Raw genomic sequence first — 57,671 nt, 5'->3', positions numbered from 1 at the left:
ATCAGTCCCAGCAGGCATTTACTTTGGCGTTTAAACAGGCCTTTGGTTGTACGCCAAAGACGTACAGAGAAAATGGAATCTGTAAAGAGTTAAGAAGAATGGAAATTATCTCCAGGCAGGCAGATGAAAGGAGGTGCGCCGCATGAGTTTTGTACCTTATGTCATTGAGAAGACATCGGCAGGAGAGCGGAGCTACGATATCTTTTCCCGTTTGTTAAAAGAGCGGATCATCTTTCTTGGAGAAGAAGTAAGTGATGAATCTGCAAGGCTGATCGTGGCACAACTTCTGTTTTTAGAGGCTGAGGACCCGTCAAAGGATATCTCGTTTTACATTAATTGTCCAGGCGGCTCTGTCACGGCAGGATTTGCTATTTACGATACTATGAGACATATTAAATGTGACGTTTCCACCATTTGTCTTGGTTTTGCAGCAAGCTTTGGAGCATTTCTTTTGGCTGGTGGAACAAAGGGAAAACGATTTGCCCTGCCAAATGCTGAAATCATGATCCATCAGGTAGCGGTTCAAAGTATTGGGGGAAAAGCCTCAGATATATCTATATTCACGAAAAAGCTTGAAATGGATAAATACAAACTAAACCGAATCATGGCTGAAAATACTGGGCATACCACAGAAGAAATAGAACGGGATACGGACCGTGATCATTATATGACAGCGCAGGAAGCCAAGGCCTACGGAATCATTGATGAAATCGTAGAACGAAAATAAAGAAGCAATCAGAGGTTCAATCTTAAAAAAGGGGATTGAACCTCTTTCTTTTTTTTGTTAGAGTAGGATTTATGAAAGGAGGCTCTAAGGTGGAAGAGAAAAGAGAAAACATACTGGTAAGTGCTTGCCTTTTGGGGGTGAATTGCCGCTATGACGGTGGAAATGGCAAAAGGGAAGAAGTGTTATCCCTGATGGAGCATTATAATTTGATTCCAGTCTGCCCGGAGCAGCTAGGAGGTCTTATGACTCCAAGAGAACCGGCAGAGAGGCAAAGGGATGGCTTGGTAATGAATCAGCAAGGGCAGGACGTGACAAGCTTTTTTAAAGAGGGTGCGAATGAAACATTAAAAATCGGCAAGCTATACGGCTGCAAACGTGCCATATTAAAGGAGCGCAGTCCGTCTTGTGGACATGGAGTTATTTATGATGGCACTTTTTCCGGTTCAAAAATAGAAGGAAGCGGTATGACAGCGGAGCTTTTAGAGAAACATGGAATTCAAGTAACAGGTGAAAGCGGTATAAATGTAATATGATGAAAGAATCATCTGAACGTTATGAGAAGGAGAGGAATAGGATGAAAACAACAGTTACCAGACTGGAAGCATTAAAACTGCTTATGAAATATAATAAAGAACCCTTCCATCTGCTTCACGGTCTGACCGTAGAAGGGGTCATGAAGTGGTACGCAGATGAAATGGGATATCTAGATGAGGTAGAATTCTGGGGACTAGCTGGGCTTCTCCATGATGTTGATTTTGAAGAATTCCCAGAGGAACACTGTAAAAAGGCTCCTGAGCTCTTAGCTGAAATTGGAGCAGAAGAAGAGCTGGTGCGGGCCATTGTAAGCCATGGATATGGAATCTGCGTAGACGTGAAACCAGAACACACCATGGAAAAGATTTTATTTGCAGCAGATGAACTCACCGGACTCATCGGTGCAGCAGCCAGAATGCGTCCATCAAAAAGCGTGTTGGATATGGAGATTTCAAGCCTGAAGAAAAAGTTTAAGGACAAGAAATTTGCAGCCGGATGTTCCAGAGATGTAATCGCAAAGGGGGCGGAAGCTCTTGACTGGACCCTTGATGATTTATTTGAGAAAACCATACTTGCCATGCGTTCCTGCGAAGAAAAAGTAAACTTAGAAATGGAAACTCTAATTTAAAAACCCAGGGAATCAGATAGATTATTTATTCATAAAAATGGAAAAATATGCAATCTATTTGAAAAATGCTTGACATCAGAAAGTAATTGGGATATTATTTCCGTTAAATATCCACATAATAACCTGTATCAAAGGAGAGAGACGCTATGAAAAAAGTTGTAAAATTCGGAGGCAGCTCTTTGGCCAGCGCAAAGCAGTTTAAAAAGGTTGGAGATATCATTCGGGGAGACAAAAGCAGGCGGTATGTGGTCCCTTCCGCACCTGGAAAGCGTAGTGACAAGGACGAAAAAGTGACTGATATGCTGTATCAGTGTTATGAGGCAGCAACTCAAGGAAAAAGCTATAAAAAGATATTAGAGAAAATCAGAGAACGTTACGATGAAATCATTGACGGTCTTAGTTTAAACCTAAATCTGGATTTTGAATTTTCCACCATTGAAGAGAATTTCCTCAAACAGGCCGGAAAGGATTATGCGGCTTCTAGAGGTGAATATTTAAACGGAATGGTAATGGCAGAGTATCTGGGCTACGAATTTATAGACGCGGCTGAAGTGATCTTCTTTGATACAGACGGAAGCTTTTTAGCGGACCTTACAGACAAAGAGCTGGGGGATCGCCTGGAGCATGTGGAAAAAGCCGTAATACCAGGCTTTTATGGAGCGAAAAAAGATGGAACCATTAAAACCTTTTCCAGAGGTGGTTCTGATATAACAGGTTCTATTGTTGCAAAGGCCATTCATGCTGACATGTATGAAAATTGGACCGATGTGTCGGGCTTTTTGGTAGCAGATCCAAGGATTATCAAAAATCCTGAAGTCATTGAAACCATTACATACAGAGAACTAAGGGAACTGGCCTATATGGGTGCAAGTGTGCTTCATGAGGATGCCATCTTCCCCGTAAGAAAAGAAGGCATTCCTATTAATATCAGAAATACCAATTGTCCAGAAGATAAAGGAACCGTAATTGTAGAAAGCACCTGCAAAAAACCCAATTATACCATTACAGGAATCGCAGGAAAAAAAGGTTTTTGCTCCATTAACATTGAAAAAGCCATGATGAATGCGGAAGTGGGCTTTGGGAGAAAGGTGTTAGAGGTATTCGAACGATACGGTGTATCTTTTGAACACATGCCATCAGGCATTGATACCATGACGATCTTTGTCCATCAATCGGAATTTGAAGAGTTTGAGCAGTCCGTAATCGCAGGAATCCATCGGGCCGTGGAACCGGATTTCATTGAGATGGAATCAGACCTAGCCTTAGTAGCCGTAGTAGGGCGGGGAATGAAGGCGACCAGAGGGACTGCCGGAAGAATCTTCTCAGCACTGGCTCATTCCAGAGTGAACGTTAAGATGATTGATCAGGGTTCCAGTGAACTAAACATAATAATCGGCGTTAAGAATGCAGACTTTGAGGAAGCAATTAAGGCTATTTACGATATCTTTATTATGACAGAAGTATAAGAATAAGACAGGAAGCAGAGCAAAAAAGCTGTGTTTCCTGTCTTTCTTTTTTAGGGTGTGTCTGAAAACTCATCGCTCCAATCTGCACGTCCCACTTCGCAGTATATTTGCTCCAAATTCAGTTGGCGTAGCCCACTACGCCGCCTTCATCTGGAACAAATCTCCCACAAAGAGTAACGTACATCTTGAAACAAGCAGTTTTCAGACACGCCCTAAGATAAAAACTATTTTTATGTGTGGCTGATTGTGATACAATTGTTTTATTAAATACACATGCGGAGGTTTTATTATGCAGTATCGTGAATTTGGAAAAACAGGTTTAAAAGTATCAGCACTAGGGTTTGGAGCCATGAGACTTCCCGTACTCGATAACAATCAGGTGGATGAAGAACGTGCAATTAAGATGATCCGTCATGCCATTGATGAAGGAGTAAATTACATAGACACAGCGTATCCTTATCATCAAGGAGAAAGTGAGCGGATCGTAGGAAACGCACTTTTAGATGGCTACCGGGAAAAGACATATCTAGCCACCAAGTGTCCGGTCTGGAAGCTTGAAAAGGAAGAGGATTTTGAGCTTATTTTAGAAGAGCAGTTAGAAAAGCTGCAAACTGACCATATTGATTTTTATCTTCTTCATGCACTTAGCAGGGACCGGTTTGAAGATACGGTGAAAAAATTTGATCTCGTAAAGAAAATGGAAAAAGCAAGGGAACAAGGAAAGATTAAATATCTTGGTTTTTCCTTCCATGATTCATATGACGTGTTTCAGGATATCCTAGATTATTATGATGGATGGGATTTTTGCCAAATCCAGTATAACTACGTGGACCTTACTCATCAGGCAGGTGAAAAAGGCTTAAAAGAGGCAGCTTCTAAGGGGCTTGCCGTAGTAGTAATGGAGCCGCTTTTGGGTGGAAAGCTAGCCACTCCTGCCGCTCATGTAAAAGAGTTATTTAAAGAAGATAAATCCTGTGTGGAATATGCCCTGGACTTTATATGGGATCAGCCAGAGGTCAGCTTGTTATTAAGTGGTATGAGTGATGAGACTCAGTTGGAAGAAAACCTTCTATATGGAGACAGAAGCCATATTCATATGGTAACCAAAGAGGAAAAAGAAATCTATAAAAAGGCAAAGGAAGTGTATGATTCCATGGCCCTAGTGGGATGCACCGGTTGTCGTTACTGCCTTCCTTGTCCATTTGGACTTCCGATTCCAGATATATTTACCCTTTATAATATGACGGCTGCCCACAAAGAAGAGGAAGCAGTGGAAGGGTATCGCAACATATCGATCAATGCTGAGAGTTGTATGGCATGCCACCGTTGTGAAGAAGAATGTCCACAGATGATAAAGATCAGCCAGGTTATGCCAGAGGTGGCAAACGTATTTTCCCATCTGAAGGCATAACAGCTTAATTAGAGGAGGGACCGTTTATGCTAGAGAAAATCGATTTATTGAAAAAAATTGATCAAGGTGATTATAAAGAAAAAATCAAGGAACAAACACTACGTCTTGGAGAGCTGCAGCGTAAGCTTAAGGATGCGAAGATTCCAGTATCAATTGTATTTGAAGGCATGGGAGCATCTGGAAAAGGGACCCAGATTAATCATCTGATACAGGCACTTGATCCAAGGGGATTTGATGTGTATGCCAATGATAAATCAACCAAGGAAGAGCGGATGCGCCCGTTTCTATGGCGTTTTTGGACAAAGCTACCGGCTCAAGGCAGAATCGCCCTCTTTGACAGAAGCTGGTATCGTCAGGTGACCATGGAGCGTTTTGACGGAAAGATAAAAGAGTGTGACATGGCGGGAGCATATAAGGACATCCAGTCCTTTGAACGACAGCTTACGGATGATGGCATGGTCATTATAAAACTGTTTCTCTACATTTCTCAAAAGGAGCAAAAGAGCCGGTTAAAAAAACTGGATGCCTCAAAGGATACCAGTTGGAGAGTTTCTTCAGATGACTGGCGAAGAAATAAAGAATATGACAAGTTTCTAAGTATTTGTGAAGAAATGCTTGAAAAGACAGATACGGACTTTGCTCCTTGGACCATCATAGAAGCAATGGATAAGGATTATGCAGCAGTGAAAATCATGACCCATGTGGCAGACCGATTGGAAGAGGCGTATCACCTTTGCTTATCCCGGGGGGAAAGAAAGGAAAAAGAAGTTCCAATCCGCACAAAAGAGTACCAAAATGGAGTTCTGTCTGGAGTTGACCTAACAAAGACCTTGACAAAGGAAGAATATAAAAGAGAAATTGATGTTTTACAGGAGCGTTTAGAGCAGCTTCACAGCCAGATATACCGGTTGAAAATCCCGGCAATCATTGGTTTTGAGGGCTGGGATGCAGCTGGAAAAGGTGGCGCCATCAGACGGCTTACCAGTCATCTGGACCCAAGGGGGTATAAAGTATATCCCACATCTGCTCCTAATGATATGGAACGGGTTCATCATTACCTTTGGCGGTTCTGGAACAATGTTCCAAGGTCTGGTCATATCGCAATCTTTGACCGCACCTGGTACGGTCGTGTTCTGGTGGAGCGGATTGAGGGCTTTTGCAGTGAGAATCAGTGGAAGCAGGCGTATCAGGAGATTAATGAGATGGAAGATCACATGGCAAATGCTGGAGCCGTGGTCTTAAAGTTTTGGATTCATATTGATAAAGATGAGCAGGAGCGTCGGTTTAGGGCAAGATCCGAAGATCCCTTAAAACAATGGAAAATAACGGATGAAGACTGGAGAAACAGAGAGAAGTGGGATGAGTATGAAGAGGCTGTTAATGAGATGTTAGTCCGCACCTCCACCACATATGCTCCCTGGATTGTAGTAGAAGGAAACTGTAAATATTATGCCAGAGTAAAGATCTTAAAAACAGTGGTGGAAGCCCTGGAAGCTAAGATAAGTGAGGCAAAGAAAAATACGTGACCGCTTGTATTTTCCTCCTTTTTCGTGTAAAGTAGAAATGGAGTGAATGAACCAGGAGGATACGGCATGAATACGGTTTTAATCGTGGGCGGTGGCGCTGCAGGGATGCTGGCTGGTATAGCAGCAGCCATGAAGGGCAGTACCGTCCATATTTTTGAGAAAAATGAAAAGCTTGGAAAAAAGGTTTTTATTACGGGAAAAGGTCGTTGTAACGTGACCAATGCCTGTGATACGGAAGAATTGTTTGGTAACGTTGTGACCAATGCCAAATTTTTATACAGCAGTTTTTATGGCTTTACCAATTTTGATATGATGAATCTTTTAGAAGAACTTGGATGCACGCTTAAAACTGAGCGCGGAAACCGGGTATTCCCTGCATCAGATAAATCTTCTGATGTAATTCGTGTTTTGAATCAGAGACTCCTGGATTTAGGGGTTACCATTCACTACCGTGCAGACGTAAAAAAGCTTTTAATAGAATCCGGTTCCATAACCGGACTTGTGGTAAATATTAGCGGAAAGAAAGAACAGTTTATGGCAGATTCCGTGATCATAGCTTGTGGTGGTTTTTCCTATCAGTTAACCGGATCAACGGGAGATGGCTATGAGCTTGCAAAAGAAGCGGGTCATACTGTCACAGAACTCTCTCCAGCCCTTGTTCCCTTTGTAGTAGAGGAGCCTATGATAAAAGAGCTTCAAGGCTTATCCCTTCGCAATATAGAGGCAACGATTTCAAGAGGGAAAAAGATCGTCTACCAGGAGTTTGGGGAAATGCTCTTTACCCATTATGGTGTCAGCGGACCAGTGCTCTTAAGCGCCAGCAGCTATGCTGCAAAGGAACTAAAAAAAGGTCCATTGACCTTATCCATTGATCTAAAGCCCGCGCTGACCGTAGAGCAGCTAGATAACAGGCTATTACGGGATTTTGATGAGGCTATGAATAAACAGTTTAAGAATTCTTTGAATCAACTTTATCCGGCCAAACTGGTTCCTGTTATGATAGACAGAAGTCAGATTTCACCGGAAAAAAAGGTCAATGAGATTACAAAAGAAGAACGCATAAGAATCATTGAACTCACGAAAGCATTTACCCTTACTCTCACCGTGCTTCGTGCCTACAATGAGGCCATCATTACCCAGGGTGGAGTTACCGTAAAAGAGGTTAATCCTTCTTCCATGGAATCAAAGCTGGTTCCCGGACTTTATTTTGCAGGAGAGGTTTTAGATCTTGATGCGGTGACCGGAGGCTTTAATTTACAGATCGCCTGGTCCACAGGATGGGCGGCTGGAACTGCGGCTGGAGAGGAGAAAGACAAATGATGACAGAGATTTATAATATAGCAATCGACGGCCCAGCAGGAGCTGGAAAAAGCACCATTGCAAGATCCGTAGCAGAAAAGCTTCATTTCGTGTATGTTGATACGGGGGCGATGTACCGTGCCATGGCTCTTCATTTTTTAAGAATGGGCATTACGCCAACGGATGAAGCAGCCATCTCTCAGGCTACTAAAGACGTAAAGGTGACCATATCATACGAAAACGGAGAACAGCAGGTGATCTTAAACGGAGAAAATGTCTCTGGTCTCATTCGCACCGGAGAAGTTAGTGATATGGCCTCTGCAACCTCTGTATATATGCCAGTAAGGGAAAAACTGGTGGAGCTTCAAAAGGAACTTGCCAGAAAAGAAAATGTAATCATGGATGGCAGAGATATCGGAACCTGTGTCCTTCCTGATGCAGATTTAAAGATATATCTAACTGCAAGCAGTCGGGTTCGGGCAAAGAGAAGATTTGCGCAACTTAAAGATAACCAAGGGGAATTTACTTTGGAAGACATAGAAAAAGATATCATTGAGAGGGACAACCGGGATATGAACCGGGAGCATTCCCCGTTAAAACAGGCTGAGGATGCCATCCTTTTGGATTCCTCCTCTTTGCCAAAAAAAATGGTGGAAGAGCGGATTTTAGAATTGTTCCTTGAAAGAAAAAAGGAAGGGAAGAAGTAATCATGGAAGTGGTAGTTGCAAAATCAGCAGGATTCTGCTTCGGCGTAAAACGAGCCGTGGACCAGGTTTATGAACAGCTGAAACGAAACGATAAGCCCATTTATACCTTCGGTCCCATCATTCATAACGAAGAAGTAGTAAGGGATCTGGAGGAAAAGGGAGTTAAGGTAATTGAGACAGAAGAAGAACTTCAAACCATCAGAGATGCTGTCGTCGTTATAAGGTCTCATGGAGTTGGAAAGAGAGTTTACGATATCTTGGAAGGAAACGGCATTGAGATTATTGATGCCACCTGCCCTTATGTAAGGAAGATACACAAAGTCGCCCAGGAACAAAATCAAGATGGAAGACGTATCATTATAATCGGAAATGAATCGCATCCTGAAGTACAAGGTATTAAAGGCTGGGGAAATGCAAATACTCTAGTTGTGGAAACACCCGAACAAGTGGAAACTTTACCTTTAGTAGAAGGAGAAAGGCTGTGTATTGTATCACAGACGACATTTAATTACAAGAAATTTCAAGATTTAGTTGATAAATTTTCTGAAACGAGGTATGATATACTTGTTTTAAATACGATTTGCAATGCAACACAGGAAAGACAAGTGGAAGCAAGGCGGATAGCTTCAGAAGTGGATGCCATGATTGTTGTAGGTGGAAAAAGCAGTTCTAATACCCAGAAGCTATACGAGATATGCCGAAGGGAGTGTAAGAATACTTACTATATCCAGACACTAGGTGATTTAGATCCTGATTGTGTAAATTCTGTGCGCAGCGTAGGTATTACAGCCGGGGCTTCAACCCCGAATCATATTATCGAGGAGGTTCATACTAATGTCAGAGTTAAGTTTTGAACAAATGTTAGAAGAATCATTGAAAACCATACGTACAGGAGAGATCGTCACTGGTAAAGTCATCGACGTAAAAGAAGATGAAATCGTCTTGAATATAGGTTACAAGTCTGACGGCACCATCCCACGTAGTGAATACTCGGATGACCAGAATTTAGATCTTACAACTGTTGTACAGGTTGGAGATGAAATGGAAGCCAAAGTTACTAGAGTTAACGATGGTGAAGGACAGGTTGCTTTATCCTACAAGAGACTTGCAGCAGACAGAGGCAACAAGAAGCTGGAAGAAGCATTTGAAAACCACGAAGTATTAACTGCTAAAGTTGCTCAGGTTCTTGACGGCGGTTTAAGTGTTGTCGTAGACGGTGCAAGAGTATTCATTCCTGCTAGCCTTGTTTCTGACTCTTATGAGAAAGATTTATCTAAATATGCAGATAAAGAAATTGAATTCATCATTACAGAATTCAATCCTAAGAGAAGAAGAATCATCGGCGACAGAAAGCAGCTTATGGTTGCTAAGAGAGCAGAATTACAGAAGGAATTATTCAGCAGAATCCATACTGGCGATATTGTTGAAGGAACTATTAAGAACGTTACTGATTTCGGTGCATTCATCGATCTTGGCGGCGCTGATGGTTTACTTCATATCTCCGAAATGAGCTGGGGCAGAGTAGAAAGCCCTAAGAAAGCATTCAAGGCTGGAGAAAAAGTTGAAGTATTAATCAAGGACATTAATGGCGATAAGATTGCCTTAAGCTTAAAGTTCGCTGAGACAAACCCATGGAAAGATGCTTCTGATAAATACGCAGTAGGCAACGTAGTAACAGGAAGAGTAGCACGTATGACTGACTTTGGCGCATTCGTTGAGTTAGAGCCAGGCGTTGACGCACTTCTTCATGTATCCCAGATTTCCAGAGAGCACGTAGAGAAGCCATCTGATGTACTTTCTATTAACCAGGAAATCGAAGCAAGAGTCGTTGATTTCAACGAAGATGACAAAAAGATTAGTTTAAGTATCAAAGCACTTCAGGCACAGGACGAATATGATGAAGCGCCTGTATATTCTGACGAAGCTTAAACATAATAAGATATATGACAGATAAGGAAGTGGAGCAATCCACTTCCTTTTTTGAGTCCAAAAAAGGAACGAAAAAGAAAGGGGAAACTATGAAAAGAAAATTCAGTTTATTCCTGGCACTTTTTCTGGTACTGTCATTTATCTTAAATGGATGCAGCAGAAAAAAGGAGACAGCACCAGAACCGGAGCAGACCGCTGCTCAGCCAGTCAATGTTTCAGGTAAGGCAGAAAGCGCCCAGTCGGAAGAGGAGAGGAAGTTGCTAGTAAGTGATTACTATGATTATGTAAATCAAAAAGTGCTAAGCGAAAAAGAGATACCAAAGGATTCCAACCAATGGAGTTATTTTTATGATCTAGACAAGGAAGCTTATGAGATCTTAAATGAGGTGCTAAAAGGTGCGGTAAATGATCGGGCAAATGCAAAAACAGGTTCCATTCAGCAAAAAATTGGAGATTTGTATCTGACCGCCATGGATATGGATGGCAGAGAAAAGGCTGGACTAGGAACACTAAAGCCTTATATAGATAGCATCAAAGGTGCTTGTAGTGTGGCAGAATATATGAAGGCTTTGGGAACAATCTATTCTGACATCGGTTTTGGAAGCCTGATTCTTCCCCAGTGGACGGAAGATATGAAGGACTCCACACGGTATGCCTTGTATCTAAACGGAGCTGATTTAGGTCCTGGAAAAGAAACGTTGGAAGATGAGACCTTATCAGCACTTTTAGAGAATTACCAGACCTACATTGATAAAACCATGGAATACTCCGGTTTAACCCAAGAAGAGGCGAAAAAGGCAGGAGCGGATATTTTGACATTTCAAAAAGATTTGGCAAAAAGTGCTCTTTCTTTGAGTCGGCAAAACGATCCTGGAATCATTTACAATCCTTATACTTCTGATCAATTAAAAGAGTTGTTTCCAGATGAGGCCATGGAAGGATTCCTTAAGGCAGCGGGACTTAAGGATTCGGACCACTTCGTTGTGACCGACGTGGAACAGATGAAGAAAATAAATGAATATCTAAAAGAGGATAATCTTCCCCTTTTAAAGAATTACGCGGTATTTTGCTTGCTCAATGATTTTGCTGGGTATCTGACGCCTGAGATTCGGGATAACCGTATGGAATGGAACAAAATCCAAAATGGGATTAAGGAAAATAAAACAGACGATAAACTGGCAAGTGAGATGACACAGGATATGCTTGGGTTTGAATTTGGGCGTCTCTATGTGGAAAAGAGTTTTTCCCAGGAAGATAAAGAATCCATCAGGGATATGGTGGAACAGATTCTTGAAGTATATAAAAAACAGATTATGGCCCTTGACTGGATGGGAGAAGATACAAAAGCGGCAGCAATAAAGAAACTTGATCATATGACTCTAAAAATAGGCTACCCAGATCAGTGGCCCAATGATTATGAAAAAGCACAGGTTCTTTCCACAGAAAAGGGAGGAAACCTTATAAGCAATGTACTTTCCCTGGTAAAAGCCAAAAATGATGTGCAAAAGGAAAAGGTACGAAAACCGGTGGATAAAGGGGAATGGGGCATGACGCCTCAGACTGTTAATGCTTATTATAATCCAACAGGGAATGAAATTGTATTTCCGGCAGCCATCTTACAGCCTCCTTTTTATGATCCGAAAGCTAAATTCGCATCAAACCTTGGAGGGATTGGCATGGTTATTGCCCATGAGATCAGCCATGCCTTTGATTCTTCTGGTTCTCAGTATGATGAAAATGGAAACTATCATGTATGGTGGACGGACAAAGATCGGGCAAAATTCAAAGAACTGGCAAGCCAGGTGGAAGCCTATTATGATAATCAAGAGGGATTTGAGGGACGTCATGTGAGTGGTGCCCAGACCTTAAATGAAAATATTGCGGATCTAGGTGCCCTCTCTAGCATCACCAAGATCGCAGGGAATGACATGGAAGATTTCCGCCTTCTCTTTCGTCAGTATGCCACCATATGGGCTTCCAAGTATACGAAGGAGGCCATGATTAAGCGGTTGAACACTGATGTCCATTCCCCGGCAAAGGTAAGAGTCAACGCAGTGTTAAGTGCCACAGATGAGTTCTATGAAGCTTATCCTGAGATCAAGGAAACAGATGCCATGTATGTTCCTCCTGATAAACGGGTAAAGATCTGGTAAACGAGATTAAAAAAAGGACCGGGTATCGGTCCTTTTTATATCATTTGCTTTTTCAGTGCTTCAAAGCTTTCTTTGCTTATGACGTGTTCAATCCGGCAAGCATCTTCGTCAGCAATCTCCTTAGATACTCCAAGAGTGACGAGCCAATCAGATAGAAACTGGTGTCTCTCATAGATCATCTCAGCAATGGCTTTCCCATCTTCTGTTAGATAGATGTATCCTTCTTTTGTAACCGTAATGTGATTTCGTTCTCGCAGATGCTTCATCGCAACGCTGACACTGGATTTTTTAAAACCAAGTTCTTCCGCCACATCCACAGATCGTACTACCGGGCGAGTTTTACTTAAAACAAGTATGACTTCCAGATAGTTTTCTGATGATTCATTGGTATGCATAATTAGCGTCACCTCAATCTAAAATAGTTATTTTAGTATATCACACCGTCGCTGTAACATCAAATATAAAATTATTGATAAAAAAAATCAAAATAAATCTTGACAACTTCTGTAGGTTAGCATATACTAACCTACAGGATATGGAAATGATTATCATTAAAAATTATATAAAGAAAGAAGATGACGAATGATGCCTTTGACAATGATGAAAGCTGGTGAACCGAACGTGATCCGCAAGGTTGGAGGAAAAGAAGAGACAAGACGGTTTTTAGAAAACCTGGGTTTTGTAACAGGTGGGATTGTAACCGTTGTTTCTGAAATTGGTGGAAACATGATCGTTAATGTTAAAGATTCCAGAGTAGCAATCGGAAAAGATATGGCCAATAAGATATTGGTAGGCTAAAGAAGGAGAAATAGAGATGACATTAAAGGAAATTCCATGCGGAAAAACAGTTAAGGTAACCAAGCTGACTGGTGAGGGTCCGATAAAGAGAAGAATTATGGATATGGGCATCACAAAAGGCGTTGACATCTTTGTAAGGAAAGTCGCACCATTTGGAGATCCAGTTGAAGTTACCGTAAGAGGATACGAGTTATCCCTTCGTAAGGCTGATGCTGAGATGATTGTAGTTGAGTAATTTTTTTTACACATGAGTTAGGTAAAACTAATACCATACAAATTAGTGCTGACAGGCAGAAAGAGGTAGAGTATGTCAATTAAGATTGCATTAGCAGGAAATCCAAACTGCGGAAAGACGACGCTGTTTAATGCGCTTACGGGATCAAATCAGTTTGTGGGGAACTGGCCCGGAGTTACTGTTGAGAAGAAGGAAGGAAGATTAAAAGGCCATAAAGATGTTATCATTATGGATCTTCCGGGAATTTATTCTCTTTCTCCTTATACATTGGAAGAAGTAGTTGCTAGAAACTATTTGATTGGAGAGCGTCCTGATGCTATCCTTAACATTGTAGACGGAACCAACATAGAACGTAACCTTTACTTATCTACCCAACTTATGGAGTTGGGAATTCCAGTCATCATGGCTATTAACATGATGGATATCGTTGCGAAAAACGGAGACAAGATACATATCGAAAAACTGAGTCAAAAACTTGGTTGTGAAGTAGTGGAAATCTCCGCGTTAAAGGGGACCGGTATCCAGCAGGCGGCTGAGAAGGCAATTGCGGTTGCAAATAAAAAGAAGAATGCAATTCCAGTTCATAAATTCCAGGCAGAATTGGAAAGTGTATTGGATTCCATTGAGGATAAATTAGGAAACGATGTTCCAGAAGAACAAAAACGTTTCTTTGCAATTAAGCTTTTAGAAAAAGACGAAAAGATTGAAAGTCAGCTTAAGAGAGTTCCTGATGTATCTGAGGAGATAACTCTGGTTGAACGTGAGATGGATGATGATACAGAAAGTATTATTACCAATGAGAGGTATACCTACATCTCTTCTATTATAGGGGAGTGTTACACAAGAAGCAAAAGAGATAAACTTACAGTATCAGATAAGATTGACCAGATCGTTACCAACCGATTTCTAGCCATTCCTATTTTTGCTGCGGTAATGTTTCTAGTATATTATGTGTCCGTTACCACCGTTGGTACTTGGGCGACAGACTGGACCAATGATAACCTCTTTGGTGATGGATTTACGTTCTTTGGTATTGATATACCTGGAATTCCAGTCATGATTGAAAACCTTTTAGTTGCAATTGGTTGTGCAGACTGGCTTCAGGGCTTGATCGTTAACGGAATCGTTGCCGGTGTCGGCGCTGTTCTTGGTTTCGTTCCTCAGATGTTAGTACTTTTCGTATTCCTCGCATTTTTGGAGAGCTGCGGATATATGGCAAGAGTTGCATTTATCATGGACCGTATCTTCCGTAAATTCGGCCTTTCCGGTAAGTCCTTTATTCCGATGTTAATCGGAACTGGATGTGGCGTACCAGGAATTATGGCATCACGTACCATTGAAAATGACCGTGACCGTAAGATGACAATCATGACAACGACTTTCATTCCTTGTAGTGCAAAGCTTCCGATTATCGCTCTGATTTCAGGTGCGTTGTTTGGTGGAGCTGCATGGGTAGCACCAAGTGCTTACTTTGTAGGAATTGCAGCAATTATCTGTTCTGGTATCATTCTTAAAAAGACAAAGATTTTTTCCGGAGATCCAGCTCCCTTTGTTATGGAGCTTCCAGCTTATCATATGCCAACCTTAGAAAACATCTTAAGAAGCATGTGGGAACGTGGCTGGTCCTTTATTAAAAAAGCTGGTACCATCATTTTACTGGCTACTATCGTTGTATGGTTTGCTTCTTACTTTGGCTGGGTTGACGGACAGTTTAGACTTCTTGACACCTTAGAGCTTGATCACAGTGTACTTGCAGCATTAGGAAGTAGCGTAAGCTGGTTATTTGCTCCTCTTGGTTGGGGTAACTGGAAATCAGCCGTTGCTGCTATCACAGGCCTGATCGCAAAAGAGAACGTAGTAGGAACCTTTGGTATCCTTTACGGATTTGCAGAAGTAGCGGAAGATGGAACTGAGATTTGGGGAACTCTTGCAGGAAGCATGACTGCTGTGGCAGCTTATTCCTTCTTGGTATTTAATCTTCTTTGCGCTCCTTGCTTTGCAGCGATGGGTGCCATTAAAAGAGAGATGAATAACACCAGATGGTTTTGGTATGCAGTTGGATATCAGACAATCCTTGCTTATGTGGTAGCACTTTGTGTTTACCAGATCGGTACGCTCATCACCACAGGAACCTTTGGATTCTTCACATTTGTAGCATTTGCTTTGATCATTGGATTTATCGGTCTTCTTATTAGACCAATGAAAGAATATAAGACAACAAAATCAAAAAGTGTAGCAGGCGCCAAATAAGTCGCGGTACACGAAAAAAGAGCCTGCATGTAAGTGCAGGCTCGATATATAAGGAGGGTAATCATGGGAACAATTATTGTTTTATTAATTGTAATCGGCGGAGTAACATTAGCAGTTAAAAGCCTGATACGTGACAAGAAAAATGGAAAGTCCATCCAATGCGGTCAATCATGCAAGGATTGCGGAGGACATTGTAGCTAATAACCCCTATTAAGACCAGTAAACGGAGGTGCCATAATGGAAAATCGCAACATGATCAGTGAAAAAAGAAAAGTGACTGACTCCAGAAGCTATCACACATCAAGAATGCAGAAGGAACTTATTATTGAACGACTGAAGGAAAAAGGATGCAGAATAACAAAACAGCGCCTCACGCTGCTGGATATCATCCTAGGACATGAGTGTTCCAGTTGTAAAGAGATATATTATAAAGCATCAAAGGTTGATGAAAGCATTGGTGCAGCTACCGTCTATCGCATGGTAAATGTGTTAGAGGAGATTGGTGCCATCAGTAGAAAGAACATGTATAAAATCGCCTATTCAGAAACCTGCGCCATGGAAAATGCGTGTACCGTCATTCTTGACGATGAAACTACGTATCATTTATCCGCAAAAAACTGGAATCTGGTTGTTCGAGCTGGACTTTCTGCCTGCGGTTATTTAAGCAACCAAAAGATTGCGTCTATTTCCGTAAAGCCTTGTGAATGTGAACAGGCCGGATGTTACTAATTAATGGTTAGCGATTACTAACTTGAATAAGAGTAAATAAAAATATGAATATAGAAGCCAGATTTGAGCTATGCAGTGATGGGATTGATTATCATGAAATCATAGAGTGTATTGTAAGTGCACTGGATGCAAAAGACCCTTATACAGCCGGGCATTCTCAAAGGGTCAGCGAAATGGCGCTGGCCCTTTCTGGGGTTTTGGGGCTTCCTGAGGCTGAGGTGGATAAGATCCATGTTGCGGCTCACCTTCATGATATTGGTAAGATAGGTGTTCCGGATGCAATCTTAAATAAACCGGACAGGCTTCAGGAAGAAGAATGGGCTGCCATAAAAAAGCATCCCAAGACGGGTGCTGATATATTAAGCAAATCCAGGCATTTAAATGAATTAAAGGATATTGTTCTTTACCATCATGAGAGCTATGATGGTAAGGGATATCCAAGTGGATTAAAAGGAAAAGAAATTCCACTTGGAGCAAGGATTATAGCCATCTGCGATTCCATAGATGCGATGACCTCTGACCGTGGCTACCGAAAGGCCTATTCCTTAGATTACTGCTATGAGGAAATTAAAAAAAATCTTGGTAAGATGTATGACCCGGATATCGGGGCACTGGCGTTGTTGCACTGGTCTAAAGTGACAGCATCCGTCAAAAAGTAATATAATTTATCATATAGAGAGGAAAGCGAAGAAGAATATTTCCAACGACGTCCGCCCTTTTGTATAACATGTCCAACCTGGGGATCAGTCTATCAGGCATGCAGAACTTATGAAATGAGTGAGTGGGTAAACTTGACTTTGTTTCTGGTTCGATGTATACTTTCAATGAAAACTAAAAAGGGGTGCTGGATCCTATCCGGCTGAGATAAAACAGTGATGTTTTAAACCCTGTAACCTGATCTGGATAATGCCAGCGTAGGAAACTTTCAGGCTTTGCCTGTTAACCCGCCCGGATATCCGGGCGGGTTTTTATCATATAGGAAAGTTCATCCTATATGATAAAACCTTCCGGGGGATGCGCACTCCGCGCCAAGGTAGTATAGTTGCTAAAGCAACTGCGCTCCAGCGCAAGAGTCCGCAAGCGGACACTTTTATTTAAGAAAAGGAGAGAAAAATATGAATGCAAGCGTAGCAATCCAAACACTTCCAGAAGCAAAAAATGATGAGGAATTAATCCGTATTGTAGATCTGGTCATAGATTATATCAAAAGTACGGGACTTAATTATTATGTAGGTCCCTTTGAGACTGCCATAGAAGGGGATTACGATGAACTGATGGATATTATAAAGGAATGTCAGCACATCGCCATTCGTGCAGGCGCTCCTTCTGTGGCCGCTTATATCAAAGTTACCTATCGGCCAGAAGGAGAGGTTTTAACCATTGAAAAGAAAGTCACAAAGCATCACCAATAAGCTGTGGTCATGCTCTGCAGTATTGGGACTTCTTTTCCTATGGCAGGGGATATCTTCCCTGAGACTTATAGAGCCTTATTTACTTCCATCTCCAGAAAGGGTAGGAAGAGCGTTAATAACTGAATTTCCAGTCCTGATGGAGCATGCAAAGATAACACTGACAGAGGCATTTGCAGGGCTTTTTCTAGGAGTGGTCATAGGTTTTATCATTGCAATCATTATGGATCATTTTGATAAGGTCTACCGGGCCTTCTATCCTTTGATTGTTTTGACTCAGACCGTTCCTACGGTGGCTCTTGCTCCGTTACTTGTATTATGGTTTGGTTATGAGATGACCCCAAAGATCATTCTCATTGTAATGACCACATTCTTTCCGGTTACCATAGGGCTTCTTTCCGGGTTTCGATCTCAGGACCCGGATGCAGTCAGTCTTTTACGGTCCATGGGAGCCGGGCCTGTTAGCATATTTCGATATATCAAGCTTCCTGGGGCCATGAAACAGTTCTTTTCCAGCTTTCGCATCTCTGCCTCATACGCAGTGGTGGGAGCCGTTATTTCGGAGTGGCTTGGTGGGTTTGGTGGTCTTGGAGTGTATATGACCCGAGTGAAAAAAGCATTTGCTTTTGATAAGATGTTTGCAGTAATCATTCTAATATCAATTATCAGCCTTCTTCTTATGAAGGGAGTGGACATGCTTTCTAAAAAATGCATGCCATGGGAACAGAAACAATAGAATTAATTTGGAGGAAATTATGAAAAAAGTACGTTTGGCAATCTTAATTGCGGCCACAGTTGTTGCATCCTTAAGCGCCTGCCAAAAGCAGGATAAGCAGGCAGTAAATACAGAAACGAAGGATTTGAAAAAAGTAACATTTGTACTAGACTGGACACCTAACACCAATCATACGGGCCTTTACGTAGCAAAGGAAAAGGGGTATTTTAAAGACGCAGGTCTTTCCGTAGAGATCGTGCAGCCACCAGAAGATGGAGCAGCAGTTTTGGTTGCTTCTGGGAAAGCGGAGTTTGGTATGTCGTTTCAGGATTCCATGGCACCCGCTTTGGTTGGGGAAAATGCCCTTCCTATTACAGCAGTAGCAGCTGTGATTCAACATAATACTTCCGGAATTATCTCAAGAAAAGGGGAAGGAATGGATTCTCCCAAAGGGCTGGAAGGAAAGAAATATGCCACCTGGGATAGCCCAGTGGAAAAAGCTATGATGAAAGACGTGGTGGAAGCAGACGGTGGTGATTTTTCCAAGGTGGAAATGATTCCAAGCACAGTAACCGATGAAGTTTCTGCGTTGAAAACAAAATCAGTTGATGCGATTTGGATCTTTTATGCCTGGGCTGGTGTAAAGATGGAACAGGTAGGACTTGAAACAGACTATTTCACATTTGCAGATATAAACCCAGCTTTTGATTACTATACCCCTGTAGTGATTGCTGGCAATGAATTTTTAAAGAAGGATCCAGAGACAGCAAGAGCATTTCTTGCCGCCTTAAGCAAGGGGTATGAAGATGCAGTGAAGAATCCAGAAGAAGCGGCTGGGATTTTATTAAAAGCAGCACCAGAGCTTGATAAAAATCTTGTCCTGGAGAGCCAGAAATATCTTGCAGATAAATATCAGGCCGATGTAGATGTTTGGGGATATATCGATCCGAAACGATGGAACCGGTTTTATAACTGGCTCAATGAAAATGGGCTCTCAAACCCTGAGATTCCAGAAAACACTGGTTTTTCTAACGATTATTTACCCCAGTAATGGGTTAGGAGGATTACATGGTACATTTAGAGGCCAAGGGCATAAAGAAATCCTTTGACGGCAGAACCATCTTAGAGGGGGTCTCCTTAGAACTTAGAGAGGGGGAGTTAGTTTCCCTTCTTGGAGCCAGTGGCGGAGGAAAAACCACGCTATTCCAGGTTCTTGCGGGACTTTGCATCCCAGAGGAAGGGCATGTATTGATAGATGGGGAAGAGGTCACAGGGAAACCTGGAAAAGTCAGTTATATGCTGCAAAAAGATTTATTGCTTCCTTACCGGACGGTTGTAGATAATGTTGCCCTTCCTCTACTGATTGGTGGAATGAAGAAAAGGGAAGCTAGAAGCAAAGCCTCCCAATACTTCACCCTGTTTGGTTTGGAGGGAACGCAGAAGAAATACCCCTCCCAGCTTTCTGGTGGTATGAGGCAAAGGGCTGCCCTTTTAAGGACTTATTTATTCTCAAGGCCCATTGCTCTTTTGGATGAACCATTTTCCGCTCTTGATATGCTGACCAAACATGCCATGCATGAGTGGTACTTAAAGGTGATGGAGGAGATTAAGTTATCCACTTTATTTATTACCCATGATATTGACGAAGCCATTCTTTTATCTGACCGAATACTCCTTTTAACCGGAGCCCCTGGCAGAATAACCAAAGAGATTATAATCAGGGAGGAAAAGCCAAGAAATAAGGAGTTTCACATATCAGAAGAATTTCTGGAATACAAAAGAGAGATTCTAAAGCATCTTGAGAGTGAAAAAATTAGGTGATTTTTACGCTTGTTATTCCGTTTGAATCGTGTTACCCTAGAAAAGTATGGGAATTATTTCCATAAAATACAGCAAAGGATTTGAGGGAATGAACAGGAAAAGAAATCATGTACTTACATTAGCTAAAGTCCTTATTCTGACAGGAGTATTTATGCTGGCAGGACAAGGAAGTGCACTGGCAGATGTTTCTTTAAAATTTGTACCTGGAACAAAGATCAATGGAGTTTTCGTTGGCGGTATGACAGTAGAGGAAGCAAAAGTACAGATAGAGGGTTTTTATGGAAGAGAGTATAATCTCACGCTTAAGTCAAGGGATGGTAAGAGTGAGGTGATAAAAGGTTCTGAGGTCTCCTATCAAGTGGTGATCACCGATGGATTAAAGACCATTTTGGATGAACAAAATGCTTCCGGGCGTGTGGCAGGACCTGCTGAGGATAACAGCCGCAGCTTAAAAAGTACGGTGTCCTTTGATGGGGCTAAATTAAAAGAGAAGCTAAACGGCCTTTCTTTTGTAAGCGGTCAGGGAATCGTATCCACAGTGAATGCAAAGATATCTTCTTTTCAGCAGGGAGAACCGTTTGCCATTATTCCAGAAGTTCAGGGAAACAGCGTGAATATGGGAAAGCTGGAGGAAGTGGTTAAGAATGGGTTAAACCAGGAACTTCGGGAGATTAATGTAGTAGACTCTGGTTGCTATGACGCTGTTACCGTTACAAAGGATGACCCGGGTTTAAAGACCCAGTGTGAGGCCCTGAATAAGGTAAGAGAGATGCAGATCACCTATACGTTTGGAAGCAAATCAGAGGTTCTGGGCGGAGAGGAGTTAAGTTCCTGGATCACCGGAGGAGCAGATGGTTCCATTTTGGTGAATCAGGACAAGGCAGCAGCCTACATAAAGTCCTTGGGAGACAAGTACGATACGTTTGGAAGAGAACGAAGTTTTCGTACTACGTCTGGAAAGGATATTCCTCTTTCCGGTGCTTATGGCTGGCAGATCGATCAACCCACGGAGATCCAGGCTTTAATGGCAGTGATTCGTACCGGACAAAGCCAGACCAGAGAACCGAAATACTCGAAAACTGCCGCTGATCGGAATAATGACTGGGGCGGAACCTATGTAGAAGCAGATATGAGTGCCCAGCATGTTTACATGTATAAGGACGGGGCACTGGTTTGGGACGCTCCATGCGTAACTGGAAACGTTTCTAAGAAGTATACAACTCCTGGAGGACTCTTTACCCTGTCTTATAAGCAGACAGACCGGGTTCTTCGTGGTGATAAGAAGGCAGATGGAACCTACGAATATGAGAGTCCGGTAAATTACTGGATGCCTTTTAATGGAGGGATTGGTTTCCATGATGCCAATTGGAGGAGTAAGTTTGGGGGAGCCATATATCAGACCAATGGTAGCCATGGCTGTGTCAATCTGCCTCCGAAAAAAGCAAAGGATCTTTACACCTTAGTCTATGCTGGAATACCTGTTATCTGTTTTTATTAAGTAAGAAGAAAGGGGCTGTCTTGTCATCTGGCAACAGATTGACAAGACAGCCCCTTTGTGTTACATTGATGACATTAAATGGCAGAAAGGAGAAACCATCTTATGTCAGAAATAATGCCTCATATTAAGCTATCTCTAAATCAGGCGGCCCCCTTTGCTCTTCTTCCTGGTGACCCCAAAAGACTAGAGCGAATCGCCCCCTATTTAGAGGATGTAGAGGAACTTGCTTTTAACCGGGAATTTAAAAGCTTAAGGGGAAGCTTTCACGGAATCCAGGTAATGGCAGTGTCCACTGGGATCGGAGGCGCATCGGCAGCCATTGCAGTGGAAGAGCTTCATCGGATTGGAGTAAAGGCAATGATACGGATCGGAAGTTGTGGCGCTCTTAAAAAGGGAATCCATCTGGGAGACTTAATCATAGCAAATGGCGCTGTGAGAAATGATGGAGCCTCCGCCTCTTATGTAGATTTAGCATACCCGGCAGTTCCTGATCCAGAGCTTTTTGTGGCCCTGATGGAGAGTGCCAGGGAATTAGGGTCAGTCTTTCATACCGGCATTGTAAGAAGTCATGACAGCTTCTATATCGATGATGAGAAAGAAGTATGTGACTACTGGTCAAAAAGGGGAGTGCTTGGTTCTGATATGGAGACCTCGGCCCTTTTTGTGGCAGGTGGTTTAAGGGGCGTAAAAACTGCCTCCATCTTGAATACCGTGGTCCAGTATGAGGAATCCTTAGAAGAGAACATAAACCTTTATACGGATGGGGAATCGGCTATGATGAGGGGAGAACAAACAGAGATCCTGACAGCGCTTCATGCATTTGTTCGGATCAGTCAGAATCAGGAAGGGAGAATATGAAAATGAAACAGTTATTTAAGACGAAATGGAATGCAGCCTGCTTTGTGCTGATTCCAGCCTGTATCGGTATCAATTATCTGGGGAAATTATTTGCTTCTGTTCTTAAACTGCCTCTATGGCTGGACTCCATTGGTACCTGCATTGGAGGAATTCTTGGAGGGCCAATCATTGGCGGTATCTGCGGAGCTGCCAATAACCTGATATTTGGTTTTACCACTGGGGATTCCATTACACTGGTATATGCCTTAACCAGTCTTGGTATTGGTGCGGCAGTAGGTATTATGGCAAGGCTTGGCCATATGAAAACCCTTTCTGGTGCGCTTTTGACTGCTTGTGTGGCTGGTTTCACTGCGGTTGTGATTTCCACTCCTTTAAACCTGATTTTCTGGGGAGGAACCACTGGAAATATCTGGGGAGATGCTGTATTTGCCTGGTCCCAGGCTTCTGGTCTTCCAGTCATCCTTGGTTCTTTTCTCGATGAAGTAGTTGTGGATATTCCAGATAAGTTTATCACCCTTTTGATTGTTTTTACCATTGTAAAGGGACTTCCTAGAAAACTTACCTCTTTGTATGAACTGGATGATGAAGTAGTTAGCTTGGACTAAAGAAAAAGGCGGATTATTGATGAAAAGCATTAGTCTTTATGTGGATCAGGATACTTTTTTAACTAGACTTCATTCCTTTTCCAAGTTATATTATATTGTTGTAGCCATTATCATTCCCTTAATCGGGGGCAGTTTAGGCTTATATGGCTTGTGTCTGGGTTTAAGCTTTTGCCTTATCATAGCAGGAAGAATCGTAAAAAGAGTATTACCCTTGATTGCATTTTCCTTTACCATAATTTTGACTGTGTTTTTAATCCACGGTCTGTTTAACCAGGAGAATGAACAGATTTTGTTTTCTTTGGGCCCCCTTATCTTTTATCAGGAAGGTCTTTTGTATGCAACGAAAATAGGTCTTAACATCTTAAACATGCTTCTTGCTTTTGCAGTCTTTGTTTTGACCACAAGGCCCGCAGTATTGGTGGATGATTTGGAACAAGCTGGTTTTTCTCCTAGATTTGGATATATGATTTCTTCTGTTTTTCAAATCATTCCCCAAATGATGGGAACCATGAATACCATTATGGATGCCCAAAGAAGCAGAGGGCTTGAGACGGAAGGGAATTTATTGGTAAGAACCAGGGCATTTATCCCCCTGATTTCACCTGTGGTCAATAGTTCCTTAATCAATACCAGAGAACGAGCCATCGCACTTGAGGTCCGGGGATTTGATTCCAAACAGAAAAAGACTTTTTTGCAGGACCATAAATTACAGAGAGAAGATAAGCTTTTTATGGCTTTTATGACCATACTTCTCATTGGCTCCGTTATATGGAGGATAACCACATGGCTTTGATTGAAGTGAAACAATTAAAATATCGCTATCCTCATACAGAAAAACTGGCCCTGGACGGAATTGATTTTACGGTGGAAAAAGGGGAATTTATAGGTGTCATTGGGGAAAACAAGGCGGGTAAGAGTACCTTGTGCCAGGCATTTGTAGGGCTGGTGCCATCAATGTTTCGAGGGGCTTATGGCGGTAAGTTATTTGTCGATGGAATGGAGGCAGGTAAAACTCCAGTTGCCGAGCTATGCCGCCACGTTGGGCTGGTGTTCCAAAATCCATTCAATCAATTATCCGGAGCAAAGGAGACTGTTTTTGAGGAGGTTGCCTTTGGCCTTCAAAATCTTGGGATTCCAAGGGGAGAGATTATCAGGCGGGTGGAGGATAATCTGGCCCGTCTCGATATCACAGAATATAGAAACAGGAATCCCTTTGATCTATCCGGGGGACAAACCCAGAGAGTGGCCATTGCCAGCATTCTTGCTATGGAGCCTCAGGTCATTGTACTTGATGAACCCACATCCCAATTGGACCCACAAGGAAGCGAGGAAGTATTTAAGGTAGTGGAAGCCTTAAAGCATACCGGAATCACAGTCCTCATGGTGGAGCATAAGATGGAAAAACTGGCAGAATATTGCGATAAGATCCTTCTGATGCATGAGGGAAAGCAAATCGCTTACGATACACCAGAGCAAATATTTTCCAGAGACGACTTAGACAAGTATGGAATACAACCTCCCGTTTATACCCGGGTGTCCAAGACCCTGAATATAAGCAAATCAGAATGGGAGAACAAAGAATACCCTGTTACTCTTTCCCAGATAGTGGAGTTAAAGGAAGACTTCCCAAAGAAGCTTACTGGCAGAACACGTTTAGAATACAGGGGAGATGAGAAACAAGAGGAGCTTTTTGATATTCAGGATTTGGAGTTTGGTTACACCTCTCAAAAACTTGTTATTCAAAACTTGTCATTGCAGCTTTCTAAAAACCCCACAGCCCTCATCGGTCAAAATGGTGCGGGAAAAACTACGTTAGTGAAACTATTGAAAGGGCTTTTAAAGCCCAATAGTGGTAGGATTCTCTTAAATGGCGAAGATATCTCTGGCAAATCCGTCGCAAAGCTGGCGGGAATGGTGGGATATGTATTCCAAAATCCCGATGACCAGATTTTTAAAACCAGGGTAATGGATGAAGTGATGGTAGGACCTCTTCATATTGGCATGAGCAAGGAAATGGCAACTGAGAAGGCTAGGTGGGCACTGGAAATGGTTGGTATGTCCCATTGGGAACAGGAAAATCCATACGATCTGGATCTATCCGAGCGAAAGATGGTAGCCATTGCTTCTGTAATCGCCATGGAACCAAAGGTGTTAATTCTTGATGAGCCGACTATCGCTCAAGATGACAGAGGCCGTAAGGTACTGGGATCAATCATAAAAAAGTTAAGTGAGAATGGAGTGTTTGTCCTAGCAATTCTTCATGACATGGATTTTGTGGCAGAATATTTTGACCGTGTTATTGTTATGGCTCATGGAGAGGTAATCTCTGACGGGCCAAAGGAATCAGTGTTTTACGAGAAGGAAAGCCTTACACTAGCCAGGCTTGAGCAGCCTCATATGGCCAGGCTCTGTGAGGCTTTGGACTATGAAGGAATATTTTTAACAGTAGAAGACTTAAAAGATAAAGGCAGGGAATAGCAGAAATTGGATGGAAACGAACGCAGACAAAAACTATATCTATTATTAAATGAGGAGGAAAAACCCATATCCGGAACAGAGCTCGCAAAGCAGTTTGGAGTGAGCCGGCAGGTAATCGTTCAGGATGTGGCGCTGATGCGGGCAGAGCAGATGGAGATTCTTTCCACCAACAAGGGATATGTGCTTCGCCGCAAGCCCTCCAAAGAGGCTGAAAGCTTTGTAAGGGTCTTTCAGGCCAGTCACAAGACGGAAGATACCTTAAGTGAGCTTTGGACCATTGTGGATTACGGTGGAAGGCTTCTTGATGTGTCTATTGAACATGAAGTCTATGGAGAAATCCATGTGGATCTTATCATCAATAACCGTCTGGATGCAGAGGAATTTATAGAGGCCCTTCAAACCTCCAAGGATCAGCCACTTAAGGTGCTAACCAACGGTTGTCATTACCATACGGTGGCGGCAGATTCCATAAAAAGTTTAGACCGGATCGAAGCGGAATTAAGGAAAAAGGGATTTCTTTGTGAATAAAAAAATAAGTACACCTGACTCTAGGAGAAATCTTATTAGAGTCAGGTGTTTTTTGCATATTATGATTCGGAGCAAAATACAATGACAGTCGAAGGTGTGGTCATAGCAGGTATGCTGCGGGTGGTAAACATGTAAAGAACAAAAAGGTGGTTTCCTCCTGGAGTGTAAAAAAATGATTGCCCATTAGGTAAAAGTACATCCGTAGAATCGGAATCACCAATATTAAGCTTTAAGGTCTCATCGGTATTTAAAAGATCGTCATTAAAATAATCAAACATAGCCTGATATCCATCGTCATTTTCAGCAAGTATGACAGCAGTAAATTGAGGCGGGTAAATCAGAGGCACAGGTGCACTTGTATCATAAATGGCAATAATGGGATCCCCTTGCTCAAAGGTATGCTGATCGAGAACATAAGTATTTGATTTGACGACAAAATTCACCTGACCGATACTTTCGCTCATGACGGAAATGAGCAGAGAACAGCTATGGTCCAAGGCAGAGTTTTTTAAGGGAGTGATGGAACTGACCGTTCCGTAAACAGGAGTATAGCGTGTCATGAAATATGTTTCCTTTGGAACATTCTTAGTTCCATCTTATGAAGGGTAAAACCGTCCTGTGAAAAATCTTAATAACTCTTTCATGGAAATCGTAATAAAAACGTCAAGAAATATACCATAAATATTTAGACATATTTTGCGTTTATCCGTTATAATTAATCCTGAACGAAAAGGATAGTAAAGAGGTAGGAAATAAATGGAAAAACAAGAACAGCGCAGCAGAAAGAAGAAGCCCTTTGGAGCATTAGGGTTTTCAGTAGTTGGAGGCGGAATTGTAGCAGTAGCGCTGATCGCTGCTTTTGCATATATTCAAGTGGGCAGGTCATACGAAAAGACATTTTTCCCTAATACCATTATCAATGGAATGGATGTTTCTAAAAAATCCGTGATGGACGTCAAAAAGATGATTGCCTTAACCATTGATGGGTATAAGCTTACTTTACAGGAGCGGGGAGGAACTAGCGAAGAGATAAAGGGCATGGATATCGGTTTAGAGGCCGTGTTCGACGGAAAGCTTGAGTCTATACTTGGGGAGCAAAAGCCACTTTCTTGGGCAAAACACTTAAAGACGCCCCAATCGTTTGAAATAGGAACGATGATTCAATTTGACCAGAATAAATTTGATTCTGTGGTATCTAAATTATCCTGTTTAATAGAAAATAATGAGGATAAAGCCCAGGATGCTTCTATCTCTGATTATGTATCAGGACAGGGATACCAGGTTGTAGCGGCGAAGGAAGGAAAAGAACTAAACCCTGAAAAGGTAAAGTCTGAGATTTCCAACGCAGTAATTGATTTAAAGCCAGAACTTTCTCTTGATGAGGCAGGAGCGTACATATCACCAAAAGTACCAACCAATGATCCTGGTCTTGTCAGCAAGGTACAGACGATGAATCAGTATGCGAACACCACCATTACATATAAATTCGGAGAAGAAAAAAAGAGCCTAAACGGAGATACCATTTCCAAATGGATTAAAACCGATGAAAGTGGAAAAGTATATTTAGACAGCAAATCAGTCAGTGAATTTGTAAAGGATCTGGCAACGAAATATGATACCGCATACAAGGCCAAAACTTTCACCACCTCTAGTGGTCAGCCAGTGAAAATAACAGGCGGAAGCTATGGCTGGAAGATCAATCAGGGCGCAGAAGCAGATGAATTGGCAGAACTAATCCGTTCTGGAAACAGTCAGGTAAGAGAGCCTATCTATAAACAGAAGGCGGCAAGCAGAGGTGCTCAGGATTATGGTAACACCTATGTGGAGATCAATCTGACGGCTCAGCATATCTACTATTATAAAGACGGTAAACTTGTTGTAGAATCAGATTTTGTATCAGGCAATGAATCCAAGGGTTGGTCTACACCAGCAGGGGTATACGCCCTTACTTATAAGGAAAGAGATGCAACTCTAAAAGGGGAAAATTACAGGACTCCAGTGGCTTATTGGATGCCCTTTAACGGCAATATTGGTCTTCACGATGCCAAATGGAGAAGTACCTTTGGCGGATCTATCTATAAAACCAGTGGATCTCATGGCTGTATTAATCTTCCTCCAGCCGTTGCAAAGACCATCTTTGAGAACATAAACGCAGGTATACCGGTTCTTTGCTACCATTTACCAGGAACCGAGTCTCTGACTACTTCCAATGGAACCGGGAAAAAGGATGAAACAAAGGCTCCGGTACAGCCAACGACACAGGCTACTACCCAGCCGACCACGGCAGCTCATACGACAGCCCCGACCACGGCGGCTCCTACTACGTCAGCACCAACGACAGCGCCTCAACCTACAACTTCAGTGGTAACGTCTCCAACGCAGACGACCCAGGCTTCGTCCCCTAATCCTTTTGATGATGAGGCTGGCCCAGGTGTATCGAAAAGTACAGGTAAGAAAAAAGTTGGACCAGGGATGTAAAAGATTTTTAGAATAGAATATAGTTAATGAAAGGCCAGCCTCCGGTGAGGAATAAAACCGGAGGTTGCTTCTTTTTATAGACAAATTATTTGGCTTTATCAACCAACACGGTCAGAATTTTTGTTAAAGCTTTCCTTTTCGAAGGATTTAAAACAAGATGAAATCAGTAGTATAATTTTAAGTTATAAAGAAGATTATATGAAAAAACTAAAAGATTATGGTAAAATGGAAGCATATATGAAACAAAATCAATCCGCATTTGATAAAGACCAGAGATTTTTTATCCATGCCCCTTTGCGATACGGAATTATTTCCGCAAAGTCGGTAGTTTCCTGGTGCGATGAAATGTTAAACGAAATCGATTTGTTGAAATAAGGAGAAGTGCTATGATAAAAAAAGAAACCTTCGTGCCCATACAATTCTTTAAAAAGGAACCTTACGCCGGAAGCATGAAAGGAATGCGTTACCGTCTAAAAAAGGAAGAGGCAGGCCTTGAGGTGACCGTATACCCAGAACCATACTGTTACGAAGCCACACCTGAGGAGCAGAAAACAAAGGAGGTTTTCCCCTTCTCGGAGGAAGGGAGGGTGCAGGCAGTGGAATGGATCAATCAGCAGTATGAAGAGAAAAAGGAAATATGGGAATCGGCCAGAAGAAAGTGAAAAAGGAACAAAACCCTGTTCTTTTCCCCCTTTTCTAAATGGATGAAGTATGGTATGATAATGTATTATTGGAAATACTGACATGGAGGAAGAAAGATGGAAGAGAACAAAGATGAAATTGTTTCTAAAAACTTTATTGAACAGGAGATAGATAAGGACCTTTCTGAAGGCGTGTATAATCACGTTCAGACAAGATTCCCTCCGGAGCCAAACGGTTATTTGCATATTGGACATGCGAAATCCATTTTACTTAACTATGGCCTGGCTCAAAAGTATGGTGGAACGTTCAACCTCCGTTTTGATGATACAAACCCAACAAAAGAGAAGACAGAATACGTAGAATCCATTATGGAAGACGTGAAGTGGCTGGGAGCAGAATTTAAAGACCGCCTTTTCTTCGCTTCTAATTATTTCCAGGAGATGTACGATTGTGCCATTCTTTTGATTAAAAAAGGAAAAGCCTTTGTCTGTGATTTAACCGCAGAAGAGATAAGGGAATACCGAGGCGATTTTAAGACTCCGGGAAAAGATAGCCCATACAGAAACCGAAGCGTGGAAGAGAATTTAAAGCTGTTTGAAGAGATGAAGAATGGCATTTATAAGGATGGAGAAAAGGTGCTCCGTGCTAAGATTGATATGCTTTCTCCAAATATCAATATGCGTGATCCAGTTATCTACCGCGTGGCTCGCATGAATCATCATAACACAGGAGATGCTTGGTGCATTTATCCCATGTATGATTATGCTCACCCCATTGAAGATGCCATCGAAAAGATCACCCATTCTATATGCACCTTGGAATTTGAAGATCATAGACCTTTGTATGACTGGGTGGTAAAGGAATGCGAATTTGAGAATCCTCCCCGCCAGATCGAGTTTGCAAAGCTTTATCTGACGAATGTTATAACTGGAAAACGATATATTAAAAAGCTGGTTGAAGATAACATTGTAGACGGCTGGGATGATCCCCGTCTTGTTTCCATTGCTGCTTTAAGAAGAAGAGGTTATACTCCAGAATCCCTTCGCATGTTCGTTGATCTTGTAGGTGTTTCAAAGGCCAACAGTTCCGTGGATTACGCCATGCTTGAATATTGTATCCGTGAAGATTTAAAGCTGAAAAAGCCAAGAGTAATGGCAATTTTAGATCCAATCAAGCTAGTGATTGACAATTATCCAGAAGAGACCATTGAATATCTGGATGCTCCCAATAATCTGGAGAACCCAGATTTAGGTGAGAGAAAGATACCTTTTGGCAAGGAACTTTATATTGAACGGGAAGATTTTATGGAAGAGCCTGTGAAAAAGTACTTCCGCCTATTCCCTGGCAATGAGGTTCGCCTTATGAATGCTTACTTTGTAACATGTACAAGCTGTGAAAAGGATGCAGACGGCAACGTTACTGTGGTACATTGTACCTACGATCCTGAGACAAGAAGTGGTTCTGGCTTTGAAGGAAGAAAAGTAAAGGGAACCATTCATTGGGTGGCAGCCGCTACCGCAGTTCAGGCAGAATGCCGTCTATATGAGAATATTGTGGATGAGGAAAAAGGCAAGTTTAACGAAGACGGAAGTCTGAACTTAAATCCAAACTCTCTGACCATCATAAAGAGCTGTTTTGTTGAGCCAGAGCTAACAAAAGCAAAGGCTTATGACAGCTTCCAGTTCGTAAGAAATGGATTTTTCTGTGTGGACTGTAAAGATAGCTCACCAGAGAATTTAGTATTTAACCGTATTGTATCCTTAAAGAGTTCCTTTAAGATAACAAAATAATAATGACAGGCTAGACTGCCGGTCAAGGAAAAATTGCTGCATGACCGAGATAAGTAAGGGTATGCGGCATTTTTCATACATTTAAAAGGAGGCGATTGCATGGAACTAATGATCCCTTTGAAAAATCAGACTGGACTTCCGTATTATAGTCAGATCTATACCTATATCAAAGAAGAGATAAAGAAAGGGAATCTAAAGCCTTCCACACGTTTGCCTTCCACCAGACAATTGGCAGAGCATTTAAAGATAAGCCGGAGCACCACTCAGATGGCGTATGAACAATTGCTCTCAGAAGGATATATTGAGGCGGTTCCTTATAAAGGGTATTATGTTTTAAGAATCGATGGTCTGGTTCATACGGGACAGGCGCTTTTGGAAAAGGGAAGTGCACTCATAAACCTTAATTCTACCCATTCAAGCACTAAGCCTGACTGGAGCGTTGATTTTTCTCCAAGAGGAATTGATCTTTGTGCGTTTCCCTTTAATACCTGGAGAAAGATATCGAAAAATACGCTGGTGGATGATAACCGGGAGATGTTTGTAGCAGGAGATCCTCAGGGAGAAGTTGGGTTTCGGGAAGCCATCCGTACTTATCTGCATTCTGCCAGAGGGGTAAATTGCTGTTCAGAGCAGATTATTGTGGGAGCAGGGAGTGAATACATGCTAATGCTGCTGTCCCAGATTCTATCTGGTGACCGTGTCATTGCCATGGAAAATCCTACGTACAAACAGGCATACCGTGTTTTTGATAGCTTAAAATACCAGGTGGTCCCCATCTTTATGGATCAGCAGGGAATGGATGTAGGACTTTTAGATGAAAGTGGTGCAGATACGGCCTATGTCATGCCCTCTCACCAATATCCTACGGGAATTGTCATGCCTGTAAAGCGTCGTCAAGAGCTTCTTTCCTGGGCTTATAAAAAGGAAGGCAGATATTTAATCGAAGATGATTATGATAGTGAATTCCGTTACAAGGGACAGCCTATTCCTGCTCTTCAGGGCATGGATCAAATGGATAAGGTCATTTATATAGGTACCTTTTCAAAATCCATTGCACCGGCCATTCGTGTGAGCTACATGGTGCTTCCAAAGTCTCTGCTGTCTGTTTACCAAGAGAAGGTGAGTTTCTATGCTTCTACCGTCTCTCGCATTGACCAAAATATCCTTTATCAGTTTATGGCAGAAGGTCATTACGAGCGACATCTAAACCGAATGAGGGCAGTTTATAAAGCAAAACATGACGCTCTCATTACAGGACTTAAACCTTTTGAGAGCCAATTTTTGATACGAGGAGAATATGCAGGACTTCATCTGCTTTTAACCGATCAAAGAGGAAGAACGGAAGAGGAGCTTATTAAAAAAGCAGCAGAAAGTAACGTAAAGGTATATGGAATGTCAGGATATTTTATTCATGAAGAGCATAACACGTATCCGCCTACCATTGTGCTGGGATTCGCCAGTCTGACGGAAGAAGAGATTGCCAAAGGGTTATTACTTCTTAAAAAGGCTTGGAGAGTGGAAGATGAAAAGGAGGGGTGCTGTGAATGATAAGTGGAAGGAAATAAAAAGACAGGAGAATCTCCGAGTACTTGCCGCTATTTTACTAACCGCACTTTTACTGTTTATTCTCGCTGTTGCAGGCACACTTCGCAACGGGAAGATGGCGCAAAATCAGACAGAAACTGCTATCTTAAAAACAGATTCCAGTAAGGATTCAGAGCGTTCAAAGATTGCATTGCCGGAAAAGGACAGTGATGATATTGCCCTTACCCAGGGGGATCAAGAATTCTTAAATAGTCTCATGGGGTATTTTGGCAACGGAGACCTAGAAGGAGCCGCCAGGCTTTTAGATAGCTATGAGATCTCCTGGAGTGAATTTCCGTGCATGTATGATGGAACGGCTATGTCTAAGAAGCTATTGGGAACAAAGGGACTGATATTTTTAAAGCCCTCCACTGTTTTTACTGGAGAATTTTTAAATGGGCAGCCAGAGGGATCGTGTACGGCCTTACAGGTGATTACCTTGGATGAGGGAAAGCGTTATGATTATTCTTATGGCACCTGGTCTGGAGGAAAGATGAACGGAAGCGGGGCCAGCGGCTATAATTATTACGATGGAGCAATTGGAGATATTAATCGAAAAAGCGCAAAAGAAGGGGTATTTAAGGACGACCAGATGGAGGGGGAAGTCACATATACCAGCACCAATACAACAGGAGAAACAACAAAATGGAGTTTTAAGACCTTGGCTGGAAAAATCGTGTTAGACGACCGTTGGATTCAGGAAAATGACAGCCAGGGTGGGATTGTCTATAAACTGATGGCAGATCAGGATGAAAAACATGCCTATACTTTAAGTGAGAGCAACATAGAGGAAGATCGATGGAAAAATTTCATTGAATTTTCAATAGATTAAAGGAGGCTTTGCTCTGTGAATCAGGAGATTATAAACCGTCTTGGAGTCATAACGGATGAGGAACGGGAAATCATAAATGGCCGTACAGAAATAGATCTAGAACGGTATACACAAGGCAAAGAGCTGGTAATTGACAGCAAAAAGATGCTGGAACACGGGAAGATGATCCGTATCAGGCCTCATACCAGATTTGTTCATTTTCCAAGGCATAAGCATAATTACATTGAAGTAATTTATATGTGCAAAGGAGAAACCACACATATCATTGACGGGGAGGAAGTGGTTTTAAAAACAGGAGAGTTGCTGTTTTTAAACCAGCATGCTGACCAGGAGATTCTCCCAGCAGGAGAAGATGATATTGCGGTGAATTTTATCATTCTGCCTGAATTTTTTGATACTGCCTTTGAGATGATGGGAGAGGAAGAAAATCTTTTGCGAGACTTTTTGGTAGGTAGTCTTTGCTTTGATCCCCGATATGCCAGTTTCCTTCATTTTCAAGTAGCAGATGCCCTTCCGATTCAGAATTTAGTGGAAAATATGGTGTGGACTCTTCTTAATGACCAACCAAATAAAAGAAGCATCAATCAGGTTACTATGGGACTTTTGTTTTTGCAGCTGATGCATTATACCGATAAGATCAGTCATACAAAAGAAGGTTTTGAGCAGAAGCTAATCTTTCAGGTGCTTAAATTTATTGATGAGAATTACAAAGAGGGAGAGTTAACGGAACTGGCAATATCCTTAAACTACAATATATACTGGTTAAGTAGGGCTATTAAGAAGCTGACCGGAAGGACCTATAAGGAGTTATTACAAATAAAACGGTTAAATAAGGCATCCTTTCTATTGTTAAACACGGGTCTATCGGTAACCAATATATCCATTGCGGTAGGTTATGATAATACCAGCTATTTTCATAGAATATTCCGAAGTTATTACAGCATGTCACCAAAAGAATACAGGGAAAAGAATAAGACCACGGGTTTATAGGATTATAATAACAAATAAAGAATCTAGATCTCCTTAAAAAGTGGCTCCTATCAGGGATTTAAACTATTTAGGAAATCTCAAATTCCAAATGAAAGCTTGGAAAAAAACAATTAATATTTGTTTGCTTTGTACTAAATGAAAAAGTATTTGCATATAATTGGTAATATATGGTTGACAAATAATTTCTGTGAAGGAGAGAACCGATATGCCAAGAGGAGTAAGAAAGACACCACTCGAAAAACTGAATGAAGAATTAAAAGAGGTAAGAGAATCCATGAAACAGTATAAGGATTGTCTTATTACATTAGAAGAAAAGGAAAAAGACATTCAAGATAAAATTAAGCTGGAACAGTTTAAAGAAGTATCATCAATATTGGACGAGCACGAGATGTCTATTATGGATTTAAAAGAGCTTTTGATCTCATCTAAAACAGAAGTGGCTGAATAACAGAAGCACTCAACATGCGATAACATAATAAAAAGGCTATGATACCATAATAAAAAGTTAAAGAGTCACAAAATGTGGTTATAGCAGAAGCTAGATGGATTAAAAGATCAGAAATCTTCACTGAAGATTCTGGTCTTTTTTTTGTATGGCAGTCTTTTAATAAACCAACTTCATTCAACGGGTGGTTATGATTGTTCTTATGATGCGTAGCAAAGAACCTATTCTTCTTTTGCATAGGAACATTCTTAAATTTCATTATGCACAAGGCATACAGCAAGGATAAAATAATACAAGAGTCAAATAGGGAGGTATATCCGTGGGAAAGTCATTAACACATAAGATCATTGAATCACATTTGGTTTCAGGAAACATGATTCCTGGAGAGGAAATATTTATAAAAGTGGACCAGACGCTGACCCATGACATCAATGCAGTCATGACCTATCTTGCGTTTGAGGCGGTAGGAATTGACCGCGTACGAACAGAATGCAGCGTCAGCTACTTGGATCACAACCTATTGTATGTAGATAATAAAACGCCGGATGATCACATTTATCTGCAATCCGTCGCGAAACGTTATGGAGTCCATGTATCACGTCCTGGTAACGGAATCTGTCATTCGGTTCATGTGGCACGGTTTGGGGTACCAGGGAAAATCAGTATGGGCGGTGACAGCCACACGCCTCATGGTGGATCCATTGGCATGCTTTGCATCGGAGTGGGAGGCATGGATGTGGCTACCGCAATGACCGGAGTTCCCATGCGTCTTACTATGCCAAAGGTCATAAAGGTGAACCTGTTAGGAGTATTAAAACCTGGTTGTAATTCAAAAGATATCATCTTAGAGATGCTGCGACGTGTCAGCATCAAAGGTGGACTTGGAAACGTGTATGAATATGTGGGCCCCGGTGCTGAGGCTTTGGAGGTTTCCGCCAGGGCTACCATCGCTAATATGGGAGCAGAAACTGGTGCAACAACCTCAATTTTCCCAGCAGATGAACAGGTTCGGAAATTTTTAATTTCCCAGGGCCGTGAGCAGGATTATAAGGAACTGCTTCCTGATTCAGATGCAGAGTATGACGGCTTCATTGAAATCAATCTAAGTGAGCTGGAACCGTTAATTTCCTGTCCTCATCAACCAGATAACGTTAAGCGCATCAGTGAGGTGGAAAAAAGGCCGGTGCAGCAGGTATTTATCGGAAGTTGTACCAATGCCAGTTATTCGGATATTGCAAAAGCAGCCCTGGTTTTAAAGGGTCATCAGGTAAATGAAAATGTAAGCTGCACCTGTGCAGTGGCATCAAAGCAGATTTATAAAAAACTGATGCAGGATGGATACATTGATATGTTACTTGATGCAGGAGTTCGGATGCTGGAAATCGCCTGCGGTCCTTGCTGCGCCATCGGGCAGACCCCTGCCACAAAGGGAATCGCAGTGCGTACTACCAACCGGAACTTTATAGGAAGGGCAGGTAATCCAACAGCAGAGATCTATCTGGTTAGCCCTGAAAGCGCTGCTGCGACTGCAATTACCGGGACCTTTGCCACTGCAGAGGAAATTCTTGGGATAGAGATTGGGAAGTTAGCAGAGGTGAAAGAGCCGAAAGAGTACAAAATTGATGATGGAATGCTCATTAAGCCTCTTCCTGAGGAGGAAGCATTAGAAGTAACTGTGGTGAGAGGCCCCAATATTAAGCCACTTCCGGTTCCGGATGCACCGCAAAATTATTTGTGTGCACCCATCAGCTTAAAAGGTCAAGATAACATTTCCACTGATGATATCACACCCGCAAGCGCTGAGTTTAGCAGTATGCGTTCTAACATTCCGCTTATGTCACAGTATTGCTATCACCGGTATGCTCCTGATTTTGCAGCGAGTGCAAAGGCCATGGGGGAAAGCATTATTATCGGTGGAGAGAATTATGGACAAGGTTCCTCCAGAGAACATGCAGCCATTAACCCCATGTATCTTGGGGTCAAGGCGGTAATCGCAAAAAGTATAGCAAGAATCCATAAGGGAAATTTAATCAATCATGGCATCATTCCTATGATATTTGCCAATCCCGCAGATTACGATGGTTTGGAACTAGAAGATGAGCTGGAAATTGAAAATCTGCTGGAACAGATTCCTACAAGGACGATAACCATAAAAAACAAAACACGTCATTTCCAGTTCGACGTCAAACTGGAGATAACGGATAACGAGATGGAGGTTGTTTTAAATGGAGGTCAGTTGACTTATTTGAAAAAGCAGCTTTAGAGAAATCATAACTATTTGGTGAAAGAAAGGGGAGAAACCATGGATAACAAAAGGGTTGCAGAAGATACATTTGGAGCATTGATTCAAGAGGAATATGAAAGAATAAAGCGCATGAAATCCACGACTGAAGTGACGGATTTTGGCAAACTTAACAAGATTATAATAGGGATTTTACCTGGAGACGGCATTGGGCCCATTATCATGGAACAGGCGCTTCGGGTGTTAAAAAAACTGGTACGGGGTGAAATTGATCGAGGAAAACCCTGTTTGAAGCAATCCACGGCACAGCTCCCAGTTTAATCTCCCAGGGCAGAGGGGAATATGCAGACCCCTGCAGCTTAATCCGAGCTATGGGTCAGATGCTCCAACATATTGGATATGGGGAACAGAAAGTGCTTTTGGATGAGGCACTGAATATTTGTGTTGCGACAGAGAAAAAAATAGTGGTCACGACCAGAAAGGAAGATGCCAGTGCGGCAGATTTTACAGATTATCTACTTTATACCTTAGAAAGAATAGGATAAACTCTTTTGGACATTTGACTTCCTCCTTGTATTAGATAAAGGGGTCTGATAAAATGGAAGAAAAGGACAAAGGGGCAATGTAATGAGAGATTCTGATTGGGAGATCCTGTATGAGCTTTACAAAAATCCAAATATGTCAAAGGCAGCCAGCCTGTTGTTTATGACCCAGCCTTCCCTTACAAAAAGGCTTCAAAACATGGAATCAGAATTTCAGGTGACCATTGTAAACAGAACACCACAGGGGCTGGAGTTTACCATAGAAGGTGAATTTCTGGCAAAGCAGGCGAAGACCTATCTGGATTTTATGAAGGAAACCAACCAGGGACTAAACGAATTAAAAGAAAGCGCAAAAGAGAGCATTGTCATCGGTTCTTCCTACACATACAGTAAATATACTCTTACAGATGTTTTGTACCAATATAAACAAACACATTCCAATGTTAATTTTCACATAGTGAATGATCAGAGTAATCTTCTTTTTAGAAAGCTTTTAGAGGGAACTGTTGATGTTGGCTTTATCCGGGGAGATTATGAGGGCGCTGTGAATAAAGTACTGATTGGTCAAAATCAGGCATATCTCATCACCAAGGAAAAGGTGGATTTTAGCCAGCTACCAAATTTGCAGCGAATCGCATATAGCACAAATGACCGTACCAAGGAGCTTTTAGATGAATGGTGGCAGGACCGTTATGGAACAGCCATGCCTTCCGGTATGGAGGTAGGCTTTATTGATTTCGCTTGGCAGCTAATCAGTAAGGGGCCGGGGTACACCAGTTGTTTTTTACCGAATAACTTTGTGAACGAATATAATCTTTGTCTGACTCCACTGACAAAAAAGGACGGATCTCCGGTGATTCGAAATACGTGGTTTATCTATCCAAAGAACAAGAGAAAGTCAAAGATGCTGGAAGATTTCATTCACTATGTGGAGCGAGAGCTTGCAATGAAATAATCCCACCTGACGAATAAAGCTTTCATGAGAAAGTGCAAATAAGGACGTTGTTTTAAATAAACAGCGTCCTTATTTTTTATATGAAAATGAATTATGATAGAAGAAGAAAAATATGGGAGGGGTAAGCATGAAAAAATACTATCTTGCCGTAGATATTGGAGCTTCCAGCGGACGCCATATTCTTGGGACGGTGAAAGAAGGAACGATTCTTCTGGAGGAGATATACCGCTTTGAGAACGGTATGAAGCCAAAGCAGGGAAAACTATGCTGGGATGTAGAGTCCTTATTTGCAGAGATCTTAGAAGGAATGAAACAGTGTAAGAAGCTTGGTAAGATTCCAGTAAGTATGGGAATTGATACCTGGGCGGTGGATTTTGTTCTTCTTAATAATGAAGGTGAAATTCTAGGAGAAGCGGTTGGGTATCGGGATGACAGGACGAAAGGCATGGATGAGGAGGTTTATAAGACCATACCTCTTACACAGCTTTATGAAAGAACTGGAATCCAAAAGCAGATCTTTAATACCATCTATCAGCTTACGGCAGTAAAGAATAAAACTCCAGAGCATTTAAAAGAAGCGGAAAGCTTTCTAATGATACCGGATTACTTTCACTACCTTCTGACTGGAGTAAAGAAACAAGAGTATACAAATGCTACCACCACTCAGCTTGTAAGTCCAGTTACGGGTACCTGGGATTACGATTTGATTCAGAGCCTGGGTCTTCCACAGAAGCTTTTTGGACCGCTTTCCATGCCAGGAACTCTGGTAGGCGGGCTTACTAAAAAGGTAAAAGAAGAAGTGGGCTTTGATTGTCAGGTGATACTTCCTGCCACTCATGATACCGCCTCCGCAGTTATGGCAGTTCCAGTTGTTCCCGGTGCATCCATGGAAGATATGTTGTATATCAGTTCAGGGACATGGTCCTTAATGGGAACCGAGCTTTTAAAAGCAGATTGTTCTGTGCAAAGTATGGAAGCGAATTTTACAAACGAAGGTGGATATGATACCCGTTATCGGTATTTAAAGAATATTATGGGTCTTTGGATGATTCAGTCCGTGAAAAAAGAGCTTTCACAAAAAGGGGAAGAATATTCCTTTGCACAGCTTTGCGAGATGGCTTCAAAGGAATCCATAAGTTCTCTTGTGGACTGCAATGACACCGCATTTCTGGCACCGGAAAGTATGATAACGGCAGTAAAAGAGTATTGCAGGGAGAAGGATTTACAGGTTCCAAACACGCCTGGAGAGATTTCAGCAGTTATCTATAACAGTTTAGCCGTTTGCTACGCTCAGACGGTGAAAGAGCTGGAATCCATTACCGGCAAAACATATGAGTCCATACATGTGGTGGGCGGCGGTTCTAACGCAGAGTATCTAAACCAGCTAACGGCAGACTTTACGGAGCGAACCGTATATGCAGGACCAGGAGAGGCCACTGCCATTGGAAACTTGCTTGCACAGATGCTTGCAAATCATGAATTTAATGGTTTAAAACAGGCAAGAGAAGTAGTATATCAGTCTTTTGCAGTGAAAGAATATAAGTCTTTGAAACAATCGGAATAAAGGAGAAAAATATATGATCAGAAAATCATTTAAAATGTACTTAAATGAAGGAATGGCGGAAGAATATGAAAAGAGGCACAATATGCTCTGGCCGGAGATGAGGGAAATGATCAATCAGTGCGGGGGTCATAATTATTCCATATTTTTAGACGAAGAAACCAATGTTCTTTATGGCTATATTGAGATTGAGGATGAGGAGAGATGGGCCAAATCAGCCGATACTCCAATCAACCGAAAATGGTGGGATTTCATGGCAGATATTATGAGCACCAACCCGGACAATAGCCCTGTATCTGTTTCACTCAAACCGGTATTTCATCTGGATTAATAGATTAAAGGAGAAGAAAGATGATGACATTAAAAGAAAGATATGATGCAGCGAAAGAAGTATACAAAGCAATTGGTGTGGATACAGATGTTGCAATGAAAGCTTTAAAGGAAATTCCTATCTCCATGCATTGCTGGCAGGGAGATGATGTAACTGGATTTGACGGAGCAGGCGCTCTTTCAGGAGGAATCCAGACAACAGGTAACTATCCAGGACGCGCCAGAAACCCAGAGGAATTGATGGCGGATATGGATAAAACATTAAGTCTGATTCCCGGAAAGCACCGCATTAACTTACATGCAAGCTATGCCATTTTCGAAGAGGGTGAATGGGTCGACAGAGATCAATTAGAGCCAAAACATTTTAAAAAATGGGTGGAGTTTGCAAAGGAGAAGGGAATCGGAATTGATTTTAATCCAACCTTGTTCTCCCATGCCAACGCAGAAAATGCCACCTTATCAAGCGAAGATCCAAAGATTCGATCTTTCTGGATTGATCATGTAAAAGCGTGTATCAAAATCTCTGAATATTTTGCTACAGAACAGGGAAATCCTTGTACCATGAATATCTGGATTCCGGATGGATTTAAAGATATTCCAGCGGATCGTACCTCTCCAAGAGCAAGACTTAAGGATTCTCTGGACCAGATCCTCTCCATGGAGTATGATAAAACAAAGGTGCTTGTAGCAGTAGAATCAAAGGTGTTTGGAATCGGTATGGAAAGCTGCACCATAGGCTCCCATGAATTTTATATGAATTACGCTTCAAAAAATGATATTTTGTGCCTTCTTGATAGCGGACATTATCATCCAACGGAAGTAGTATCGGATAAGATTTCTTCCATGCTTTTATTCTTTGATAAAGTTGCCCTTCACGTGACTAGACCAGTGCGCTGGGATAGTGATCACGTAGTATTATTTGATGATGAGACAAAGGAAATCGCAAAGGAAATCATACGGGGCGGTTCCGACCGAGTTCTTTTAGCACTTGACTTTTTCGATGCCAGCATCAACCGCATCAGTGCCTGGGTGGTTGGAATGAGAAACATGCAAAAGGCATTACTTAACGCCCTGCTTCTTCCTAATGAAAAATTGGCACAGCTTCAAAATTCCCGTAGCTTCACTGAACTGATGATGCTTCAGGAGGAATTAAAGCTTTATCCCATTGGTGATGTATGGAATTATTTCTGTGAATTGAATGGAGTCCCAGCGAAGGAAGACTGGTTTAAAGAAGTTGCTACCTATGAGAAAGAAGTATTATTAAACCGGAAATAAGGAGAAAATAAACATGAAAATTTTAGATGCGGAATTTGTAAAAGGCTTTATCCGTTTGTGTGACGATGGCTTTAAACAGAACTGGCATGAAAGAAATGGCGGAAACTTAAGCTATCGAATCAAACAGGAAGAGGTGGAATCTGTTAGAGAAGAGCTTACGTCTGATGCTCCATGGCAGCCCATAGGAACAACGGTAAAAGGACTTTCTGGAGAGTGCTTCATGGTAACAGGAAGCGGAAAATATTTCCGTAATGTGATTCTTGAACCGGAAGTTAATAGCTGCATCATAGAAATAGATGAGAGCGGAGAAAATTATAAAATCTTATGGGGACTCTCAAAAGGTGGGCGTCCTACTAGTGAACTACCTTCCCATTTAATGAACCATGAGGTGAAAAAGGCGGCAACAGGAGGAGCTCACCGCGTGATTTACCATGCTCATCCTACGAATATAATTGCTCTTACCTTTGTGCTTCCATTGGAAGATGAAGTATTTACAAGAGAATTGTGGGAAATGGCTACCGAATGCCCCGTGGTATTTCCAAGTGGCGTTGGTGTTGTAGGCTGGATGGTGCCAGGCGGACGTGAAATTGCAGTTGCTACCAGCGAGCTTATGAAGAAGTATGATGTGGCTATCTGGGCTCATCACGGCTTGTTTGCCTCAGGAGAAGACTTTGACTTAACCTTTGGCCTGATGCATACAGTGGAGAAGTCTGCTGAAATACTCGTAAAGGTTCTCTCCATCAGACCTGACAAACTTCAGACCATTACAGCAGGAAATTTCCGTGATCTGGCTCGTGATTTCAAAGTAACACTACCAGAAGAGTTTCTTTATGAGAAATAACAGTTAAATTCAAAAATCATACCCATATCAAATGGGAAATGAAAGCAGCGTCTTGCTCGGCTTATAACCGGAGCAAGACGCTGTTTTGCGTTACTTTTTATGAATTCTCCTAATTGTTAACCTATAAATATAAAGTGGTTGACAATTGGAGCCTGTCTTTGTATAATGGCAAAGAATTGAAATTACATCAGGAGGTTATGATCATGATTACAACAAGCAGAAAATGGGTTCTATGTGCTTTCTTTGCCGCTCTAAATGCTGTATTAGCTCAAATTACCATTCCAATTGGTCCCGTTCCAATTAATATGACTCACTTGTCCACCTATACAGCCGCCGGCCTTTTAGGAGCCAGATATGGGGCTTTAAGTCAGCTTGTATATATTTTAATGGGAGTGATAGGGCTTCCGGTCTTCTCCGGATTCTCTGGGGGTCCTGGGCGGATATTTGGTCCTACAGGGGGATATATCATCGCCTACATATTCTCTGCCTATCTTAGTGGATTTTTGATGGAACGGTTTGGGAAAAAATCCATGAAAGCAATGGCGGCGGCCATTTATGCCGGATGGATTCTTACTTATTTATTTGGAACAATGTGGTATTGCCTCATTACCGGTACCGGTTTTGTGGCAGCTCTATTGGTTTGTGTTTTGCCATTTTTGGCAGGAGACTGTTTGAAGACTTTTATAAGTATATCACTCATAAAAAAGCTACATCCCATCATGAGATAAAAAAAGGAGAGTCTGAAAATGAAGTATGATCTTAAGAATATGACAAGAGAGATGGCATTATCAATTTTAGAATTGCCAGAGAAGGAACTCCCAATCCTTTTAGAAGAGGTATATGAAATCAGGAAAAAGTATAAGGGCAATACCGTGGGAATTCACCTCCTTACCAACGCACGAAGCGGAGACTGCTCCCAAAACTGTACCTATTGTGCCCAATCCCGGGATTCCAAGGCGGATATTGACAAATACAAGCTTATTACCTATGAGAAGCTGCAACAGGATGGCTATACCGTAAAGGAGAAGAACTTAGCCCGCCATTGCATTGGCTTAAGCGGAATCCGTTTTTCAGATGGGGAAATCAGTGAATTTGCTGATGAAGTAAGAAAACTTAAGAAAGAAACAAACAGCCCCATATGCTGTTCCATTGGTTTTTTGACGGAACAACAGGCGGTGATGTTAAGAGAAGCAGGTGTAGACAGAATCAATCATAATCTAAATACCAGTAGAAAACATTATCCCAATATCTGTACCTCTCATACATATGAGGAACGCCTGGACAATATAAAGAGACTCAAAAGCCTTGGCTTTGAATTATGCTGTGGAGGAATCATCGGATTGGGAGAGGATAACACAGATGTGGTGGATATGCTTTTTCAGATACAGTCCATACAGCCTAAAGCAGTTCCAATCAATTTTCTTATCCCATTAGAAGGAACAGCCCTGGAGCATAGAGACACCTCATACTTGACAGGGGATTACTGTTTAAAGATCTTATGCCTAGCCCGCCTTTTATGCCCACAGTCGGATATCCGTTGTGCGGCAGGCAGAGAGGTGTATTTAAAAGGAAGAGAAAAGCAAATGTTCTATGCAGCAGATTCCATTTTCGCCTCTGGTTATTTGACGGCTGACGGTCAGGGGATTGATGATACCATAAAGATGATCACTGATGCAGGGTTTCAATATTACGTTGAGCCGTAATAAAGACCGGGTTAAAATGATCTTCCTAACGCAACTTCCCTCAGCTAGAGAATCCTGCAAGCAGGATTCTCTTATCTAGATTTAATCTATATCCCATTGTGAGTCTTCAAAATTCTCCATAACGTGCTTCGACTGATTCCAAGCCTGCTTGCAGTCTTTTCTTTATTTTCATGTTCTTCTTCCAATACAGTTAGTATAATTTGATAGTTGATTTCGTCTAAAGTCTGTGTTAGATCCAAGTCGACGGAAGGCAGTGAAGGCATTGCTGGCATTTCCTGATCAAGGAAATATTTTACATCATGATAGGTGATATAAGGAGTCTTTGTGACCACGGCAAGTTCTTTAAGTACATGATGTAGCTGATCCAGATTTTGAGTCCAAGGAAAAGCAGTGAAAATATCCATTGCCTCTGCTTCTAAACCAATAATCTGTTTTCCAAGTGATACATTTAGCTTATGAAGATATAATGCGGTAATGCTTGGAATGTCGTCACTTCTTTCTCTTAGTGGCAGCAGATTTAAGGTTAAACAAGAGAGTCGCTTTTCTAAGTGATTTTTAATATCGGTGGATTCTGGTGATATCTCATTGGTAATCAAAAGAGAGAAAATCATGCGATTTCGTTTTGTAAGGTCCGTGTGGTCGATATAGTTAAATAGTTTTTCAAGCTGAGAATGAGAGAGCATGCAGACATTTTTGATGTATATGGTAGAATGTACATCTGCAAGAGGAGAATTCTCATTATTCATGATATGGTTCCATTTACGTTCGCTAATAAATTTGCAGTCTATGACATAAAAAGGTGAAGTATGATACGGACCATTTTCGTACATAAGAGATGCTACCTTATCTTTGCCAGTGCCATCTTCTCCAGTAATTAATACGGGAAGGTAGCTTTTGCTGTATTCCTCTATGATATGAGCCGTGTTGCCGATTTTATTGGAACTTCCAAAAAAGTTTGAAAAATTTGTGGAATCCGAATCTGGCTTATTATATATGGTGATTCCGATATCATCCTCAGCAAAAAGTGCAAGCTTTTGGTTTATTATGATAGCTGTATATTTTTGCTCATCAATATAGAGATGACGGCAAGTGAACGTGTAGACTTTATCACGTATCTGCCTGGCAACACTTTGGTTTGGAACTTTTAAGAAGGCTTTTAAGTATGTTTGAACCACGTTCATCAGTGATACATTCATTCCATCAAGTGAAAAACTTGAAAACCATAGGGAACCTGCAGGATCATAAATGAGGAACTCTCGGTCCTCATCAGTGAGAAGACTCTGAAAAAGATTCTTTTGTTTGTGCACATGATTGGAGGAATGGACTATTTTTTTCGCTTCATTGATTGCATCGTTAATACTTTCCGTACCTGAAGTTATGAGAATAGAGTTCATATTTAAAATTTTTGCATAATTTGCGCCTGTCATATCACAAAGTACAAGTGACGCGCCATCGTTTCTTGCTGCGCGAAGAGCAGCAAGAGCACCCTCTTCACTTGTAAATGTAATGATATTGATATCATATTGAAGCAAATCACAGAGTACCCGTGCTTGCTTGGTAATCCCGGAAAATCCAGCGATAACAAGCTTGCCAGAGTAACTTTCTGCCATCTTAATACTACGAAGAATGTCATAACCCGAAATTGATATATCAACTACAGGAATTTCAACAGAGGAACGAATGAGTTCAGCCGTACCACCTCTTGAAATAATGACATCGTAGTTTTTATGAGCTAAGTTTTCAACAATTTTTCGCCCGGTATTCAAGTCCCCAGTTTGAATTGTTAAATCAATATCATCACGATTTTTAGAAATATTCTCAAATATTTCTGTCATTCCCTCGTATGGAGCAATGACAAGTATCTTAACCTTCTGCATAAACTCTCCCAATGTGTAAAACCCAATTTGTTAGTTGTTTCGATACTATTATAATATCAAATGTCGCAAAAAGCAACGATTTAGATATAACGTGTATTAATATAAGACGTAAATTAGAAGGTATATCACTTGAATCGCCACGTCATGATAGTATAATATAGGTATATAGATAAAATGTTTTATATTGAGACGAGAAAATAAAATAACTAGGAGGAACTGAAATGAGCTACCAAATTAAAATTCCATCTTGCGTATATGGCGGAGAAGGATGTATTGAACATGTAAATGCCATAATTAAGAAAGAAGATTCAAAGAAAATAATTATATTTACAGATAAAGGGATACGCGAACATGGGCTCTTAGATATTTTGACAAACCTGTTAGATGAAACGAATACGCAGTACAGAGTATATGATAGTTTGACACCAGAACCTGCTTACCAGGATGCAGAAAGAGTGATGAAAGAAGTCGAGGATTATGATGGTGATTTGATTATTGCCATTGGCGGCGGCAGCGTTATGGACGTTGCAAAACTTTGCTCTGTTTTAAAAGGTGCTACATATTCCGTAAAAGATTTATTAGATGATCCGACTCAGGCAAGAAAACAATTGAAAACAATCATGATTCCGACTACCTGTGGTACTGGTTCCGAAGCGACTTGTAATGCAATTGTTGCAATTCCAGAAGAACAATCGAAAAAAGGGATTGTAAATGATAATATGATACCGGATTACGTGATTCTTGATGCAAATTTCATAAAGAAACTTCCAAAATCAATCGTCGCAGCAACTGGTGTGGATGCGCTGGCTCACGTAGTCGAGTGTTATACATCAAAAAAAGCAACTCCACTATCTGACACATATGCACTTGCAGGGGCGAAATTGATTTTTAATAATATCAGAGAAGCATATAATGATGCTGATAATTTAGAGGCAAAAAACAATCTGCTTTTAGGTGCCTTTTATGGTGGAGTAGCCATTACTGGAAGCGGTACAACAGCAGTTCATGCGTTATCTTATCCCCTTGGAGGAAAATATCATATTGCTCATGGTGTATCCAATGCAATTTTATTTGCACATGTTATGGAATTTAATAAAGATGCATGTGAAGACAGACTTGCTAAGTTATATGATGCCGTATTCCATGGCCTCCCAGTAAAAATGAAATCTGAAAAAGCACAGTATGTCATTGATCAGATTGCTGACATTGTGAAGTGTACCAACATTCCTACAGATCTAAAAGAATTTGGTGTTAAAAAGGAAGATTTGGAAACTTTAGTAGAGGCAGGAAGCAAACAACAGAGATTACTTGTTAATAATAGGAAGGAATTAAGCCTTGAAGATATAAGAAATATTTACTTAAAGGTTCTTAAATAAGGAAGGTGAGACAATGAAGAAAAGACCGATTATCGGAATAACTATGGGTGATCCCGCTGGAAATGGATCTGAGTTATCAGTGAAGGTATTGCTGGATAAAGACGTATATGAAACGTGTCGTCCTATCATAATCGGTGATGCGAATTGTATGGAAGAGATCGTAAAAAGACTGGATAAGGAAAATGAGATTAAAATCCATGCGGTTAATAAAGTGGAAGATGCAGTCTTTGAATATGGAACGATTGATGTATACGACATGGGTATGGTTGATATGGAAAAACATATCTATGGAAAAATATCTAAGATGTGTGGGGAGGCAGCATTTCAGTATGTTGTCAAAGTTATTGAACTGGCAATGAATGGAACCATTGATGCAACGGTAACCAATGCATTAAATAAAGAGGCAATCAATATGGCTGGACATCATTACTCAGGACATACAGAAATCTATGCAGAATACACTCATACAGATCGGTATACCATGATGCTGGCGCATGAAGATTTAAGGGTGGTCCATGTATCCACTCATGTTTCCCTTCGTCAAGCTTGTGACAAGGTAAAAAAGGCCAGAGTGTTAGAAGTTATCAGAATTGCAAATGAGGGCTGTAAAGCCATTGGCATTGAAAATCCGAAAATCGGAGTGGCTGGATTAAATCCCCATTGCGGAGAAAATGGACTGTTTGGAACAGAGGAGATAGAAGAAATTCAGCCAGCAATTGATGAGGCCATGGCAGAAGGTATCTGCATTCCAGAAGGAATACCAACACCTGCTGATACTATTTTTTCAAAAGCATTAGGTGGCTGGTATGATATCGTTGTTGCAATGTATCATGATCAGGGACATATTCCTTTAAAGGTTAAGGGCTTTAATTATAATAAGGATCTTAAAAAATGGGATGCGGTATCAGGTGTAAATATAACACTTGGTATTCCGATTATAAGAGTATCTGTGGACCATGGAACGGGTTTTGATTTAGCTGGAAAAGGAATATCCAGTGAGTTAAGTCTTACTAATTCAATCGACTATGCGATTCGCCTAGCATCAAGTAAGTAAGTAGTGGAGGGGGATTGTATGGTAAGGATGTTAATTATAGCAGATGATATTACTGGGGCGTTAGATACTGGCATACAATTTGCCAAACGTGGGATTCGCACTCAGGTATTCACAGAAGGTAAGCTAGATGGAAATGATGTAAAAACAGACACTGAAATTATTGTTGTAGATTCAGAGTCCAGACCTATGTCAGCCAAGGATTCCTATGAGGTTGTATACAGCATTGCTGATTGGGCGCTCAAAAATGGGATCGGAATTATATTTAAAAAGACGGATTCAGCCTTACGTGGAAATATTGGTTCAGAACTTCAGGCAGTAGCTGATGCCATAAAAGGCTTCCCGATTTATTTTCTCCCAGGACATCCGGAAATAGGAAGAATCACAAAGGGTGGAGTGCACTATATATCCGGAGAATTACTAGAGGACAGTGTATTTGGAAAAGATCCATTTGATCCAGTTACTAAGTCGTATATACCAGACATTATAAAGGATCAAAGTGACATCTCTGTTATTTGTAAAAGCGTAGAAGAACCCATTACGGATAAGATGAATCCCATGTCAGAAATAATCGTATGCGACACTCAAACTGTGAGGGATATTGATCATAGATTAGACGAATTAGTCAAGATGAATGGGCTGAAACTTATCGCAGGCTGTGCAGTGCTTGGAGAGCGATTGGCGGAAAAAGTTTTATGCAATAGCAAAGAAGTGTCATCATACGAAAAGACGGATGGTTTGTATGTGGCATGTGGAAGCCTAAATAAGATTACACTCAGACAATTAGAATATGCAGAACGTAATGATAGCTTTATAAGAAGAAGACTTACGATGGAACAGAAGTACGATACTAATTATTACAATACTTCAGAAGGAAAGAAGTTTCTGGAAGAAATTATTAATATGTGTAAAACGAACAAAAAGGTAATTGTGGATTCGTTTGACACGGAAGAAAATATCGTGAATTTCGTGGCTGATAAAAGCAAGAATATTGATGAGTTAAGAACACGGATACCACAGGCACATGGACATATTGTAAAAGCTCTTGCAGAGGAAAAGGTTGATTTGACCATCCTTATGTCAGGAGGAGATACACTTATGGGATACATGAAACTAGTTGGGTGTACACAGATAGAACCGGTGTGTGAGATAGAACCAGGGTTAGTTGTTTCTAAGCTTATTTGGAATGGGTATAACCAACAGATCATCTCTAAGTCTGGGGGATTTGGAACAGAGGATATTTTGTGTAGAATTGCACTAAAAATAATGAAATAAGTCTAGGAGGACAACAAGATGAAGAAAGTAGAATTAAAAGGTATCATTACCCCAATCTTAACACCAATGAATGCAGATGAGTCTGTAAATCTTACAGAGCTGCGCAATCAGGTTGAACGCCTTATCAGCAGTGGAGTACATGGAATTTTCCCATTTGGAACGAATGGGGAAGGCTACATATTAAGCGAAAACGAAAAGGTTGAAGTTCTAGAAGCTACCATCGATCAGGTTAAGGGAAGAGTACCTGTATATGCTGGCTCCGGTTTAATATCCACAAAAGATACAATCCGTATGAGTAAGAAAGCAGAAGAGTTAGGCGCAGATGTTTTATCCATTATCACACCAAGCTTTGCAGTTGCGTCACAGAAAGAATTATATGATCACTATGTTGAAATTGCAAAGCACGTTGATACGCCAATCGTACTTTATAACATTCCTGCTCGTACTGGCAATAAGTTACTTCCTGAAACTGTTGCAAAACTTGCAAAGGACGTTGATTTAATTGTTGGAGCTAAGGATTCAAGCGGTGATTGGGATAATCTGAAAGCTTATATTACGGAAACACGTGAGCTTGAAAAAGACTTCTATGTACTTTCCGGAAATGATGCACTCATACTTCCTTGCTTGAAAGAAGGTGGTTTTGGTGGTATCGCAGGTTGTTCTAATGTATATCCAGAAGTATTGTCATCTATTTACAACTTATTTATGGAGGGTAAACTAGAAGAGGCGGAAGTGGTTCAGGAATCCATTGCTAGTTTTAGAGCTGTATTTAAATATGGCAATCCTAATACGATTGTTAAGAAAGCAGTGGCTATGTTAGGTTATCCAGTAGGAGACTGCAGAAGACCATTTAACTATCTTTGCGAGGAAGGAATTGAAGCTCTTTCAAAAGTACTTAAGGAAAATACAGATAAGGATATGAAATAATAAAGAATCTGTTCAGACCGAAGTCTGCTCTTTTGCAATGTAGAATAAATTATTTTTACGTTGCGAAAGGGCAGACTATTTTTAAAATAGATAAAAAAACCTACTGGATTTATTTTGGTATTGGTGTAAAATAAATAATGTTGTTGAATTTTGTATAAAAAAGTGGGAGAAGAAAAATGCAAAAAGAGTATTTAATGAAGTCCTCTGAAGTACTTGAAAATCTTAAAACATCGACACAGGGACTCTCCAGTGCGCAGGTGGAGGAACGGAAATCAAAATATGGTTTGAATAAACTAAAAGAAGGTGTAAAGCCCAGTCTGATTCAAAAGTTTTTTAACGAACTGATTAATTTTATGAACGTTGTACTTATGATTGCAGCAGTTATCTCTGGTATTACCTCACTCTATGTGGGGGAAAGCATGATAGATACTGTCATTATTCTTCTTGTTGTTACCATTAATGCAGCACTTGGAGTATATCAGGAATCAAAAGCAGAAGCCGCCATAGAAGCACTTCAGGAAATGGCAGCAGCGACATCAAATGTAATAAGAAATGATAAAATTGAAAGTGTTCGTTCCGAAGAGCTTGTTCCTGGAGATATTATTCTTTTAGAGGCAGGAGATGCAGTACCTGCAGATTCAAGATTAATTGAATGTGCCAGTCTAAAAGTGGAAGAGGCTGCACTGACAGGAGAATCAACATCTGTAACAAAAACTGAAAAAGCCATAGGAACAGGTTCAGAGGAAGTTACTCTCGGCGATAGAAAAAACATGGTTTATACAGGCTCTACCATCGTTTATGGCCGTGGAAAAGCGGTTGTATGTTATACAGGAATGGATACAGAGATTGGGCGTATTGCTGATGCAATTAACACGGCGAAAGAGGAAGAGACCCCTTTGCAGATAAAGCTCAATCAGCTTTCAAAGGGATTATCCATTATGGTTCTGGCTATCTGTGCCGTTATGTTTGCTACTGATATGGCCAGAATACTTATAGCTGGAGGTGAAATTCACCTTGATGCTCTCATTGATACTTTTATGATAGCCGTTTCTCTTGCAGTAGCAGCTATTCCCGAAGGCCTTGCAGCCGTTGTTACCATACTTCTCTCCATTGGCGTTACAAAAATGTCAAAAGAACATGCAATCATAAGAAAGCTTACTGCTGTAGAAACTCTTGGATGTACACAAATTATCTGTTCTGATAAAACAGGAACTTTGACTCAGAATAAGATGACCGTTGTAGAACATTCCTGTTCTGATGAGAAGCTTCTTATGACTGCAATGTCCCTTTGCTCTGATGCAGAGATGGATATAGATACATCACAGGCAATCGGAGAGCCTACAGAATGTGCACTTGTCAATGATGCATTTAAGAATGGTTTGTCAAAACCAGAACTTGCGAAGGAATATGTTCGAGTTGCCGAGGCGCCTTTTGATTCAGTTAGAAAAATGATGTCAACGCTTCATAAAAAGTCTGATGGTACTGTCATTCAGTTTACCAAGGGTGCTCCGGATGAGGTGCTAAAGAGATGTAGCAAGGCTTATGTTGATGGCAATATAGTAGAAATGACAGATAGACTTCGTACAGAAATTATTGCATCTAATAAGGAAATGGCAGATAAAGCACTTCGGGTTTTATGTGCTTCTATGAAAGAATGGTCTGAATTGCCTTATTCCATTGAACCCGCTGAAATAGAACATGATTTGATATACCTTGGCTTATCCGGTATGATTGATCCAGTAAGACCTGAGGTGAAATCTGCAATTATTGAATGTAAGGAAGCTGGAATTCGTGCGATCATGATTACTGGAGATCATAAGGATACAGCAGTCGCGATCGCGAAAGAACTTGGCATTCTTGAAGATGAAAGTATGGCCATCACAGGAGCCGAACTAAATAAACTGTCCGAGGAAGAACTTGAAAAAAGCATACAAAATTATTCCGTGTATGCCAGAGTGCAGCCAGAGCATAAGGTACGCATTGTAAAAACATGGAAAAAATTATCTAAGGTAACTGCGATGACTGGAGATGGTGTTAATGATGCTCCATCCATTAAGGAAGCAGATATCGGCGTTGGTATGGGAATTACTGGAACCGATGTTACCAAGGATGTTGCAGATATGGTTCTCGCAGATGATAATTTTGCAACCATCGTAAGTGCGGTTGCAGAAGGAAGACGTATTTATGACAATATAAGAAAAGCCATTCAGTTCCTCTTATCTTCAAACCTTGCAGAAGTCATTGCTGTATTCATTGCCAGCTTACTTGGCTTTACGATATTAAAACCAGTTCATCTATTATGGATAAACTTAATTACAGACTGTTTCCCAGCCATAGGGATTGGCATGGAGGAACAGGAAGCTGATATTATGAAACGTAATCCAAGAAATGCAGGGGATGGTATCTTTGCAGATGGGGTTGCTGGTGAAACATTATTCCAGGGAGCCGTCATTGGATTTCTTACTCTTTTGGCATATTTTGTAGGTCATTACATGGAAAGCGGATTATGGGAAATTGCAGAAAGTGCTGATGGTATGACGATGGCATTCTTATCCCTGTCACTTCTTGAGATGTTCCACTCCTTTAATATGCGTTCCAGACATGAGTCAATCTTTCGGTTAAAGACGAAAAATAAGTTTTTATTTGGATCGCTTCTGGCATCGTTTGTACTGACGACTGCAGTCATCTATGTACCATTTTTAAGCAGAGCATTTGAGTTTGAACATATTTCACTAACGGAATATTTTGTGGCGATTTTAATTGCAGTTTCTATCATTCCGATTATGGAAGTCATGAAGCTTATAAGACGCAGCCAGCTAAAAAATAAGTAAAAATGTACTATGTACTTTCGAATCATTCACAATACATGGTTATAATATTGATACAAGTATTAAAAAACGGAAACAGATTATGATCTGGTTTCCGTTTTTTTTGTGCGTATCAGATAAAAATATAAAATTTTTAGAAAGAAATTATGTTGTTATTATAAATGTATTTCAATTTTAAACACGATTCTTATCAATGTTGTTCTAAAATGCAACATATTTGATTTTTATTTTGATGTAAATGACCAACTGATATGTCATAATGGGATCAAGAATAAAACAGTTCTTCTCAAACAGCGATTTGTCTGGCAGTAGAAGAAGAGGGGAGGGTGATTACAACTACTTGATAACCTATCTGACGCAATACACTGTAATCGCTAAACATTTTATATTTACTAGTAATAAGGAGGAAACGTATGCAATATCCGAAACTTCCAGGTCTCACCTGGGATGGAACAATCTACGAGAATGAAGAAATGGGAGTATATGAAGCTTTGTTACCAAGTGGTGGCTATCCGACTGCCCACGCCCCGGCAATGCTGGAACTTCCTAATGGTGATCTTCTTTGTTGTTGGTTTGCAGGAAGCTATGAAGGCAGCGCTGATGTTCATATTATCTGCTCCATACTTCCAAAAGGAAGTACAAAATGGCTGCCTCCAGAAGATATCTCCAACGATTCAACACGTAGTGAACAAAATCCTTCTCTCTTCTATGGTCCTGATCATAAGGTATGGGCAATGTACACAGCTCAGCTTGATCGTCAAGAGGGGAAAGATAACATGCAGTATACTGCAGTAGTCCGCTGCCAAAAAAGCAGTGATGGCGGAAAAACCTGGGGACCATATGAAACATATTTCCCAGAGGAAGGTACTTTTTGTCGCCAGCCGATTCAGGTTCTTTCAAATGGTACTTGGATATTTTCAAATTGGATTTGTACCGATTCTCTAGAAGGTCTGTCTGGAGATCCAACTGTTTTTCGTATCTCATATGATGAAGGAAAAACCTGGAAAACGGTTATGATGCCTAAAAGCAACGGCCATGTTCATGCAAATGTTGTTGAGCTTGAATCAGGACATTTGGTGGCTTTTATGCGAAACCGAGAAGCCTATCGCATTCATCGAAGCGAATCCTTTGACTGGGGAGAGACCTGGAGTGAGCCGGTACCAACATCTTTGCCAAATAATAACTCCAGCGTAAGCGCCATAAAGCTTCAGAGTGGACGTATTGCTATCGCATACAATCCAACTTGTACCCCATCTCCACAGCCTGGTAAAGCTTCCTGGCCAGGACTTCGTTGCCCTGTGGCGGTAGCCCTATCAGAAGATGGAGGCCAGACGTTCCCTATGATACGCTGGATGGAGCGAGGGGAAGGATATATGGGGGATGAGAATAAGACAAACAATAAGCAGTATGAATATCCATATATCATGCAAAGTGAAGATGGAATGTTACATCTTGCATATGCGGCACGTACTCGCAAAGGAGTAAAGTATATAAAGTTCAGTGAGAAAGATATTCTTGGGGAAAAACGTGAGCAGGTTGGTCTGTATAACCCCACAGCTGCTAAGAGCCACTGATATTTGCCACTGTAGAAGGAACGAATAAGACATTCCAAGTGATACACCAAAAATATAACGAAATGTGTCATAAATATGCGTAACATAGCGTTAAGAGTGAACTATGACACCAAGAAAGGCTAGGGTGAAAATAAAATGACACCTCAAATGATCATTGCTTTAGCAATCACTGTATTCATGATTATACTGATTATGACGGATAAACTACCATTCGGCGCGCCTCCATTACTAGCATGCCTATTACTTGTCATTTTTGGAATAACTGATATTAAGGGCGCATTTGCTGGATTTTCAAATTCTACAATTATTATGCTTGCTGAATTCATGGCAATTATTGCAGCACTTCAAAAGACGAGTTTTATTACTGCCTTTAAGAGATCTATGTTTAACATTGCAAATAAGGGGAAATTTAAAGCGTTTTTGATGATAATTTTAATCGTTATGATTGGCTGCAGTTTGTTCGGAACTGGTTCCACTGCATACTACGTTCTGACCATTGGTTTACTTTCAACTTTGCCAGAAAACAAACAGCTTCCTCCATCAAAAGTCATTATGACTGCCGGATTTGCAGCGAATCACCCATTACTGCCATTTAACACTGCGTTGCAGTATGGAATTGTAATTGCTGTACTTAACAGTGCAGGTGTTCTTGCCCAGGTATCAGTCGTTAAGTTTGCAATCATTAACTTAATACTGTCTCTTGGTTTTCTGCTTAACTGTGTGATTCAGTACAAGTTCCTTCCAGATCATCCCATCGCTAAGGCAACAGATGCGGCAAAGGCTCAAGGAGAATCTGTTAGTACTTTACCTAAGTGGAAAGAGCAGGTAACATATGTTGCTTTCGTAGCTGCCGTAATCGGTATGATACTCCAGAGTTTTATTGGTGATGCAGGTTATGCAATTCCTGGTCTGTCTGTAGCAGTAATTCTTGTGATTGGAGTCATGGATTTCAAAGAGATACGTGATGCAATATGTGCGCCCATCATACTGATGTCAGCCGGCGTTATCGGGATTGCTGATGCACTTGGAAGTACTGGATTAACCAATCTTGTTGGTTCCACCGTAGCAGGTATGCTTGGAACAAACATCAATCCTTTCCTTATGATCCTTGCGTTCTGTATTCTTACAAGCGTGCTGGCAACAATGACGGGATCAACCATTGGAACCGTTTATGTATTCACACCTCTTGCGATTGCCACATGTACGAGTCTTGGACTTGATCCTACTGCTGCCGCATGTGCAATCGTAATATCTGGCTGGTGTGGACATTTCCTTCCTATCGATGGTATGCCTGCAATGGTTATGGGGGTTGGAAATTATAAGATATCGGAATTCTGGAAATTTACCATTCCGCAATACTTTATTCGTTTGATTGCTTTGACCGCTGGTTCACTCCTGATGTTCCCAATGTAAGGATAGAGAAGGAACCTGACAAAAATTAGAGATAGAAAGAGGTATCATTGTGAAAATCAAATTTGAATTAGAACATGTTGGTATCAATACACCGAATGCAGAGGAGGCAGAGAAGCTTGCACAGCTTTTAGGCATGATGTTCAACATAGAACCTCGCCATGGACAGAAATCTGAATTTGCAGGTCCATACTTTGAATGTATGAAAGCACCGTTTCTTGGTTCCAATGGGCATATTGCTATGCGTACATCTGATTTAACTGCTGCTGTAGAGGAATTGAAAGAGAAAGGTTTCTCCTTTAATATGGAAACTGCCGCTTATACTGAGGAGGGTGCATTAAAAAACGTCTATTTAGACGGTGAGTTTGGTGGCTTTGCCATTCACATTATGCAGAAATAACAGATTATTATAGAAGAAACTCTTTTTGATGTTACCGGTATTAAAACTAAAGCCATGCATAAAGCATGAATCTGACGAAGGAGTTATAGAAAGAAAATAAGGAGCTGCTCCCATTGATCTTATATCATAGGGAACAACTCCTTATCCTGTTCATTCATAAAATTATTCGATGTCATCTTCTTCGATGGTAGTCGTATCGTCGTCAGATGCCTCATTTATAGAGTCTGTCACATGTTCTGGTTCTGTCATGGCTACTTCTTCCACTGGCAGAGATTGGGCTGCGGTATAATCAAGCCCACCGTCTTCTGTGATATCCTCTGTATCTTCTGTTGTTTCTTCTTTTTCTAATGTAGAGTCAAACATGTCCTTTGCAGTAAATGCCATGGCGGAGGCCGCTTCTTTTGCTGTATCGCTTACGATATTAGCTGCGTCCTTAACC

59 protein-coding genes and 1 riboswitch (2 of these 60 running past the window's edge) are annotated in these 57,671 nt (G+C 41.1%); of the genes, 55 read left to right on the top strand and 4 right to left on the bottom strand.

The window, feature by feature from the left end; genetic code table 11:
* The 13 genes from BET01_RS14725 to BET01_RS14670 form a co-directional block, all read left to right on the top strand.
* A protein-coding gene (locus BET01_RS14725; protein ID WP_120197562.1) for a helix-turn-helix transcriptional regulator crosses the window boundary here: on the top strand, positions 1–146 show its 3' end. Its footprint begins 256 nt before the window's first position; 146 of the gene's 402 nt are visible here — the last part of the coding sequence; the start codon falls outside the window, past its left edge; its stop codon occupies positions 144–146.
* On the top strand, positions 143–727 hold the full coding sequence (locus BET01_RS14720) for an ATP-dependent Clp protease proteolytic subunit (RefSeq protein WP_120197561.1): 585 nt from the start codon (positions 143–145) through the stop codon (positions 725–727). Before BET01_RS14725 ends, BET01_RS14720 begins: the two co-directional genes overlap by 4 nt.
* A 71-nt stretch (positions 728–798) precedes the next feature.
* Positions 799–1,260: a DUF523 domain-containing protein gene (locus tag BET01_RS14715; RefSeq protein ID WP_120197560.1), complete on the top strand. Its 462-nt coding sequence runs from the start codon at positions 799–801 to the stop codon at positions 1,258–1,260.
* 41 nt (positions 1,261–1,301) lie between these two features.
* Complete coding sequence (locus BET01_RS14710; RefSeq protein ID WP_120197559.1) at positions 1,302–1,889, top strand: hydrolase; 588 nt, start codon at positions 1,302–1,304, stop codon at positions 1,887–1,889.
* A 146-nt stretch (positions 1,890–2,035) separates the two neighbouring features.
* The gene (locus BET01_RS14705; RefSeq protein WP_120197558.1) at positions 2,036–3,355 is read left to right on the top strand and encodes an aspartate kinase; all 1,320 of its coding nucleotides are present in this window, start codon (positions 2,036–2,038) and stop codon (positions 3,353–3,355) included.
* A 55-nt stretch (positions 3,356–3,410) separates the two neighbouring features.
* Positions 3,411–3,599 carry a DUF6783 domain-containing protein gene (locus BET01_RS22425; protein WP_408610171.1) on the top strand — a complete coding sequence of 63 codons (189 nt, stop codon included), beginning with the start codon at positions 3,411–3,413 and terminating at the stop codon, positions 3,597–3,599.
* A gap of 45 nt (positions 3,600–3,644) precedes the next feature.
* Positions 3,645–4,766 (top strand): aldo/keto reductase, encoded by a 1,122-nt coding sequence (locus BET01_RS14700; RefSeq protein ID WP_120197557.1) that lies wholly within the window; start codon positions 3,645–3,647, stop codon positions 4,764–4,766.
* Between the two features lie 26 nt (positions 4,767–4,792).
* The gene (pap, locus tag BET01_RS14695) at positions 4,793–6,292 is read left to right on the top strand and encodes a polyphosphate:AMP phosphotransferase (RefSeq protein WP_120197556.1); all 1,500 of its coding nucleotides are present in this window, start codon (positions 4,793–4,795) and stop codon (positions 6,290–6,292) included.
* A 66-nt stretch (positions 6,293–6,358) separates the two neighbouring features.
* Positions 6,359–7,612: a BaiN/RdsA family NAD(P)/FAD-dependent oxidoreductase gene (locus BET01_RS14690; RefSeq protein ID WP_120197555.1), complete on the top strand. Its 1,254-nt coding sequence runs from the start codon at positions 6,359–6,361 to the stop codon at positions 7,610–7,612.
* The gene (gene cmk, locus BET01_RS14685; protein WP_120197636.1) at positions 7,612–8,298 is read left to right on the top strand and encodes a (d)CMP kinase; all 687 of its coding nucleotides are present in this window, start codon (positions 7,612–7,614) and stop codon (positions 8,296–8,298) included. The genes BET01_RS14690 and cmk overlap by 1 nt, the downstream gene beginning before the upstream one ends.
* A gap of 2 nt (positions 8,299–8,300) precedes the next feature.
* Complete coding sequence (gene ispH / locus BET01_RS14680) at positions 8,301–9,152, top strand: 4-hydroxy-3-methylbut-2-enyl diphosphate reductase (RefSeq protein WP_120197554.1); 852 nt, start codon at positions 8,301–8,303, stop codon at positions 9,150–9,152.
* Positions 9,133–10,227: a 30S ribosomal protein S1 gene (gene rpsA / locus BET01_RS14675; protein WP_120197553.1), complete on the top strand. Its 1,095-nt coding sequence runs from the start codon at positions 9,133–9,135 to the stop codon at positions 10,225–10,227. The genes ispH and rpsA overlap by 20 nt, the downstream gene beginning before the upstream one ends.
* Positions 10,228–10,316: 89 nt before the next feature.
* Positions 10,317–12,380, top strand: coding sequence for a M13 family metallopeptidase (locus BET01_RS14670; RefSeq protein WP_120197635.1), 2,064 nt, complete (start codon positions 10,317–10,319; stop codon positions 12,378–12,380).
* Between the two features lie 35 nt (positions 12,381–12,415).
* Here BET01_RS14670 and BET01_RS14665 read toward each other — a convergent pair whose 3' ends face one another.
* A complete protein-coding gene (locus BET01_RS14665) occupies positions 12,416–12,775 on the bottom strand; it encodes a metal-dependent transcriptional regulator (RefSeq protein ID WP_120197552.1) in 360 nt (119 codons plus the stop codon).
* Between the two features lie 187 nt (positions 12,776–12,962).
* Here BET01_RS14665 and BET01_RS14660 point away from each other — a divergent pair, with 187 nt between their 5' ends.
* From BET01_RS14660 to BET01_RS14585, 16 genes are all read left to right on the top strand, one after another.
* On the top strand, positions 12,963–13,178 hold the full coding sequence (locus BET01_RS14660; RefSeq protein WP_120197551.1) for a FeoA family protein: 216 nt from the start codon (positions 12,963–12,965) through the stop codon (positions 13,176–13,178).
* A gap of 16 nt (positions 13,179–13,194) precedes the next feature.
* On the top strand, positions 13,195–13,413 hold the full coding sequence (locus BET01_RS14655; RefSeq protein WP_120197550.1) for a FeoA family protein: 219 nt from the start codon (positions 13,195–13,197) through the stop codon (positions 13,411–13,413).
* Between the two features lie 72 nt (positions 13,414–13,485).
* On the top strand, positions 13,486–15,663 hold the full coding sequence (gene feoB / locus BET01_RS14650) for a ferrous iron transport protein B (protein WP_120197549.1): 2,178 nt from the start codon (positions 13,486–13,488) through the stop codon (positions 15,661–15,663).
* 63 nt (positions 15,664–15,726) lie between these two features.
* Positions 15,727–15,864: a FeoB-associated Cys-rich membrane protein gene (locus BET01_RS14645; RefSeq protein WP_120197548.1), complete on the top strand. Its 138-nt coding sequence runs from the start codon at positions 15,727–15,729 to the stop codon at positions 15,862–15,864.
* A gap of 36 nt (positions 15,865–15,900) precedes the next feature.
* On the top strand, positions 15,901–16,392 hold the full coding sequence (locus BET01_RS14640) for a transcriptional repressor (RefSeq protein ID WP_120197547.1): 492 nt from the start codon (positions 15,901–15,903) through the stop codon (positions 16,390–16,392).
* A 44-nt stretch (positions 16,393–16,436) separates the two neighbouring features.
* Positions 16,437–17,051, top strand: coding sequence for an HD-GYP domain-containing protein (locus BET01_RS14635; RefSeq protein ID WP_120197546.1), 615 nt, complete (start codon positions 16,437–16,439; stop codon positions 17,049–17,051).
* A 168-nt stretch (positions 17,052–17,219) separates the two neighbouring features.
* Positions 17,220–17,331: riboswitch (TPP riboswitch) on the top strand.
* A 176-nt stretch (positions 17,332–17,507) separates the two neighbouring features.
* On the top strand, positions 17,508–17,804 hold the full coding sequence (locus BET01_RS14630; protein ID WP_120197545.1) for a thiamine-binding protein: 297 nt from the start codon (positions 17,508–17,510) through the stop codon (positions 17,802–17,804).
* On the top strand, positions 17,773–18,537 hold the full coding sequence (locus BET01_RS14625; RefSeq protein WP_120197544.1) for an ABC transporter permease: 765 nt from the start codon (positions 17,773–17,775) through the stop codon (positions 18,535–18,537). Before BET01_RS14630 ends, BET01_RS14625 begins: the two co-directional genes overlap by 32 nt.
* Positions 18,538–18,556: 19 nt before the next feature.
* Positions 18,557–19,567: an ABC transporter substrate-binding protein gene (locus BET01_RS14620; protein ID WP_120197543.1), complete on the top strand. Its 1,011-nt coding sequence runs from the start codon at positions 18,557–18,559 to the stop codon at positions 19,565–19,567.
* Between the two features lie 17 nt (positions 19,568–19,584).
* Complete coding sequence (locus BET01_RS14615) at positions 19,585–20,337, top strand: ABC transporter ATP-binding protein (protein ID WP_120197542.1); 753 nt, start codon at positions 19,585–19,587, stop codon at positions 20,335–20,337.
* 88 nt (positions 20,338–20,425) lie between these two features.
* Positions 20,426–21,835, top strand: a complete 1,410-nt coding sequence (locus BET01_RS14610) for a L,D-transpeptidase family protein (RefSeq protein ID WP_120197634.1) — start codon at positions 20,426–20,428, stop codon at positions 21,833–21,835.
* Positions 21,836–21,937: 102 nt separating this feature from the next.
* Positions 21,938–22,693, top strand: a complete 756-nt coding sequence (locus tag BET01_RS14605) for a nucleoside phosphorylase (protein WP_120197541.1) — start codon at positions 21,938–21,940, stop codon at positions 22,691–22,693.
* Positions 22,694–22,695: 2 nt separating this feature from the next.
* The gene (locus tag BET01_RS14600) at positions 22,696–23,298 is read left to right on the top strand and encodes an ECF transporter S component (protein ID WP_120197633.1); all 603 of its coding nucleotides are present in this window, start codon (positions 22,696–22,698) and stop codon (positions 23,296–23,298) included.
* A 19-nt stretch (positions 23,299–23,317) separates the two neighbouring features.
* Entirely contained in the window at positions 23,318–24,091 is a 774-nt protein-coding gene (locus BET01_RS14595) for an energy-coupling factor transporter transmembrane component T family protein (protein ID WP_120197540.1), read from the top strand.
* A complete protein-coding gene (locus BET01_RS14590; protein WP_120197539.1) occupies positions 24,082–25,776 on the top strand; it encodes an ABC transporter ATP-binding protein in 1,695 nt (564 codons plus the stop codon). Before BET01_RS14595 ends, BET01_RS14590 begins: the two co-directional genes overlap by 10 nt.
* Positions 25,777–25,782: 6 nt before the next feature.
* Positions 25,783–26,304 carry a transcription repressor NadR gene (locus BET01_RS14585; RefSeq protein ID WP_120197538.1) on the top strand — a complete coding sequence of 174 codons (522 nt, stop codon included), beginning with the start codon at positions 25,783–25,785 and terminating at the stop codon, positions 26,302–26,304.
* A gap of 59 nt (positions 26,305–26,363) precedes the next feature.
* Here the strand turns inward: BET01_RS14585 and BET01_RS14580 are convergent, their stop codons facing one another.
* Positions 26,364–26,864, bottom strand: a complete 501-nt coding sequence (locus BET01_RS14580; protein WP_120197537.1) for a hypothetical protein — start codon at positions 26,862–26,864, stop codon at positions 26,364–26,366.
* Positions 26,865–27,060: 196 nt separating this feature from the next.
* Here BET01_RS14580 and BET01_RS14575 point away from each other — a divergent pair, with 196 nt between their 5' ends.
* From BET01_RS14575 to bioB, 18 genes are all read left to right on the top strand, one after another.
* Positions 27,061–28,782, top strand: a complete 1,722-nt coding sequence (locus BET01_RS14575) for a L,D-transpeptidase family protein (protein ID WP_120197536.1) — start codon at positions 27,061–27,063, stop codon at positions 28,780–28,782.
* Between the two features lie 51 nt (positions 28,783–28,833).
* Entirely contained in the window at positions 28,834–29,157 is a 324-nt protein-coding gene (locus BET01_RS14570) for a hypothetical protein (RefSeq protein WP_120197535.1), read from the top strand.
* Between the two features lie 11 nt (positions 29,158–29,168).
* Positions 29,169–29,444, top strand: a complete 276-nt coding sequence (locus tag BET01_RS14565) for a GNAT family acetyltransferase (protein WP_120197534.1) — start codon at positions 29,169–29,171, stop codon at positions 29,442–29,444.
* Positions 29,445–29,540: 96 nt separating this feature from the next.
* Positions 29,541–31,214, top strand: a complete 1,674-nt coding sequence (locus tag BET01_RS14560) for a glutamine--tRNA ligase/YqeY domain fusion protein (protein WP_120197533.1) — start codon at positions 29,541–29,543, stop codon at positions 31,212–31,214.
* 99 nt (positions 31,215–31,313) lie between these two features.
* Positions 31,314–32,762: a MocR-like pyridoxine biosynthesis transcription factor PdxR gene (pdxR, locus tag BET01_RS14555; protein ID WP_120197532.1), complete on the top strand. Its 1,449-nt coding sequence runs from the start codon at positions 31,314–31,316 to the stop codon at positions 32,760–32,762.
* Positions 32,755–33,630: an MORN repeat-containing protein gene (locus BET01_RS14550; protein ID WP_158585076.1), complete on the top strand. Its 876-nt coding sequence runs from the start codon at positions 32,755–32,757 to the stop codon at positions 33,628–33,630. The genes pdxR and BET01_RS14550 overlap by 8 nt, the downstream gene beginning before the upstream one ends.
* A 15-nt stretch (positions 33,631–33,645) precedes the next feature.
* Entirely contained in the window at positions 33,646–34,620 is a 975-nt protein-coding gene (locus BET01_RS14545) for an AraC family transcriptional regulator (RefSeq protein ID WP_120197530.1), read from the top strand.
* Between the two features lie 205 nt (positions 34,621–34,825).
* The gene (locus BET01_RS14540) at positions 34,826–35,068 is read left to right on the top strand and encodes a hypothetical protein (protein WP_120197529.1); all 243 of its coding nucleotides are present in this window, start codon (positions 34,826–34,828) and stop codon (positions 35,066–35,068) included.
* Positions 35,069–35,384: 316 nt separating this feature from the next.
* Positions 35,385–37,328: an aconitate hydratase gene (locus tag BET01_RS14535; protein ID WP_120197528.1), complete on the top strand. Its 1,944-nt coding sequence runs from the start codon at positions 35,385–35,387 to the stop codon at positions 37,326–37,328.
* 39 nt (positions 37,329–37,367) lie between these two features.
* The gene (locus BET01_RS22120) at positions 37,368–37,628 is read left to right on the top strand and encodes a hypothetical protein (protein ID WP_243117237.1); all 261 of its coding nucleotides are present in this window, start codon (positions 37,368–37,370) and stop codon (positions 37,626–37,628) included.
* 92 nt (positions 37,629–37,720) lie between these two features.
* Positions 37,721–37,852: a hypothetical protein gene (locus BET01_RS22260; protein WP_279221936.1), complete on the top strand. Its 132-nt coding sequence runs from the start codon at positions 37,721–37,723 to the stop codon at positions 37,850–37,852.
* Between the two features lie 82 nt (positions 37,853–37,934).
* A complete protein-coding gene (locus BET01_RS14525) occupies positions 37,935–38,804 on the top strand; it encodes a LysR family transcriptional regulator (protein WP_120197527.1) in 870 nt (289 codons plus the stop codon).
* A gap of 127 nt (positions 38,805–38,931) precedes the next feature.
* Positions 38,932–40,368: a rhamnulokinase gene (gene rhaB, locus BET01_RS14520; protein ID WP_120197526.1), complete on the top strand. Its 1,437-nt coding sequence runs from the start codon at positions 38,932–38,934 to the stop codon at positions 40,366–40,368.
* A 13-nt stretch (positions 40,369–40,381) separates the two neighbouring features.
* Entirely contained in the window at positions 40,382–40,696 is a 315-nt protein-coding gene (gene rhaM / locus BET01_RS14515) for an L-rhamnose mutarotase (protein ID WP_120197525.1), read from the top strand.
* Between the two features lie 23 nt (positions 40,697–40,719).
* Positions 40,720–41,970 carry an L-rhamnose isomerase gene (locus BET01_RS14510; RefSeq protein WP_120197632.1) on the top strand — a complete coding sequence of 417 codons (1,251 nt, stop codon included), beginning with the start codon at positions 40,720–40,722 and terminating at the stop codon, positions 41,968–41,970.
* 13 nt (positions 41,971–41,983) lie between these two features.
* Positions 41,984–42,811 carry a rhamnulose-1-phosphate aldolase gene (gene rhaD, locus BET01_RS14505; RefSeq protein ID WP_120197524.1) on the top strand — a complete coding sequence of 276 codons (828 nt, stop codon included), beginning with the start codon at positions 41,984–41,986 and terminating at the stop codon, positions 42,809–42,811.
* Between the two features lie 203 nt (positions 42,812–43,014).
* On the top strand, positions 43,015–43,539 hold the full coding sequence (locus BET01_RS14500) for a biotin transporter BioY (protein ID WP_158585075.1): 525 nt from the start codon (positions 43,015–43,017) through the stop codon (positions 43,537–43,539).
* A gap of 18 nt (positions 43,540–43,557) precedes the next feature.
* Positions 43,558–44,514 carry a biotin synthase BioB gene (gene bioB, locus BET01_RS14495; RefSeq protein WP_120197522.1) on the top strand — a complete coding sequence of 319 codons (957 nt, stop codon included), beginning with the start codon at positions 43,558–43,560 and terminating at the stop codon, positions 44,512–44,514.
* A gap of 86 nt (positions 44,515–44,600) precedes the next feature.
* Here bioB and BET01_RS14490 read toward each other — a convergent pair whose 3' ends face one another.
* Complete coding sequence (locus tag BET01_RS14490; RefSeq protein WP_120197521.1) at positions 44,601–46,391, bottom strand: sigma-54-dependent Fis family transcriptional regulator; 1,791 nt, start codon at positions 46,389–46,391, stop codon at positions 44,601–44,603.
* Positions 46,392–46,612: 221 nt separating this feature from the next.
* Here BET01_RS14490 and BET01_RS14485 point away from each other — a divergent pair, with 221 nt between their 5' ends.
* From BET01_RS14485 to BET01_RS14450, 8 genes are all read left to right on the top strand, one after another.
* A complete protein-coding gene (locus BET01_RS14485; protein WP_120197520.1) occupies positions 46,613–47,767 on the top strand; it encodes an iron-containing alcohol dehydrogenase in 1,155 nt (384 codons plus the stop codon).
* A gap of 13 nt (positions 47,768–47,780) precedes the next feature.
* A complete protein-coding gene (gene pdxA / locus BET01_RS14480; protein ID WP_120197519.1) occupies positions 47,781–48,821 on the top strand; it encodes a 4-hydroxythreonine-4-phosphate dehydrogenase PdxA in 1,041 nt (346 codons plus the stop codon).
* A gap of 18 nt (positions 48,822–48,839) precedes the next feature.
* The gene (locus BET01_RS14475) at positions 48,840–50,093 is read left to right on the top strand and encodes a four-carbon acid sugar kinase family protein (RefSeq protein WP_120197518.1); all 1,254 of its coding nucleotides are present in this window, start codon (positions 48,840–48,842) and stop codon (positions 50,091–50,093) included.
* Between the two features lie 18 nt (positions 50,094–50,111).
* Positions 50,112–51,020, top strand: a complete 909-nt coding sequence (gene dapA, locus BET01_RS14470) for a 4-hydroxy-tetrahydrodipicolinate synthase (RefSeq protein WP_120197517.1) — start codon at positions 50,112–50,114, stop codon at positions 51,018–51,020.
* 176 nt (positions 51,021–51,196) lie between these two features.
* Positions 51,197–53,851, top strand: coding sequence for a cation-translocating P-type ATPase (locus tag BET01_RS14465; RefSeq protein ID WP_120197516.1), 2,655 nt, complete (start codon positions 51,197–51,199; stop codon positions 53,849–53,851).
* Between the two features lie 410 nt (positions 53,852–54,261).
* On the top strand, positions 54,262–55,422 hold the full coding sequence (locus BET01_RS14460; protein ID WP_120197515.1) for a sialidase family protein: 1,161 nt from the start codon (positions 54,262–54,264) through the stop codon (positions 55,420–55,422).
* A 135-nt stretch (positions 55,423–55,557) separates the two neighbouring features.
* Positions 55,558–56,835 (top strand): SLC13 family permease, encoded by a 1,278-nt coding sequence (locus tag BET01_RS14455; protein ID WP_120197514.1) that lies wholly within the window; start codon positions 55,558–55,560, stop codon positions 56,833–56,835.
* Positions 56,836–56,884: 49 nt separating this feature from the next.
* The gene (locus BET01_RS14450; protein WP_120197513.1) at positions 56,885–57,232 is read left to right on the top strand and encodes a VOC family protein; all 348 of its coding nucleotides are present in this window, start codon (positions 56,885–56,887) and stop codon (positions 57,230–57,232) included.
* A gap of 162 nt (positions 57,233–57,394) precedes the next feature.
* Here BET01_RS14450 and BET01_RS14445 read toward each other — a convergent pair whose 3' ends face one another.
* A protein-coding gene (locus BET01_RS14445) for a hypothetical protein (RefSeq protein WP_120197512.1) crosses the window boundary here: on the bottom strand, positions 57,395–57,671 show its 3' portion. It continues 284 nt past the right edge of the window; only the last 277 of its 561 coding nucleotides appear in the window; its start codon lies off the right edge, out of view; the stop codon is at positions 57,395–57,397.

The sequence above is a fragment of the Lacrimispora algidixylanolytica genome (assembly GCF_003609635.1).
GTDB classification, from domain to species: domain Bacteria; phylum Bacillota; class Clostridia; order Lachnospirales; family Lachnospiraceae; genus Lacrimispora; species Lacrimispora algidixylanolytica.
Note: the sequence above shows the minus strand (reverse complement) of the source record. Positions and strands in the feature narration are given on the sequence as shown.

What these genes read in the sequence shown, in the direction of transcription:
- BET01_RS14720 (WP_120197561.1), top strand. Translation starts at nt 143, where the DNA reads ATGAGTTTTGTACCTTATGTCATTGAGAAGACATCGGCAGGAGAGCGG.
- BET01_RS14615 (WP_120197542.1), top strand. Translation starts at nt 19,585, where the DNA reads ATGGTACATTTAGAGGCCAAGGGCATAAAGAAATCCTTTGACGGCAGA.
- BET01_RS14705 (WP_120197558.1), top strand. Translation starts at nt 2,036, where the DNA reads ATGAAAAAAGTTGTAAAATTCGGAGGCAGCTCTTTGGCCAGCGCAAAG.
- pap (WP_120197556.1), top strand. Translation starts at nt 4,793, where the DNA reads ATGCTAGAGAAAATCGATTTATTGAAAAAAATTGATCAAGGTGATTAT.
- BET01_RS14455 (WP_120197514.1), top strand. Translation starts at nt 55,558, where the DNA reads ATGACACCTCAAATGATCATTGCTTTAGCAATCACTGTATTCATGATT.
- rpsA (WP_120197553.1), top strand. Translation starts at nt 9,133, where the DNA reads ATGTCAGAGTTAAGTTTTGAACAAATGTTAGAAGAATCATTGAAAACC.
- BET01_RS14660 (WP_120197551.1), top strand. Translation starts at nt 12,963, where the DNA reads ATGATGCCTTTGACAATGATGAAAGCTGGTGAACCGAACGTGATCCGC.
- cmk (WP_120197636.1), top strand. Translation starts at nt 7,612, where the DNA reads ATGACAGAGATTTATAATATAGCAATCGACGGCCCAGCAGGAGCTGGA.
- rhaM (WP_120197525.1), top strand. Translation starts at nt 40,382, where the DNA reads ATGATCAGAAAATCATTTAAAATGTACTTAAATGAAGGAATGGCGGAA.
- BET01_RS14485 (WP_120197520.1), top strand. Translation starts at nt 46,613, where the DNA reads ATGAGCTACCAAATTAAAATTCCATCTTGCGTATATGGCGGAGAAGGA.
- BET01_RS14600 (WP_120197633.1), top strand. Translation starts at nt 22,696, where the DNA reads ATGAAACAGTTATTTAAGACGAAATGGAATGCAGCCTGCTTTGTGCTG.
- BET01_RS14590 (WP_120197539.1), top strand. Translation starts at nt 24,082, where the DNA reads ATGGCTTTGATTGAAGTGAAACAATTAAAATATCGCTATCCTCATACA.
- BET01_RS14655 (WP_120197550.1), top strand. Translation starts at nt 13,195, where the DNA reads ATGACATTAAAGGAAATTCCATGCGGAAAAACAGTTAAGGTAACCAAG.
- BET01_RS14500 (WP_158585075.1), top strand. Translation starts at nt 43,015, where the DNA reads ATGATTACAACAAGCAGAAAATGGGTTCTATGTGCTTTCTTTGCCGCT.
- BET01_RS14690 (WP_120197555.1), top strand. Translation starts at nt 6,359, where the DNA reads ATGAATACGGTTTTAATCGTGGGCGGTGGCGCTGCAGGGATGCTGGCT.
- BET01_RS14595 (WP_120197540.1), top strand. Translation starts at nt 23,318, where the DNA reads ATGAAAAGCATTAGTCTTTATGTGGATCAGGATACTTTTTTAACTAGA.
- BET01_RS14715 (WP_120197560.1), top strand. Translation starts at nt 799, where the DNA reads ATGAAAGGAGGCTCTAAGGTGGAAGAGAAAAGAGAAAACATACTGGTA.
- BET01_RS14640 (WP_120197547.1), top strand. Translation starts at nt 15,901, where the DNA reads ATGGAAAATCGCAACATGATCAGTGAAAAAAGAAAAGTGACTGACTCC.
- BET01_RS14540 (WP_120197529.1), top strand. Translation starts at nt 34,826, where the DNA reads ATGCCAAGAGGAGTAAGAAAGACACCACTCGAAAAACTGAATGAAGAA.
- BET01_RS14575 (WP_120197536.1), top strand. Translation starts at nt 27,061, where the DNA reads ATGGAAAAACAAGAACAGCGCAGCAGAAAGAAGAAGCCCTTTGGAGCA.
- rhaB (WP_120197526.1), top strand. Translation starts at nt 38,932, where the DNA reads ATGAAAAAATACTATCTTGCCGTAGATATTGGAGCTTCCAGCGGACGC.
- dapA (WP_120197517.1), top strand. Translation starts at nt 50,112, where the DNA reads ATGAAGAAAGTAGAATTAAAAGGTATCATTACCCCAATCTTAACACCA.
- ispH (WP_120197554.1), top strand. Translation starts at nt 8,301, where the DNA reads ATGGAAGTGGTAGTTGCAAAATCAGCAGGATTCTGCTTCGGCGTAAAA.
- BET01_RS14665 (WP_120197552.1), bottom strand. Translation starts at nt 12,775, where the DNA reads ATGCATACCAATGAATCATCAGAAAACTATCTGGAAGTCATACTTGTT.
- BET01_RS22120 (WP_243117237.1), top strand. Translation starts at nt 37,368, where the DNA reads ATGGATAACAAAAGGGTTGCAGAAGATACATTTGGAGCATTGATTCAA.
- BET01_RS14620 (WP_120197543.1), top strand. Translation starts at nt 18,557, where the DNA reads ATGAAAAAAGTACGTTTGGCAATCTTAATTGCGGCCACAGTTGTTGCA.
- BET01_RS14510 (WP_120197632.1), top strand. Translation starts at nt 40,720, where the DNA reads ATGACATTAAAAGAAAGATATGATGCAGCGAAAGAAGTATACAAAGCA.
- rhaD (WP_120197524.1), top strand. Translation starts at nt 41,984, where the DNA reads ATGAAAATTTTAGATGCGGAATTTGTAAAAGGCTTTATCCGTTTGTGT.
- BET01_RS14580 (WP_120197537.1), bottom strand. Translation starts at nt 26,864, where the DNA reads ATGACACGCTATACTCCTGTTTACGGAACGGTCAGTTCCATCACTCCC.
- BET01_RS14475 (WP_120197518.1), top strand. Translation starts at nt 48,840, where the DNA reads ATGGTAAGGATGTTAATTATAGCAGATGATATTACTGGGGCGTTAGAT.
- BET01_RS14565 (WP_120197534.1), top strand. Translation starts at nt 29,169, where the DNA reads ATGATAAAAAAAGAAACCTTCGTGCCCATACAATTCTTTAAAAAGGAA.
- BET01_RS14610 (WP_120197634.1), top strand. Translation starts at nt 20,426, where the DNA reads ATGAACAGGAAAAGAAATCATGTACTTACATTAGCTAAAGTCCTTATT.
- BET01_RS14560 (WP_120197533.1), top strand. Translation starts at nt 29,541, where the DNA reads ATGGAAGAGAACAAAGATGAAATTGTTTCTAAAAACTTTATTGAACAG.
- BET01_RS14460 (WP_120197515.1), top strand. Translation starts at nt 54,262, where the DNA reads ATGCAATATCCGAAACTTCCAGGTCTCACCTGGGATGGAACAATCTAC.
- BET01_RS14635 (WP_120197546.1), top strand. Translation starts at nt 16,437, where the DNA reads ATGAATATAGAAGCCAGATTTGAGCTATGCAGTGATGGGATTGATTAT.
- feoB (WP_120197549.1), top strand. Translation starts at nt 13,486, where the DNA reads ATGTCAATTAAGATTGCATTAGCAGGAAATCCAAACTGCGGAAAGACG.
- BET01_RS14645 (WP_120197548.1), top strand. Translation starts at nt 15,727, where the DNA reads ATGGGAACAATTATTGTTTTATTAATTGTAATCGGCGGAGTAACATTA.
- BET01_RS14630 (WP_120197545.1), top strand. Translation starts at nt 17,508, where the DNA reads ATGAATGCAAGCGTAGCAATCCAAACACTTCCAGAAGCAAAAAATGAT.
- BET01_RS14710 (WP_120197559.1), top strand. Translation starts at nt 1,302, where the DNA reads ATGAAAACAACAGTTACCAGACTGGAAGCATTAAAACTGCTTATGAAA.
- pdxA (WP_120197519.1), top strand. Translation starts at nt 47,781, where the DNA reads ATGAAGAAAAGACCGATTATCGGAATAACTATGGGTGATCCCGCTGGA.
- BET01_RS14465 (WP_120197516.1), top strand. Translation starts at nt 51,197, where the DNA reads ATGCAAAAAGAGTATTTAATGAAGTCCTCTGAAGTACTTGAAAATCTT.
- BET01_RS14525 (WP_120197527.1), top strand. Translation starts at nt 37,935, where the DNA reads ATGAGAGATTCTGATTGGGAGATCCTGTATGAGCTTTACAAAAATCCA.
- BET01_RS14700 (WP_120197557.1), top strand. Translation starts at nt 3,645, where the DNA reads ATGCAGTATCGTGAATTTGGAAAAACAGGTTTAAAAGTATCAGCACTA.
- BET01_RS14670 (WP_120197635.1), top strand. Translation starts at nt 10,317, where the DNA reads ATGAAAAGAAAATTCAGTTTATTCCTGGCACTTTTTCTGGTACTGTCA.
- pdxR (WP_120197532.1), top strand. Translation starts at nt 31,314, where the DNA reads ATGGAACTAATGATCCCTTTGAAAAATCAGACTGGACTTCCGTATTAT.
- BET01_RS14490 (WP_120197521.1), bottom strand. Translation starts at nt 46,391, where the DNA reads ATGCAGAAGGTTAAGATACTTGTCATTGCTCCATACGAGGGAATGACA.
- bioB (WP_120197522.1), top strand. Translation starts at nt 43,558, where the DNA reads ATGAAGTATGATCTTAAGAATATGACAAGAGAGATGGCATTATCAATT.
- BET01_RS14605 (WP_120197541.1), top strand. Translation starts at nt 21,938, where the DNA reads ATGTCAGAAATAATGCCTCATATTAAGCTATCTCTAAATCAGGCGGCC.